General features: G+C 60.1%; 53 protein-coding genes (2 of these 53 cut by a window edge). 33 read left to right on the top strand and 20 right to left on the bottom strand.

The window, feature by feature from the left end:
- On the bottom strand, positions 1-150 hold the 5' portion of the coding sequence (locus CKW29_RS18165; protein ID WP_095145453.1) for an autoinducer binding domain-containing protein. It extends 567 nt beyond the left edge of the window; the window shows 150 of its 717 coding nt (coding positions 1-150); it begins with the start codon at positions 148-150; the stop codon falls past the left edge of the window.
- Positions 151-543: 393 nt separating this feature from the next.
- On the opposite strand from CKW29_RS18165, the gene CKW29_RS18160 reads away from it, so the two are divergent.
- The gene (locus tag CKW29_RS18160) at positions 544-1,320 is read left to right on the top strand and encodes a ferredoxin--NADP reductase (protein WP_095145454.1); all 777 of its coding nucleotides are present in this window, start codon (positions 544-546) and stop codon (positions 1,318-1,320) included.
- Between the two features lie 39 nt (positions 1,321-1,359).
- Here CKW29_RS18160 and mscL read toward each other — a convergent pair whose 3' ends face one another.
- Positions 1,360-1,773: a large-conductance mechanosensitive channel protein MscL gene (gene mscL, locus CKW29_RS18155; protein WP_095145455.1), complete on the bottom strand. Its 414-nt coding sequence runs from the start codon at positions 1,771-1,773 to the stop codon at positions 1,360-1,362.
- Between the two features lie 657 nt (positions 1,774-2,430).
- On the opposite strand from mscL, the gene radA reads away from it, so the two are divergent.
- Entirely contained in the window at positions 2,431-3,798 is a 1,368-nt protein-coding gene (radA, locus tag CKW29_RS18150; protein WP_095080693.1) for a DNA repair protein RadA, read from the top strand.
- Positions 3,799-3,801: 3 nt separating this feature from the next.
- Here radA and CKW29_RS18145 read toward each other — a convergent pair whose 3' ends face one another.
- Positions 3,802-4,170, bottom strand: coding sequence for a PilZ domain-containing protein (locus tag CKW29_RS18145; RefSeq protein WP_095145456.1), 369 nt, complete (start codon positions 4,168-4,170; stop codon positions 3,802-3,804).
- Positions 4,171-4,327: 157 nt separating this feature from the next.
- Here CKW29_RS18145 and CKW29_RS18140 point away from each other — a divergent pair, with 157 nt between their 5' ends.
- The 3 genes from CKW29_RS18140 to yjiA all read left to right on the top strand — a co-directional run bounded on the left by CKW29_RS18140 (position 4,328) and on the right by yjiA (position 7,707).
- Positions 4,328-6,394 (top strand): carbon starvation CstA family protein, encoded by a 2,067-nt coding sequence (locus tag CKW29_RS18140; RefSeq protein ID WP_095080696.1) that lies wholly within the window; start codon positions 4,328-4,330, stop codon positions 6,392-6,394.
- Between the two features lie 15 nt (positions 6,395-6,409).
- The gene (locus CKW29_RS18135) at positions 6,410-6,607 is read left to right on the top strand and encodes a YbdD/YjiX family protein (RefSeq protein ID WP_003228401.1); all 198 of its coding nucleotides are present in this window, start codon (positions 6,410-6,412) and stop codon (positions 6,605-6,607) included.
- A gap of 119 nt (positions 6,608-6,726) precedes the next feature.
- A complete protein-coding gene (yjiA, locus tag CKW29_RS18130; RefSeq protein WP_095145457.1) occupies positions 6,727-7,707 on the top strand; it encodes a GTPase in 981 nt (326 codons plus the stop codon).
- Between the two features lie 54 nt (positions 7,708-7,761).
- Here the strand turns inward: yjiA and CKW29_RS18125 are convergent, their stop codons facing one another.
- From CKW29_RS18125 to CKW29_RS18105, 5 genes are all read right to left on the bottom strand, one after another.
- A complete protein-coding gene (locus tag CKW29_RS18125) occupies positions 7,762-8,490 on the bottom strand; it encodes a GntR family transcriptional regulator (protein ID WP_095145458.1) in 729 nt (242 codons plus the stop codon).
- Between the two features lie 25 nt (positions 8,491-8,515).
- Positions 8,516-9,220 carry a FadR/GntR family transcriptional regulator gene (locus CKW29_RS18120; RefSeq protein ID WP_095080702.1) on the bottom strand — a complete coding sequence of 235 codons (705 nt, stop codon included), beginning with the start codon at positions 9,218-9,220 and terminating at the stop codon, positions 8,516-8,518.
- 67 nt (positions 9,221-9,287) lie between these two features.
- A complete protein-coding gene (locus CKW29_RS18115; RefSeq protein WP_095145459.1) occupies positions 9,288-10,601 on the bottom strand; it encodes a C4-dicarboxylate transporter DctA in 1,314 nt (437 codons plus the stop codon).
- Between the two features lie 260 nt (positions 10,602-10,861).
- Positions 10,862-12,115, bottom strand: coding sequence for a serine hydroxymethyltransferase (gene glyA, locus CKW29_RS18110; RefSeq protein WP_095080711.1), 1,254 nt, complete (start codon positions 12,113-12,115; stop codon positions 10,862-10,864).
- Positions 12,116-12,291: 176 nt separating this feature from the next.
- Positions 12,292-16,140 carry a bifunctional diguanylate cyclase/phosphodiesterase gene (locus CKW29_RS18105; RefSeq protein WP_095145460.1) on the bottom strand — a complete coding sequence of 1,283 codons (3,849 nt, stop codon included), beginning with the start codon at positions 16,138-16,140 and terminating at the stop codon, positions 12,292-12,294.
- A gap of 283 nt (positions 16,141-16,423) precedes the next feature.
- Between CKW29_RS18105 and ettA the strand changes: the two genes are divergently transcribed.
- Both ettA and gdhA read left to right on the top strand, forming a co-directional pair.
- On the top strand, positions 16,424-18,088 hold the full coding sequence (ettA, locus tag CKW29_RS18100; RefSeq protein ID WP_095145461.1) for an energy-dependent translational throttle protein EttA: 1,665 nt from the start codon (positions 16,424-16,426) through the stop codon (positions 18,086-18,088).
- Between the two features lie 378 nt (positions 18,089-18,466).
- Positions 18,467-19,804, top strand: coding sequence for an NADP-specific glutamate dehydrogenase (gene gdhA, locus CKW29_RS18095; protein ID WP_095145462.1), 1,338 nt, complete (start codon positions 18,467-18,469; stop codon positions 19,802-19,804).
- On the opposite strand, the gene CKW29_RS18090 is transcribed toward gdhA, so the two are convergent.
- The 3 genes from CKW29_RS18090 to CKW29_RS18080 all read right to left on the bottom strand — a co-directional run bounded on the left by CKW29_RS18090 (position 19,801) and on the right by CKW29_RS18080 (position 22,835).
- Entirely contained in the window at positions 19,801-20,295 is a 495-nt protein-coding gene (locus tag CKW29_RS18090; RefSeq protein WP_095080717.1) for a GreA/GreB family elongation factor, read from the bottom strand. The two genes, gdhA and CKW29_RS18090, sit on opposite strands and share 4 nt — an antisense overlap.
- A 105-nt stretch (positions 20,296-20,400) precedes the next feature.
- The gene (locus tag CKW29_RS18085; protein ID WP_095145463.1) at positions 20,401-22,254 is read right to left on the bottom strand and encodes a DUF4105 domain-containing protein; all 1,854 of its coding nucleotides are present in this window, start codon (positions 22,252-22,254) and stop codon (positions 20,401-20,403) included.
- 92 nt (positions 22,255-22,346) lie between these two features.
- Positions 22,347-22,835, bottom strand: a complete 489-nt coding sequence (locus CKW29_RS18080; protein ID WP_095145464.1) for a DUF3015 domain-containing protein — start codon at positions 22,833-22,835, stop codon at positions 22,347-22,349.
- A gap of 280 nt (positions 22,836-23,115) precedes the next feature.
- Between CKW29_RS18080 and CKW29_RS18075 the strand changes: the two genes are divergently transcribed.
- Both CKW29_RS18075 and CKW29_RS18070 read left to right on the top strand, forming a co-directional pair.
- The gene (locus CKW29_RS18075; RefSeq protein WP_095145465.1) at positions 23,116-25,560 is read left to right on the top strand and encodes a Lon protease family protein; all 2,445 of its coding nucleotides are present in this window, start codon (positions 23,116-23,118) and stop codon (positions 25,558-25,560) included.
- A gap of 369 nt (positions 25,561-25,929) precedes the next feature.
- Positions 25,930-26,271, top strand: coding sequence for a hypothetical protein (locus CKW29_RS18070; RefSeq protein ID WP_095145466.1), 342 nt, complete (start codon positions 25,930-25,932; stop codon positions 26,269-26,271).
- 4 nt (positions 26,272-26,275) lie between these two features.
- Here the strand turns inward: CKW29_RS18070 and CKW29_RS18065 are convergent, their stop codons facing one another.
- A complete protein-coding gene (locus CKW29_RS18065; protein WP_095148914.1) occupies positions 26,276-28,105 on the bottom strand; it encodes a hypothetical protein in 1,830 nt (609 codons plus the stop codon).
- 160 nt (positions 28,106-28,265) lie between these two features.
- Here CKW29_RS18065 and CKW29_RS18060 point away from each other — a divergent pair, with 160 nt between their 5' ends.
- The 3 genes from CKW29_RS18060 (at position 28,266) to CKW29_RS18050 (ending at position 29,955) form a co-directional block, all read left to right on the top strand.
- On the top strand, positions 28,266-28,754 hold the full coding sequence (locus CKW29_RS18060) for a TIGR00645 family protein (RefSeq protein WP_095148913.1): 489 nt from the start codon (positions 28,266-28,268) through the stop codon (positions 28,752-28,754).
- Positions 28,755-28,889: 135 nt separating this feature from the next.
- Entirely contained in the window at positions 28,890-29,177 is a 288-nt protein-coding gene (locus CKW29_RS18055; protein ID WP_095080730.1) for a DUF6482 family protein, read from the top strand.
- Between the two features lie 160 nt (positions 29,178-29,337).
- The gene (locus CKW29_RS18050; protein WP_095145469.1) at positions 29,338-29,955 is read left to right on the top strand and encodes an FKBP-type peptidyl-prolyl cis-trans isomerase; all 618 of its coding nucleotides are present in this window, start codon (positions 29,338-29,340) and stop codon (positions 29,953-29,955) included.
- Between the two features lie 147 nt (positions 29,956-30,102).
- Here CKW29_RS18050 and CKW29_RS18045 read toward each other — a convergent pair whose 3' ends face one another.
- The 3 genes from CKW29_RS18045 to CKW29_RS18035 all read right to left on the bottom strand — a co-directional run bounded on the left by CKW29_RS18045 (position 30,103) and on the right by CKW29_RS18035 (position 32,051).
- Positions 30,103-30,360, bottom strand: coding sequence for a hypothetical protein (locus CKW29_RS18045; RefSeq protein ID WP_095080883.1), 258 nt, complete (start codon positions 30,358-30,360; stop codon positions 30,103-30,105).
- 200 nt (positions 30,361-30,560) lie between these two features.
- Positions 30,561-30,902, bottom strand: coding sequence for a zinc ribbon domain-containing protein YjdM (locus CKW29_RS18040; protein ID WP_095145470.1), 342 nt, complete (start codon positions 30,900-30,902; stop codon positions 30,561-30,563).
- Positions 30,903-31,082: 180 nt separating this feature from the next.
- A complete protein-coding gene (locus CKW29_RS18035; RefSeq protein WP_095080734.1) occupies positions 31,083-32,051 on the bottom strand; it encodes a polyprenyl synthetase family protein in 969 nt (322 codons plus the stop codon).
- A 240-nt stretch (positions 32,052-32,291) separates the two neighbouring features.
- Between CKW29_RS18035 and rplU the strand changes: the two genes are divergently transcribed.
- The 5 genes from rplU (at position 32,292) to CKW29_RS18010 (ending at position 36,054) form a co-directional block, all read left to right on the top strand.
- On the top strand, positions 32,292-32,606 hold the full coding sequence (rplU, locus tag CKW29_RS18030) for a 50S ribosomal protein L21 (RefSeq protein WP_003176051.1): 315 nt from the start codon (positions 32,292-32,294) through the stop codon (positions 32,604-32,606).
- Positions 32,607-32,641: 35 nt separating this feature from the next.
- Positions 32,642-32,917 carry a 50S ribosomal protein L27 gene (rpmA, locus tag CKW29_RS18025; RefSeq protein ID WP_093419745.1) on the top strand — a complete coding sequence of 92 codons (276 nt, stop codon included), beginning with the start codon at positions 32,642-32,644 and terminating at the stop codon, positions 32,915-32,917.
- A gap of 195 nt (positions 32,918-33,112) precedes the next feature.
- Positions 33,113-34,336 (top strand): Obg family GTPase CgtA, encoded by a 1,224-nt coding sequence (gene cgtA, locus CKW29_RS18020; protein ID WP_095145471.1) that lies wholly within the window; start codon positions 33,113-33,115, stop codon positions 34,334-34,336.
- 123 nt (positions 34,337-34,459) lie between these two features.
- A complete protein-coding gene (gene proB, locus CKW29_RS18015; RefSeq protein WP_095148912.1) occupies positions 34,460-35,578 on the top strand; it encodes a glutamate 5-kinase in 1,119 nt (372 codons plus the stop codon).
- A gap of 11 nt (positions 35,579-35,589) precedes the next feature.
- Positions 35,590-36,054 (top strand): CreA family protein, encoded by a 465-nt coding sequence (locus CKW29_RS18010; protein WP_095145473.1) that lies wholly within the window; start codon positions 35,590-35,592, stop codon positions 36,052-36,054.
- Positions 36,055-36,175: 121 nt separating this feature from the next.
- Here CKW29_RS18010 and rpsT read toward each other — a convergent pair whose 3' ends face one another.
- On the bottom strand, positions 36,176-36,454 hold the full coding sequence (gene rpsT, locus CKW29_RS18005) for a 30S ribosomal protein S20 (RefSeq protein WP_007901883.1): 279 nt from the start codon (positions 36,452-36,454) through the stop codon (positions 36,176-36,178).
- 252 nt (positions 36,455-36,706) lie between these two features.
- Here rpsT and murJ point away from each other — a divergent pair, with 252 nt between their 5' ends.
- The 6 genes from murJ (at position 36,707) to ispH (ending at position 44,195) form a co-directional block, all read left to right on the top strand.
- Positions 36,707-38,245 (top strand): murein biosynthesis integral membrane protein MurJ, encoded by a 1,539-nt coding sequence (gene murJ / locus CKW29_RS18000; protein WP_095145474.1) that lies wholly within the window; start codon positions 36,707-36,709, stop codon positions 38,243-38,245.
- 129 nt (positions 38,246-38,374) lie between these two features.
- Complete coding sequence (ribF, locus tag CKW29_RS17995; protein WP_176465320.1) at positions 38,375-39,313, top strand: bifunctional riboflavin kinase/FAD synthetase; 939 nt, start codon at positions 38,375-38,377, stop codon at positions 39,311-39,313.
- 13 nt (positions 39,314-39,326) lie between these two features.
- Positions 39,327-42,158 carry an isoleucine--tRNA ligase gene (gene ileS, locus CKW29_RS17990; RefSeq protein ID WP_095145476.1) on the top strand — a complete coding sequence of 944 codons (2,832 nt, stop codon included), beginning with the start codon at positions 39,327-39,329 and terminating at the stop codon, positions 42,156-42,158.
- Entirely contained in the window at positions 42,151-42,663 is a 513-nt protein-coding gene (lspA, locus tag CKW29_RS17985) for a signal peptidase II (protein WP_095145477.1), read from the top strand. The genes ileS and lspA overlap by 8 nt, the downstream gene beginning before the upstream one ends.
- Before the next feature lie 7 nt (positions 42,664-42,670).
- Positions 42,671-43,108: an FKBP-type peptidyl-prolyl cis-trans isomerase gene (fkpB, locus tag CKW29_RS17980; protein WP_176465325.1), complete on the top strand. Its 438-nt coding sequence runs from the start codon at positions 42,671-42,673 to the stop codon at positions 43,106-43,108.
- 139 nt (positions 43,109-43,247) lie between these two features.
- Positions 43,248-44,195: a 4-hydroxy-3-methylbut-2-enyl diphosphate reductase gene (gene ispH / locus CKW29_RS17975; protein ID WP_095145479.1), complete on the top strand. Its 948-nt coding sequence runs from the start codon at positions 43,248-43,250 to the stop codon at positions 44,193-44,195.
- On the opposite strand, the gene CKW29_RS17970 is transcribed toward ispH, so the two are convergent.
- Positions 44,172-44,720 carry a GspH/FimT family pseudopilin gene (locus CKW29_RS17970; protein ID WP_095145480.1) on the bottom strand — a complete coding sequence of 183 codons (549 nt, stop codon included), beginning with the start codon at positions 44,718-44,720 and terminating at the stop codon, positions 44,172-44,174. The genes ispH and CKW29_RS17970 overlap by 24 nt on opposite strands.
- Before the next feature lie 100 nt (positions 44,721-44,820).
- On the opposite strand from CKW29_RS17970, the gene CKW29_RS17965 reads away from it, so the two are divergent.
- The 7 genes from CKW29_RS17965 (at position 44,821) to thiO (ending at position 48,951) form a co-directional block, all read left to right on the top strand.
- Positions 44,821-45,294, top strand: coding sequence for a GspH/FimT family pseudopilin (locus CKW29_RS17965; RefSeq protein WP_095145533.1), 474 nt, complete (start codon positions 44,821-44,823; stop codon positions 45,292-45,294).
- Positions 45,291-45,734 (top strand): type IV pilus modification protein PilV, encoded by a 444-nt coding sequence (gene pilV / locus CKW29_RS17960; protein WP_095145481.1) that lies wholly within the window; start codon positions 45,291-45,293, stop codon positions 45,732-45,734. The genes CKW29_RS17965 and pilV overlap by 4 nt, the downstream gene beginning before the upstream one ends.
- Positions 45,731-46,435 carry a PilW family protein gene (locus CKW29_RS17955; RefSeq protein ID WP_095148911.1) on the top strand — a complete coding sequence of 235 codons (705 nt, stop codon included), beginning with the start codon at positions 45,731-45,733 and terminating at the stop codon, positions 46,433-46,435. Before pilV ends, CKW29_RS17955 begins: the two co-directional genes overlap by 4 nt.
- An 11-nt stretch (positions 46,436-46,446) precedes the next feature.
- Positions 46,447-46,926: a PilX N-terminal domain-containing pilus assembly protein gene (locus CKW29_RS17950; RefSeq protein WP_371850798.1), complete on the top strand. Its 480-nt coding sequence runs from the start codon at positions 46,447-46,449 to the stop codon at positions 46,924-46,926.
- 112 nt (positions 46,927-47,038) lie between these two features.
- Entirely contained in the window at positions 47,039-47,377 is a 339-nt protein-coding gene (locus tag CKW29_RS17945; protein WP_095148909.1) for a hypothetical protein, read from the top strand.
- 15 nt (positions 47,378-47,392) lie between these two features.
- Positions 47,393-47,794: a type IV pilin protein gene (locus tag CKW29_RS17940; protein ID WP_095145485.1), complete on the top strand. Its 402-nt coding sequence runs from the start codon at positions 47,393-47,395 to the stop codon at positions 47,792-47,794.
- 56 nt (positions 47,795-47,850) lie between these two features.
- Entirely contained in the window at positions 47,851-48,951 is a 1,101-nt protein-coding gene (gene thiO / locus CKW29_RS17935) for a glycine oxidase ThiO (protein ID WP_095145486.1), read from the top strand.
- Positions 48,952-49,101: 150 nt separating this feature from the next.
- On the opposite strand, the gene CKW29_RS17930 is transcribed toward thiO, so the two are convergent.
- The 3 genes from CKW29_RS17930 to CKW29_RS17920 all read right to left on the bottom strand — a co-directional run bounded on the left by CKW29_RS17930 (position 49,102) and on the right by CKW29_RS17920 (position 52,064).
- Positions 49,102-50,436 (bottom strand): sigma-54 dependent transcriptional regulator, encoded by a 1,335-nt coding sequence (locus CKW29_RS17930; protein WP_095145534.1) that lies wholly within the window; start codon positions 50,434-50,436, stop codon positions 49,102-49,104.
- A 252-nt stretch (positions 50,437-50,688) separates the two neighbouring features.
- On the bottom strand, positions 50,689-50,922 hold the full coding sequence (locus tag CKW29_RS17925; protein ID WP_095145487.1) for a PP0621 family protein: 234 nt from the start codon (positions 50,920-50,922) through the stop codon (positions 50,689-50,691).
- A gap of 125 nt (positions 50,923-51,047) precedes the next feature.
- Entirely contained in the window at positions 51,048-52,064 is a 1,017-nt protein-coding gene (locus CKW29_RS17920; protein WP_095145488.1) for an outer membrane protein assembly factor BamD, read from the bottom strand.
- A 151-nt stretch (positions 52,065-52,215) separates the two neighbouring features.
- On the opposite strand from CKW29_RS17920, the gene rluD reads away from it, so the two are divergent.
- From rluD to clpB, 3 genes are all read left to right on the top strand, one after another.
- Positions 52,216-53,178 (top strand): 23S rRNA pseudouridine(1911/1915/1917) synthase RluD, encoded by a 963-nt coding sequence (rluD, locus tag CKW29_RS17915; protein WP_093230124.1) that lies wholly within the window; start codon positions 52,216-52,218, stop codon positions 53,176-53,178.
- A complete protein-coding gene (gene pgeF, locus CKW29_RS17910) occupies positions 53,175-53,900 on the top strand; it encodes a peptidoglycan editing factor PgeF (protein ID WP_095145489.1) in 726 nt (241 codons plus the stop codon). Before rluD ends, pgeF begins: the two co-directional genes overlap by 4 nt.
- Positions 53,901-54,029: 129 nt before the next feature.
- Positions 54,030-56,390, top strand: the 5' portion of a protein-coding gene (gene clpB, locus CKW29_RS17905) for an ATP-dependent chaperone ClpB (protein ID WP_095145490.1). The gene runs 204 nt beyond the window's last position; the window shows 2,361 of its 2,565 coding nt (coding positions 1-2,361); the start codon lies at positions 54,030-54,032; its stop codon lies off the right edge, out of view.

Raw genomic sequence — 56,390 nt, 5'->3', positions numbered from 1 at the left:
TGAGCGGTGGTTCAGGCTGCAAGAAGTCATTGAAAAACAACAGTATTCATAACCAAGATTGTTGAGGAAGTTGAGTGCGGTCTTATAAGCCGATTCAATGCTTGATACGCAAGCCAATTGTTTCAGTTGCGTTTCTATCCAGATCTCCATTGATCACTCTCCGTGTGTCTGCTTCATGAGCGCTGATTGCGTCCTAATATTGGCAGGCCTGAGTGTAGGAGATGTCCCTCTGTGGTTGTACGATTTTTTAGCTATTGGATCCAAATTTTTTGTAGATGAATAGTTATTAGCGTGGAGGCTTTGTAACGGTCGTTTACATTTGTGTTTAATTTGGGTGTGGTGTGATTCGTTAGCTTTAAGAAATGACAGAGGGACGTCTGTTCGGTTGTTATTTTGTTAAGCGTTGGTCAGTGTTATTCGGGTTGATTGTTTATCTGTTTGGTTAATTTGTCGTTGTCTGAGGAGTAATGCCACTACAATTCGACGGTGTTCCTGCGCTTGGCTTTGCGGGACACTGGGCTCATCAGACCTACGGAGCCCCCCATGACCGCCAGCGAAGAGAAGTTCACCCGTCAGACCCTGCTTGATGTCCAGCCGCTGACTCCGAGTCTGTTCACCTTGCGCGCCACCCGGGATCCAGGCTTTCGCTTTCGGGCCGGGCAGTTTGCCCGCCTGGGCGTCACCAAGGCCGATGGCAGTACCGTGTGGCGCGCGTATTCCATGGTGTCTGCGCCCCATGACGAGTTTCTCGAATTCTTTTCCATTGTCGTACCCGGGGGCGAATTCACCAGCGAGCTCAGTCGCCTGGAGGCAGGCGATACGTTGATGGTCGATCGTCAGGCCTTTGGCTACCTGACCCTGGATCGATTTGTCGACGGGCGTGATCTGTGGCTGTTGTCCACGGGCACGGGGATTGCCCCTTTCCTGTCGATCCTGCAGGACTTCGAGGTGTGGGAGCGGTACGAGCGGATCATTCTGGTGTACAGCGTGCGCGAAGCCCGGGAGTTGGCGTACCAGGCATTGATCGAGGGGTTGGCCGGGCGTGAGTACCTGGCGGAATACGCGCACAAGTTGCAGTTCATTGCCACGGTGACCCGCGAGCAACACCCGGGGGCGCTGAGCGGTCGAATTACCCACTTGATCGAGAATGGCGAGCTGGAGCGGGCGGCGGGCGTCGAGCTGACGGCCGAGCACTCGCGGGTGATGCTGTGTGGCAATCCACAAATGATCGATGACACCCGTCAACTGCTCAAGGCGCGTGACATGCAACTGAGCCTGAGTCGTCGCCCGGGTCAGGTGGCGGTCGAGAACTACTGGTAATGGAAGAACGGCGCCACCAGGCGCCGTTTGTTGTGGCCCTCAGGGTTTGTTGTTTTGCGCCTTGAGCAGGTCGCGGATCTCACTCAGCAGGACTTCTTCCTGGGTCGGAACCGGTGGCGCGCTAGGGGCTGCGGCTTCTTCGCGCTTGAGCTGGTTGATGGCTTTCACGCCCATGAAGATGGCGAATGCAACGATCACGAAGTCGATGATGCTCTGGATGAATTTGCCGTAGGCCAGCATCACGGCCGGGGCTTCGCCCTGCGCCGCCTTCAGGGTGATGGCCAGGTCCCCGAAGTCCACCCCACCGATCAGCAGGCCGATGGGTGGCATGACCACGTCACCGACGAACGATGTAACGATTTTGCCGAACGCGGCGCCGATGATGATACCGACGGCCATGTCGACCACATTCCCTTTGACCGCGAAGGCCTTGAATTCACTTATCACGCCCATGGGTTAATCCTTGTTACAGATGAGGTTGGTGAACGCAGTGTAAATCAGCAAACCGGGTCTTGCTCGACCTGTGTGATCGCTGCGGGCGTAGCTATCGACCGGCTTGCTGGGAAATAGTTTACAAAGTGCCATCAGGTGGGCGTCGGGAACGAGGGCCATTTCCTTGGGTTCTGGTTGCTGAGTTGGGATCTTGGTGTGGGTTTGTTTGGCGTTATAGCGTGTCATGTTGGACAGGTAGGGGGGAAGCCGATGGCGCGAGTTGAAGTTACTATTGGGGGATAAACGCTCGGGTTTAACATGCACCAATAGTTACGCACAGAATGGAAGTGTTGGGTTTTTGTAAGGTGGCGATAAAAACTGTACATAAGTTAATTCGATTTTTAAGGTTTGTATAAGAATAATGGTCTGTTTGAGGAGGGGTGTTGACGGTTGTTAGACAGAAGTTTGACGAATAGGGTTGCTTTGTAGAACATTTGCCTGTGAGTGTGGCTCTGATTATGGGAGCGGATTAACCGCGTTATTTATAAGGTTTAGCGCTCGACACTCTCTTATGTTATTCACTGGCAATACACGCCAGTGAATAGGGCAGCGGCCATCCGGACATTGCACGGCACTTTGCCAACTGGGCTATCATCGCCTTTTTTTTCGGGGGTTCAGATGGCCAAGGCCAAGCGCATGTACGGCTGCACCGAGTGCGGCTCGACCTTTCCCAAGTGGGCCGGCCAATGTGGAGAATGCGGAGCCTGGAACACCCTGACCGAAACCCTGGTGGAAAGTGGTGGTGCGGCCGCACCCAGCGGTCGTACCGGCTGGGCCGGGCAACAGGCGCAGATCAAGACGCTGGCCGAAGTCAGTGTCGAGGAAATCCCGCGGTTTTCCACCGCGTCCGGTGAGCTGGACCGTGTGCTGGGTGGCGGCCTGGTTGACGGCTCTGTCGTACTGATTGGCGGCGACCCGGGCATCGGCAAGTCGACCATTCTCCTGCAAACCCTGTGCAACCTGGCGATGCGCATGCCGGCGCTCTATGTCACTGGCGAAGAATCCCAGCAGCAAGTGGCCATGCGTGCCCGGCGTCTGGGGCTGCCCCAGGACCAATTGCGGGTGATGACCGAAACCTGCATCGAAACCATCATCGCCACGGCGCGGGTGGAAAAGCCCAAGGTCATGGTGATCGATTCGATCCAGACGATTTTCACCGAGCAATTGCAGTCGGCGCCGGGCGGTGTGTCCCAGGTGCGCGAAAGTGCGGCGTTGCTGGTGCGTTATGCCAAGCAAAGTGGCACGGCGATCTTCCTGGTCGGTCACGTGACCAAGGAAGGCGCGTTGGCAGGGCCGCGGGTGCTGGAGCACATGGTCGACACCGTGCTGTATTTCGAAGGTGAGTCGGATGGGCGTTTGCGCCTGTTGCGCGCGGTGAAGAACCGTTTCGGGGCCGTCAACGAACTGGGCGTGTTCGGCATGACCGACAAGGGCTTGAAGGAAGTCTCCAACCCGTCGGCGATCTTTCTCACGCGGGCCCAGGAAGAAGTGCCGGGCAGCGTGGTGATGGCGACGTGGGAAGGGACCCGGCCCATGTTGGTTGAAGTGCAGGCGCTGGTGGACGACAGTCACCTGGCAAACCCGCGCCGGGTGACCCTGGGCCTGGATCAGAATCGCCTGGCCATGCTCCTGGCGGTCCTGCACCGCCACGGCGGAATCCCGACCCATGATCAGGATGTGTTCCTTAATGTGGTCGGTGGGGTCAAGGTGCTGGAGACGGCTTCGGACCTGGCGTTGATGGCGGCGGTCATGTCCAGTTTGCGCAACCGTCCATTGCCCCATGATCTGCTGGTGTTCGGCGAAGTCGGGCTGTCCGGTGAAGTACGGCCGGTGCCCAGCGGTCAGGAGCGTCTGAAGGAAGCGGCCAAGCACGGCTTCAAGCGTGCCATCGTGCCCAAGGGCAATGCGCCGAAGGAAGCCCCCGCCGGGTTGAAGATCATCGCGGTCAGCCGTCTGGAGCAGGCGCTGGACGCTTTGTTCGAATAGCGCTCAGGCGTCGATCAGCGCGCCCAGCTCTCGTTCCAGTTCGGTCGGGTCACCCAGGTTCAGTTCGATCAGCCGTCGCAGGCTGCTGACGGACTCCAGGCTGATGTAGCGGCAGACGAATCCGAGCTGGCCGTGCTCCTCATGGGTGAGTTGCACGTCCATGCGGATCTCGGCTTCCTCGCTCAAGTGGATATCGACCGAAAACATTTTGTTCGCGTCACCTGACCAGGGTTCCGGGCGTTCGACCAGCAACCCTTTGAGGGACAGGTCGATCAACTTCACCGGCCAATGGTTCGGACCCTGGATCAGTTCAGTCCTGGCATCGAAGGCGATGCGTTTGAAACGGCGACGATTGGCAGCGTGCTTGCTCATGGCGCAGTCCTCGGGTAGTACGCTGACTATAGACCGGCCTTTAGCCGGGCTGCCACCCAAGGAAGGACACTCGACCAATGTCGGGTATGGTCATTGGGGTAATCGGCGCTAAACTCGGGGTGGCTTTTTCTCAAGTCCACCTGGCTGGAATCAAAAAATGAAAAATAATAATAGCCTGCTACGCCACATTCCCTGGCTGCTGCTGGCAATCGTCGGGGCGTGCGCCCTTGGGGTAGTGGCATTGCGTCGGGGCGAGGCGATCAATGCCTTGTGGATTGTCGTTGCGGCGGTGGCCATCTATCTGGTCGCGTACCGCTACTACAGTCTGTTCATCGCCACCAAAGTGATGCAGCTCGACCCACGGCGGGCCACCCCCGCTGTACTCAACAACGATGGTCTGGACTATGTGCCGACCAACAAGCACATTCTTTTTGGTCACCACTTTGCGGCTATCGCAGGCGCAGGGCCATTGGTGGGTCCGGTACTGGCCGCGCAGATGGGCTATTTGCCAGGCACCCTGTGGTTGATCGCCGGCGTGGTGCTGGCGGGGGCCGTTCAGGACTTCATGGTCCTGTTCATGTCCACCCGGCGCAACGGTCGTTCTCTGGGTGACATGGTCCGTGAGGAAATGGGCCGTATCCCGGGCACCATCGCGCTGTTTGGCTGCTTCCTGATCATGATCATCATCCTTGCGGTGCTGGCGCTGATCGTGGTCAAGGCCCTGGCCGAAAGCCCGTGGGGCATCTTCACGGTCATGGCGACCATCCCGATCGCGATGTTCATGGGCATTTACATGCGCTACATCCGTCCGGGCCGCATTGGCGAAATCTCGGTCATCGGCGTATTGCTGCTGCTGGGCTCCATCTGGCTGGGCGGGCAGATTGCCGCTGATCCGGTATGGGCCAAGGCGTTCAGCTTCACCGGGATCCAGATCACCTGGATGCTGATCGGCTATGGTTTTGTTGCTGCGGTGTTGCCGGTATGGCTGATCCTGGCGCCGCGCGACTACCTGTCGACCTTCCTCAAGATCGGCACCATCGTGGCACTGGCCATCGGTATCCTGGTGACCATGCCCGAGCTGAAAATGCCCGCGCTGACCCAGTTCATCGATGGCACTGGCCCGGTGTGGAAAGGCGGTCTGTTCCCATTCCTGTTCATCACCATCGCCTGTGGCGCGGTGTCGGGCTTCCACGCGCTGATCTCCTCCGGCACTACGCCGAAGCTGCTGGATAACGAAACCAATGCTCGTTACATCGGTTACGGCGGCATGCTGATGGAGTCCTTCGTGGCCATCATGGCGATGGTTGCCGCTTCGGTGATCGAGCCAGGCGTGTACTTCGCCATGAACAGCCCGGCGGCCGTGGTCGGCAGTGATGTAATGACGGTGGCGCAGACGGTCAGCGGCTGGGGCTTTGCCATTACCCCGGAAGCCCTGCAGGCGGTGGCCCATGACATCGGTGAAACCACCATCCTGGCGCGCGCTGGCGGCGCACCGACGCTGGCAGTGGGGATTGCGCAGATCCTGCACAGTGTCCTGCCGGGTGAAAACACCATGGCATTCTGGTACCACTTCGCGATCCTGTTTGAAGCGCTGTTCATCCTGACCGCCGTGGACGCCGGTACCCGTGCCGGGCGTTTCATGTTGCAGGATCTGCTCGGCTCCTTCGTGCCCGCGCTCAAGCGCACTGAGTCCTGGACCGCGAACCTGATCGCGACCGCCGGTTGCGTGGCCATGTGGGGCTGGTTGCTGTATCAGGGCGTGATCGATCCACTGGGCGGTATCAACACCTTGTGGCCACTGTTCGGCATCTCCAACCAGATGCTGGCCGGTATCGCGCTCATGCTCAGCACCGTGGTGCTGATCAAAATGAAACGCCAGCGCTACATCTGGGTCACCATGCTGCCAGCGGTATGGCTGCTGATTTGCACCACCACCGCAGGCTTCATCAAGCTGTTCGACGCCAACCCGGCGATCGGCTTCCTGTCGCTGGCCAAGAAGTACAGCGATGCCCTGGCCAACGGTCAGGTGCTTGCACCGGCCAAGGACATCACGCAGATGCAGCACGTGATCTTCAATGCCTACACCAACGCAACGCTGACGGCATTGTTCCTGTTCGTGGTCTTCAGCATCCTGTTTTACGCGCTCAAGGTGGGTATCACCGCCTGGGGCCACAAGGAGCGTACGGATAAAGAATCGCCATTCAAGGCTCTTCCGGACGCATGATCGAGGATTGCAAGCATGTTCAATGACCTGAGTCGCCTCGGTAAATACCTCGGTCAGGCCGCGCGCCTGATGGTCGGCATGCCCGACTACGACACCTACGTCGAGCATATGCAAACCAAACACCCGGACAAACCGGTGATGAGCTACGAGATGTTCTTTCGCGAACGTCAGGAGGCGCGTTACGGTGGCAAGGGTGGGCCCAAGTGCTGTTGACCCGCTGATAGCGGGTTAACAGACTTGATATGGGAGCAGAATTTTTGTGGGAGCGAACCAGCTCGCTTCCACACAAGACTGCTCCCATTTTTATTTGTGCAGTTCAAAGGAGAAACCGTTTGTCCTCTCCCATCCCGGTAACAGTCCTCAGCGGCTTCCTCGGCGCCGGCAAAACCACGCTGCTGCGCCACCTGCTCAAAGCCGAGCACGGGCTGAAAATCGCCGTGATCGAAAACGAATTCAGTGACGCCGGTATCGATACCCAACTCCTGGGCGATGAGCCGGTACAAGTGATGACGCTGTCCAATGGCTGCGTCTGCTGCACCATCCACACCGACTTGACCAAGGCCCTGTACCTGCTGCTCGAGCGCCTGGACAGCGGCGAGATCGCCTTTGATCGCCTGGTGATCGAATGCACCGGCCTGGCTGACCCGGCTCCGGTGGCGCAAACCTTCTTCATCGATGAAGAGCTTCGGGAGCGTTACATCCTCGACGGCATCATCACCCTGGTCGACGCCGCGCATGCCGACGTGCACCTGACCCAGACCATTGCCCAGGCGCAGATCGGCTTTGCCGACCGCCTGCTAGTGAGCAAGCGCGATCTGGTAGACGAGGCGACGTTCACGGCATTGAGCGAGCGCCTGACCCGGATCAATCGCCGCGCACCGATCCGGCTGGTTGAACACGGCAGGATCGATTTGGCCGAGCTGCTCGATGTGCGTGGCTTCAACCTCAATGCCGATCTCGGCGGCGGGGTCAGCCTGCGCCCGGTCAGCAAGGCCCCCACGATTGACCGCATTTCCAGCCTGGTGCTGCGCACCGATAAGGCGCTGGATATCGACCAGCTCAGCGGCTTCATGAACGAACTGCTGGAGGAGCATGGCAAGCAACTGCTGCGCTACAAAGGCGTGCTGAGCATTGTCGGCGAACCCCGGCGCCTGGTGTTTCAGGGCGTGTTGAAGCTGTATGGCTTCGACTGGGACACGGAGTGGTTAGAGGGGGAAGCGCGGGAAAGTGTGATGGTGTTTATTGCCGATGACTTGCCGGAAGAAAAAATCCGTGAAGGGTTTGCGCGGGTGGTGGCCGATCAAGGGCGGTGATCTTCAGCGTGTTTCAGGGCGCTATCGTCGGAACACCGTCCCGACGATGGCGAACTACCCAACAACACAGTGTCGAGCGGCTACGGGTTCCGGGTTGAGCAGTACTTCTGCCAGATGATCCAGATGCCGGTTGATCAGCGTCACCGCCATTGTCGCGTCCTGACGCTCCAGCGCATCGACCATCCCCGCCTGTTCCTGCCATACGCAATAAAAACCCGTCTGCGCATCATGCTGTGCAATGGCCAGCGACGTCAGGGGCACCAGGCTGCTGAGAAAATGCGCCAATGGTGCGTTCCCCGCCATTTCGGCCAGTTGCAGATGAAACTCTTCCGATAACCGGATCGAGGAACCTCGCTGTTTCCGCTCGGCGCATTGGCGCTGGCGCTCGATCAACCCTCGTAGGCGCTTCAGGTCTTCGGGGCGAGGCTGCTGACTGGCCAGTCGAACCAGTGTGCTCTCGGTCAATCGTCGGGCATGGAGAATTTGCCGGATTTGTTCGAGGTCCGGTGCGGCAATCTGAGGCTGGTGGTTCGGCCGCAGAATGAGGATCTGCTGATGGGACAGTCGCGTCAGTACCTGGCGAACGAGGCTGCGGCTGATGCCGAGCATCTCGATCAGCCTTTCCTCACTGAAGCGGCCGGTCGGGGCAAACCGCTGGTCGAGAATGGCGTCGAAGATCTGCGGGTAAATGTCATCCACCGAAGGAGGGCGATGACGCGTGCGCGAAAAGGGCAGGGCAACAGACGTATCAGGGTTGTGCTGCGCTGAAGCAAAGCTGTTCATGGCCTGTCTCCGGTTCGAAGAGGGTTCAACTGCCGAGGTTGTCGTCTGGAATGTTCAGTTCGATGCCCATGCGCTGACCTTCGCGAAGAATGTGCCGGCGCATTTCGGCGCTGGCCTGGGCGCTGTTCTTGCTGCGGATGGCGCGTACCACGGCTTCGTTTTCCTCAAGGCGTTCAGCCAGGTGCTCCGGAGAGTTGCGCAGCACCTGCGCGCTTTGCTTGAGGGCGACACTGGTCTGCTGCACCACGCTCTGGAAGATCGGGTTGGAGGTCAATGTGAACAGCTCTTCGTGGAAGGCGATGTAGGCGTTCACGCCGGCTTCGCTGTCATTGGCTTCCAGGGCCTCGCGCATGTCCATCAAGGTCAGGCGCAGTTGTCCGACTTCCTTGCTGCTGATGGACTGCGCCACCAGCCCGACGATGAACGGTTCGAGGGTGTAGCGCAGTTGCAGTACATCTTCCAGGCTTGCGCCGGCCACCGCGCTTTCATGGCCTTGGCTCTCACTGATGTCGGCCTCCAGCACCACCACGCCTTTACCCGGCATCGAGCGCACCAGCCCGAGGGTTTCCAGCACGATCACCGCTTCGCGCAGGCTCGGGCGGCTGATGCCCATTTGTTCGGCCAGTTCGCGCTGCCCCGGCAGCATTTCGCCGGAGCGCCACTGACCCCGGGCCAGCGCGGCCCGAAGTTTTTCTACCACTGAATTTACGACGGTTGACGAGCTGATCACGGTTCGCTTCCTGAGCATCGAAATGGATTAACGGTGGTGCCTGCCCTTGGGCAGGCACCGGGGTTGTTCAGAATTCCTGCTGATGGGCAGCGGTGGCTGGCTTTCTAGGCTGGAAGGTATAACCCTGCTGGCCAGAAAGCACCTTGTGCGCCCGTTGTACATCAATGTCCTTTTCCCAGCGGGCGATGGCCACTGTGGCGACGCAGTTGCCGATCAGGTTGGTCAGCGCCCGACCGATGCCCATGAACCAGTCCACAGCCAGCACCAGCACCAGGCCGACTACCGGAATCGCCGGGATCGCGGTCAGTGTGGCAGCCAGAATCACCAGCGCCGATCCGGGAATTCCGTGGGCACCTTTGGAGGTGATCAGCGAGACCAGCAGGATCGTCAGCAAATCGCTCATGGCCAGTGGGGTGCCAGTGGCATTGGCGATGAACACGATGGCCAGGGTCAGGTAGATCGAAAAGCCGTCGAGGTTGAACGAATAGCCGGTGGGAATGACCAGGCCAACCGTCGAGCTGCCAATGCCCAGGTGTTCCAGCTTGCGCATGATTTGCGGCAGCACGGCGTCCGAGGAGGCGGTCCCCAGGACAATCAGCAACTCTTCACGCAGGTACTTGAGGAACGGCAGCATGCGCAGGCCGGACAGGCGCATCACCAGGCCCAGGATCAGAGACACGAACGCGACACAGGTCAGGTAGAACAGGCCGATCAGGCTGCCAAGGTGTTGCAGGGAATCCAGGCCATATTTGCTGGTGGTGAAGGCTATCGCGCCGAACACGCCAATCGGCGCCAGGCGCACGATCATGCCCATGATACGGAAGATCACATGGCTGAGTTCGTTGATCAGCCGCGAGATGCCTGACGCCGACTCGCCCACCAGGTTCAGCGCACTGCCGAACAACACTGAAAACAGCAGCACTTGCAGGATGTTGTTGTCGGCAAAGGCACCAATCACCGAGCTTGGAATCAGGTCCATCAGGAACTGGGTGGTGGTGTGCATGTGCTCGCTGCGCTGGGCAATGTCGCCCATGTCACTGGCAGACAGTTGATCCAGATGGATGTTCGCACCACTGCCGATGCCGGTGCTGAAGGCGAACACCAGGCCGATCACCAGCGCAATGGTGGTCAGGATTTCGAAGTAGATAACCGATTTAAGGCCAATACGCCCGACCTTCTTCAGGTCGCCGGCACCGCTGATACCGCTGACCACCACGCAGAACACGATCAGGCCAATGAGCATCTTGATCAGCTTGATGAAGCCGTCGCCGAGGGGTTTGAGCTGGGCGGAGTATTCGGGAAGGGTCAGCCCGCAGACGATGCCGAGCACCAGGCCGAGCACCACTTGAAGGAAGATTGAACGCGAGCACCATCTGAGCATGGGAGGAATTCCTGGTCGGTGTCCTGGCTGCCGTGCGCTTGGGCATCAGATTCAGGACTTAATTATTGTGGTCTTACCGGTATGTCCAGTGCAGGCGCAGTCTAGGCCCTGTTTTCAGGGCTTCGCAAGTGAAAATTGACGATTTGGTTTTACCGGTCTTACCAGTTGCTGGGCAAGGCCCGGGCTTGAGCGGTTTTGCAGGCGAAAAAAAACCGGTCATGGCTGACCGGTTTTTCATGTGCTGCGGTTTTGCGGGCTGATTAAGCGCCGTATACCGGCAGCTTCTTGCAGATGGCCTTGACCTTCTCACGAACGGCGTCGATCACCGCGTCGTTGTTCAGGTCTGCCAGGATGTCGCAGATCCAGCCAGCCAGTTCCTTGCACTCTGCTTCCTTGAAGCCACGAGTGGTCACAGCCGGAGTACCGAAGCGCAGGCCGGAGGTGACGAACGGGGAGCGTGGATCGTTTGGTACGGAGTTCTTGTTCACGGTGATGAACGCTTTGCCCAGTGCGGCATCGGCGTCTTTACCGGAGATTTCCTGCTTGATCAGCGACAGCAGGAACAGGTGGTTCTCAGTACCGCCGGAAACCACGTCAAAACCGCGCTCGATGAACACGCCGGCCATGGCCTGGGCGTTTTTCACCACTTGTTGCTGGTAGGTCTTGAACTCAGGCTGCAGGGCTTCCTTGAAGCAGATCGCCTTGGCGGCGATCACGTGCTCCAGTGGGCCACCCTGGGCGCCCGGGAATACGGCGGAGTTCAGTTTCTTCTCGATGTCGGCGTTGGCGCGAGCCAGGATCAGGCCGCCACGTGGACCGCGCAGGGTCTTGTGGGTGGTGGTGGTCACGACGTCAGCGAATGGAACCGGGTTCGGGTAGACACCAGCGGCGACCAGACCGGCTACGTGAGCCATGTCGACGAACAGGTAGGCACCGACCTTGTCGGCGATTTCGCGGAAGCGCGGGAAGTCCAGGATCTGCGAGTAGGCAGAGAAACCGGCCACGATCATTTTTGGCTTGTGTTCAACAGCCAGGCGCTCGACTTCGTCGTAGTCGATCAGGCCATTGGCGTCGATGCCGTACTGGACAGCGTTGTACAGCTTGCCGGAGGAGGAAACGCTGGCACCGTGGGTCAGGTGACCACCGTGGGCCAGGCTCATGCCCAGGAGGGTGTCGCCAGCCGACAACAGGGCCAGGTAAACGGCACTGTTGGCTTGCGAGCCGGCGTGCGGCTGAACGTTGGCGTAATCGGCACCGAACAGTTCTTTTGCACGGTCGATGGCCAGTTGCTCAACCACGTCGACGTACTCGCAACCGCCGTAGTAGCGCTTGCCCGGGTAGCCTTCGGCGTACTTGTTGGTCAGTACCGAGCCTTGAGCTTCCATCACCGCTGGGCTGGTGTAGTTTTCCGAAGCGATCAGCTCGATGTGTTCTTCCTGGCGCTGAGCTTCTTGCTCCATGGCGGCAAAAAGGTCGGCGTCGTACTTGGCAATGGTCAAATCACGGCTGAACATGGCGGTCCTCAAGGATCGGGGGGCAGAAAAGGAGGGCATTCTAACCCAATGGGTTTTGTCTGGCATATGAAACGACATCATGTCGCAGACGAATGGGGCTCAAGCAGCTGCAAGCCTCAAGTCTCAAGCGGCAAGTTAAAGGCGGATTGGCTTCTGCTTGTAGCTTGAGGCTGCTTTCAGTCAAACATGAACAACGCATCATTGCTGAACTGCGCTTCGAAGTGTGGGGCCGGCATCGGCCGTCCGAACAGATAACCCTGTACCTCGTCGCAGCCATGCTCGCGCAGGAAGTCGAGTTGCTCATGGGTTTCCACGCCTTCGGCAATCACCGCCAGGTTGAGGCTGTGGGCCATGGCAATGATTGCCCGGGCAATTTGTGCGTCCTGCTCGCCGCTGGGCAGGCCGTCGACGAAGGTGCGGTCGATTTTCAGTACGTCGATCGGGAACTGCTTCAAGTAGTTGAGCGATGAGTACCCGGTGCCAAAGTCATCGACCGCAATGCTCAGTCCAAGGTTTTTCAGCCCGGCGAGGATCTGCATGGCCTCGCTGACTTCGCGCATCAGGATACTTTCGGTCAGCTCCAGTTCCAGGCAGGCGGGTGGCAGGCCCGTCTCCTTGAGGATGGTGGCGATGCGCGTGCCGAGTTGGCCGTCGGAGAACTGCCGGGCGGAGATGTTCACTGAAACTTTGGGGACGCGCACCTTGGCCTGGTGCCAGGCCTTGAGCTGACGGCAGGCTTCGCTGATCACCCAGTCGCCGACATCCACCACCAGACCGAGCTCTTCGAGCACCGGAATGAAATCCCCCGGCGGTACCAGTCCGCGCCGCGGATGACGCCAGCGCAGCAGGGCTTCGGCACCGGTCAAGCGCTTGCCGTCGCCACTGAATTGCGGTTGGTAGTAAAGCACGAACTCATTCTGTTCAAGCGCGTGACGCAGGTCGCTTTCCAGTTCCAGGCGCTCCAGGGCGCTGGCGTTCATGTCCGCCTGGTAGAACTGGAAGTTGTTCTTGCCGCGCTCCTTGGCGTGGTACATCGCGGTGTCGGCGTTCTTCATCAACTGACTCAGTTCGTTGCCGTCCTGCGGGCTCAGGGCAATGCCGATACTGGCGGTGACAAAGAACTCGCGGCCTTCGAGGACGAAGGGTTTCACCAGGCTGGCGAGAATCTGTTCGGCGACATGAATCGCCCGGTTCAGGGCGACTTCACGGTTGGCGCGCGGTTGCAGCAACAGGGTGAACTCGTCGCCCCCCATGCGCGCCACGGTGTCATCGTCATCGACGCACCCGAGCAGGCGCGTGGCCATTTCCTTGAGCATGCGATCGCCGGCGGCGTGGCCCAGGGAGTCGTTGATCGGTTTGAAACGGTCCAGGTCCAGGAACATCAGCACCACCCATGACTTCTGCCGTTCCGCCGACTGCAAGGCCGTGTGCAGGCGGTCCTGGAACAGCGTGCGGTTGGGCAGGTGAGTCAGGGCGTCGTAGTAGGCCAGGCGATGAATGCGCTGCTCGCTGGCCTTGCGTTCGCTGATGTCGCTGAAAAAGCACACGTAACTGGCCAGGTCACCTTCGTCGTCGAGTACGGCGGTGATGCCGACCCAGGCCGGGTAATGCTCGCCACTGCGGCGTTTGAGCCAGACTTCGCCCTCCCAGGTGCTGTGTTGATGCAATTGCTTGAGCACATAGCGCAGGTGGGCTTCCTGCTGGTCGTCGACGGTCAGCATGTTCGGCAGCTGGTCGAGCACCTGCGCCACCTCGTAGCCACTGACGCGGCTGAACGCTTCGTTGGCCTGCACGATGTAGCCGGCCGGATCGGTGATCAGAATGGCCGAGGTCGAGTGCTCGAATACGGTGGCCGCCATGCGCAGGTCTTTCTCGGCGCGGCGCTGCTGGCTGATATCACGACCGACCCCCAGCACACCCTCGAAGGCGCCGTGTTCGTCCCACACCAGGATCAGCCGCAGCTCGATCGGGATCTTGCGCCCGTCGGCGCGCAGGCAGTCGAACAGGAACAGTTGGGTCTGTACCTGGCCGCGCAATTGCGCCAGTTGCTCAGGTTTGTTCAGGGCCTTGCTGACCCGGTCCATCAGGCTGTAGATGCCGGTCAGCTGTTGCGGGTTGGCGATGATCGATTGCCAGCCGTTCTGGAATATCCAGTCAGCGTCATAGCCGAGTACAGCCTGTACGGACGGGCTGACATAGTTGAGCGAGAGTTTGTTGTCGGTGGAGAAAATGACGTCGCTGATGCTTTCGGCAAGCATCCGATAGCGTTGCTCGCTGTCGCGCAGGGATTCGCTGGCTGCGATCTGGTCGGTGATGTCCTTGGCCACGCCGATGATGCGAGTGACCTGATCGTGGGTGTCCCGTGCCAGCGCCTGCTCGCGAATATCGAAGCAGCGCCATTTGCCGTCGCGGTGACGGAAGCGCAGCAGGCACTGCAGCAGTTGGCTGTACCCGGCCTGGCGTTGTTCCTGGCGCAAGCGGTGGTAGTGATCCGCGTCTTCGGGGTGCAGCAGGATTTCCCAGAAGTACTCACCCATCTGGTGCAGTTCGGTTTTGTTGTACCCCAGGGTCTGCCCCAGGTGGTGGTTGCTGAAGATCATGCGCTGGCTGATCACATCCTGCACATACAGGTGATCGGGGACAGTGCGCACCACATCGGACCAGAAGCCTTCACGCTCCAGCAGCGAGAGTTCGACGAGCTTGCGGCTGGTGATGTCGTTGATGCTGAGGATGACCGCGTTGTAGTCGTGCTGTGCTTCCGGCAAGCGCAGGACCAGCCACAGGTGCTGATCGCGGCCCTGGGTGTCCTTGAGCTTGATTTCCAGTTCCAGCTGTTTCTGTTGGTTAACCACCGCCTCCAGCAGCGGAGTGCCGATGGCATTGCCAGCCAGTGGCCGGCCTTCGATCAACAGTTTCCAGGCTTGCTCGCATGACTGGACATTGAGCAGGCGCAAGGCGAGCTGGTTGACTTCAGTGATGCGCAATTCCTGTAGCAGTGGCTGGCGATGTTCGGGTTTTTCCAGCCATGAACGCAGCTGTTTGCCAGAGTGCAGGCCGGCTTTGTCGAGGGCGGCTCTGAGCCCGGAAAGGTCCAGCACGCACAGCGCGACACCGGTGCCATCGAAGATGTCCTGATAGCGTCGACGGCCTTCATGCAACTGGCGTTGCCGGCGACGCATGCTGAGCAAGGCGATGAACGGCAGCAGCGAAAAGGCCAGGCCCAGTAGGCACTTGCCAATAAAGGCCGGTAGCAGCTGTTCAATCACCCGTTGCCGGTCGAACAACCCACGCAGCTGCCAGTCGCTGCTGCTGAGGGGCACGATCAGGACGCTGTTGGTCTGGTCCTCGGGGGTCAACACGTTGGGCTGGGTCGACGGCATCAGGTCGTCGCGGCTGATGATCTGCTGGTTGATGCGGTTTTCCACCACCCACATCGGTCGGATGCCGGACTCGCCTTGTTTGGTCAGCGACGAGAAAAACGTCGGACGCAGGCGCAGAGCCCAGTAGCCGCGTGTGCTACCGCTGGCCTGACGCAGTAACAGGTGCACCACGGAGCCGTCGTTGGCGTTGCTGAAGTAATGCGCCTGAGCCCGACTGCGCTTGACCAGCTCACCCAGGTACTCGGCGTCCGAGCTGTCGTTGGCACTGTCGCTCAGCACCTTTCCCGAGGGGCTGAGCAGGGCCACGCTGAGCAGCTCCGGCAGGGACTGCTGCAGTTTGCGCAACACGGCCTGCAGCTGTTCATCGGTCTGCGGTTGTTCGACGATCGGTAGCAGGTTGAGCGCGATCTGGGCGTTGAGCGCCATGTTCAGGCTGACTTGCGCGGCCAGGTCGGCGGTGTAGTCAATGGTGTACTGGCGCTGGTTTTTCTGGGTCTCGCGAAGCTGGTCCAGCAACTGCCAGAACAACAGTCCGAGCAACAGCAGCACCAGCGTCGCCAGCGTGCCCTTGAGTGTTCCGCGCAGGGGCGATCCAGTCGCAGGATTCAGTGCGCGCATGGAGGTAGGCGGAGTGGCATTGGACAAACTGTAATCCTGCGATAGAGCTGCACTGGTGCGACGCGCACTATAAGCCGGACGCCCGGAGGGCGGCTAGCATGCCTTGAGTTGTGGCAAAGTGCCAGCCCCGTCCGGCTGGACGGTTATCCCGCATTGAGGTAGCTTTGCCGGTTACGCAGGGCGTTCCAGCCCCAGACATTCAGGTTTATTCTCGCCCGCAGGCATTGATCTCGATCCATGCCCGCGCCGCGCATGGCCTGGCACGGGCTTCGCCCGCTTTTATTCAACCGTTACTGACGCTAGGTTCTCCATGGCTCAATACGTCTTCACCATGCATCGGCTGGGCAAAGTTGTTCCGCCGAAGCGGGAAATCCTGAAAAATATTTCGCTGTCGTTCTTCCCTGGCGCGAAGATCGGCGTACTCGGCCTCAACGGTTCGGGTAAATCCACGCTGCTGAAAATCATGGCCGGCGTCGACACCGAGTTTGACGGCGAAGCCCGTCCAATGCCGGAGCTGAACATCGGCTACCTGCCACAGGAACCGATCCTGGACCCGACCAAGACCGTGCGTGAAGTGGTCGAGGAAGCCGTCAGCGTGATCAAGGACGCGCAAGCGCGCCTGGACGAGGTGTACGCCGCCTACGCCGAACCGGATGCCGACTTCGACAAACTGGCCGCCGAACAGGCCAAGCTCGAAGCCATCCTGCAAGCCGGCGACGGTCACAACCTGGAGCGCCAGCTGGAAGTTGCCGCCGATGCGCTGCGCCTGCCGGCCTGGGATGCCAAGGTCGAAGTCCTGTCCGGTGGTGAAAAGCGTCGTGTGGCCCTGTGCCGTCTGTTGCTGTCCGCGCCGGACATGCTGCTGCTCGACGAGCCGACCAACCACCTGGACGCCGATTCCGTAGCCTGGCTGGAGCACTTCCTGCACGACTTCCCGGGCACCGTGGTTGCGATCACGCACGACCGCTACTTCCTGGACAACGTTGCCGGCTGGATTCTGGAACTCGACCGCGGCGCGGGCATTCCTTACGAGGGTAACTATTCGGGTTGGCTGGAAGCCAAGTCCGACCGTCTGGCTGCCGAATCCAAGCAGCAGTCGGCCCACGAAAAGGCCATGAAAGAAGAACTGGAGTGGGTGCGCAAAGGCGCCAAGGCCCGCCAGTCGAAATCCAAGGCCCGTCTGCAACGCTTCGAAGAAATGCAGTCGCAGGAATTCCAGAAGCGCAGCGAAACCAACGAGATCTACATCCCGGCCGGTCCGCGCCTGGGTGACAAGGTCATCGAATTCAAGAACGTCACCAAGGGCTATGGCGACCGCGTGTTGATCGACAACCTGTCGTTCGCCATGCCTAAAGGTGCCATTGTTGGTGTGATCGGTGGTAACGGTGCGGGTAAATCCACACTGTTCCGCATGCTGATGGGTAAGGAAACACCGGATTCTGGCAGCATCGAAGTTGGTGAAACCGTGCAGCTTGCTTGCGTGGACCAGAGCCGCGAAGACCTGGACGGCAGCAAGACCGTGTTCCAGCAGATCTCCGACGGTTCCGACCAGATCCGCATCGGCAACTACGAGATCCCGTCGCGTACCTACGTCGGTCGCTTCAACTTCAAGGGCGGTGATCAGCAGAAGTTCGTCAAGGACCTGTCCGGTGGTGAGCGCGGTCGCTTGCACCTGGCCCTGACCCTGAAAGAGGGCGGCAACGTCCTGCTGCTCGACGAACCGTCCAACGACCTCGACGTTGAAACCCTGCGTTCCCTGGAAGAAGCCCTGCTGGACTTCCCGGGCGCCGCCATTGTGATCTCCCACGATCGGTGGTTTCTTGACCGCGTCGCGACGCACATCCTGGCGTACGAAGACGACTCGCAAGCGCTGTTCTTCGAAGGCAACTACACCGAGTACGAAGCCGATCGCAAGAAACGCCTTGGCGAAGCCGCGGCCCAGCCACACCGGGTACGCCACAAGAAACTGGCCTGATTTGGGGTTGGTTGCATAGAGAGACGGAGCCTTCGCGGGCTCCGTTTTTTTTTGGCATTTGTAGGAGCAGCCGGTCGATGTTCGAGCGCTCGCGATGAACTCAAGGGCGACGTGTTTAATCAGAAAACACGCGTTATCGTTAACGTCCATCGCGAGCGCGCTCGCTCCTACAGAACGATTGTGAACTTCCTGATGGTGCAGGGCTCGCCTTTATAGTCCCTGTTTTTGTGCACAAATGGCTTTGAATTTGGATTAAATTATATCCATTGCACCATTTAATTTCATAAGTGCGACATTTTGCGCTGTTCCGGTGCTCCTGTCGTTTGCTACAGTCCGGCTCAATCTCTCCAACGACAATAAATTTGCCGAGACTTTTCCATGATCGAATCCGTCGAATCCTTCCTTGCCCGCTTGAAAAAACGTGACCCGGACCAACCCGAATTCCATCAGGCGGTGGAAGAAGTCCTGCGCAGCCTGTGGCCGTTTCTCGAAGCCAATCCACATTACCTGACCTCCGGCATTCTGGAGCGGATTTGCGAGCCGGAGCGTGCCGTGGCGTTTCGGGTTTCCTGGGTCGACGATCAGGGCAAGGTGCAGGTCAATCGCGGGTTCCGCATCCAGATGAACAGCGCCATCGGCCCGTACAAGGGCGGCCTGCGTTTCCATCCGTCGGTGAACCTGGGAGTGTTGAAGTTTCTCGCGTTCGAGCAGACCTTCAAGAATTCCCTGACCTCCCTGCCGATGGGCGGTGGCAAGGGCGGCTCGGACTTCGATCCTAAGGGCAAGAGCGACGCGGAGGTGATGCGTTTCTGCCAGGCTTTCATGAGCGAGCTGTACCGCCACATTGGCTCGGATGTCGACGTTCCGGCCGGTGACATCGGCGTCGGTGCGCGGGAGATCGGTTTCCTGTTCGGCCAATACAAGCGCCTGAGCAACCAGTTCACCAGCGTGCTGACCGGCAAGGGCATGAGCTATGGCGGCAGCCTGATTCGTCCGGAAGCCACCGGTTTCGGCTGCGTGTACTTCGCCGAAGAAATGCTCAAGCGCAGCGGTGATAAGGTCGAAGGCAAGCGCGTGGCGATCTCGGGGTCGGGTAACGTGGCGCAGTACGCGGCCCGCAAGGTCATGGACCTGGGGGGCAAGGTGATCTCGCTGTCCGACTCCGAGGGTACCTTGTTCTGCGAGGCCGGCTTGACCGAGGAGCAATGGCAGGCACTGCTGGAGCTGAAGAACGTCACCCGTGGGCGGATCAGCGAGCTGGCCGCGCGTTTCGGCCTGGAGTTCCGCGCCGGGCAACGTCCGTGGAGCCTGGCCTGCGACATCGCCCTGCCATGCGCCACACAGAACGAGCTGGATGCCGATGACGCCCGCACGCTGCTGCGTAACGGCTGTATCTGCGTGGCGGAAGGCGCGAACATGCCGACCACCCTGGCGGCTGTGGATATCTTTATCGAGGCCGGCACCCTGTTTGCCCCGGGCAAGGCGTCCAATGCCGGTGGTGTCGCGGTCAGCGGCCTGGAAATGTCGCAGAACGCCATGCGCCTGTTGTGGAGCGCGGGTGAGGTCGACAGTAAATTGCACAACATCATGCAGTCGATTCACCACGCCTGCGTGCATTACGGCGAAGAGAACGGGCGGATCAACTACGTGAAGGGCGCGAACATCGCAGGCTTCGTCAAAGTCGCTGACGCGATGTTGGCCCAGGGTGTGGTCTAACCCGGCTCGATGCGGATGACTTCAATCAGTTGATCGCCCGCCGGGCGCTGCCAGAGCACTTCGTCGTTCAGTTGCGCGCCCAGCAGCGCACGCCCAAGCGGTGAAGCCCAGTTGATCAGGCCCTTGGCGGCAACGGCCTGGTCTTCACCCACCAATTGCACGCGGCGCTCGGTGCCCAACTCATCGGCGTAGGTCACCCAACTGCCAATCTGCACCTTGCGGGTGGAGGTGGCTGGCGACACGACCTGGGCGCTTTGCAGGCGGTGGATGTAGTAGCGCAGGTCGCGGTCAAGTTCGGCCAGGCGCTGCTTGTCGGCCTGCTCACCCTGCGCCGATTGTTCGTCATGCGCGGCGTGCAGCTCGGCGACCTTGCCTTGCAGCAAGTTCAGGCCTTCGGGTGTGACGTAGTTGGGCTGGCTACTGACCTGGCGTTCTACCGGCAGGTCAGTTTGTTCACCAGCAATATCTTCATTGACGAAAGCGCGGCTCATGGCAGTTCCCCCTGTGTGGAGTTTAGGCCATGCTCGCAGGCTTTGGGTTTTCCCGGTTATCCGAAAACGACCTGTTGCGTGCGATAAATCCATGCCTTCCAGGCATCAGTAGTGATACCACTTCAGCTCCAGCAGCACTTCGTTCTCGGGCGAAGCGACGTGGCTGAATTCACGCTGGGCGCTCAGGCGCAGGCCGAGGTTGCGTGACAGTTCCCATTGCTGGTTCAGGCTCAGGCTACGGCGTACTTCGCCATTGATGAAGAAGTCGCCGCGGGTTTCCAGGCTCAGGTTGCCCAGCGGATTTTTCCACAGCACGCCGCTGTTGAAGCCGGCCGCCGGGGAGAGGAACTGCGCGACATCATTGTTGTGCTCGACACGTACCGTGCCCAGGGCGAAACCCAGCACATCCTCGCCCAACTGCCAGGTACCGCCACCGCCGCCATTGACGTGACTGACCAGGGTTTCGTCGTCGTGCTTGCCCGGCACACGCTCCAGGCCGCCGGTCACTTGCCATGACCAGGGTTGCAGCAGTTCATTGCGCGGGGTCAGCGAGCGAATCGTCGCCAGATCGAATTGTTGCAGCTGCCACTCGTTGCCTTCGTACTGGCGCAGCTTCATCTGCAGGATTTCAATCTGTGCACCGAGCGGGAAGCTCTCGGCATTGTCGTTGAGGTCGTGATAGGCCATGCGCAGGCCGTACTCACCAAAAGCCTTGTCGCCACGGGTGCCAAGGCCCGCCTGCCAGGTTCGCGACTGATGACCGTCCTCCGGCAGTCCCGGGCGTTCGATGGACAACTCCGGCGGCGGGTTCTGGTTAATTGCCCGCAGTAGCTCGAAACTGCGTTGCGCGCGCGCCGGGTCTCGCTCCTGGCCGTTGGCCCGGTAGCGCTCGAGGCGATAGGCGGCATCGATAATCAGCGCCTGGCGGTCCCGTGGCAGGGCCTTGAAGGTTGGCGCCTGCAGCTGTTTCTGGTCGGCGCTGACCTTCAGCACCCACTGTTGTTCGTCGTCGGACAGCGGCTCGGCCCGGCTCAGCAACTCTCGTTCGCGGGACGGGCGGTAATCGATCTTTTCCACCAGCCCTGCATCTTTCACGGCCTTGACCGTGTCGGTAGGGATCGCGGTCAACGGGAATTGTTCGGTGAGCCTGAGGCCAGGTCGCGCGACTTGCAGCAGTTCCAGCAAGCGGTAGGAGCAGTTCTCATCGAAGAAGAAATAGTCGAACTGGATCTGCTTGAGCTCCCAGACGTGTTCAACCATGCGCTCGGTTTCGACCTGCGTCAGGTTCAGTCGGTACTCCCACAGGTCACGGTTCTCCAGGCTGCGGTATTCCGAGAGTTTTTCCTGGTAGGGCACCAGTGCAAACAGTCCCGGATAACCGCCCATCAGGCCTTTCCAGGCGTACAAAATGCTGTTGTCCGAGCCTTCGATGTAGGCGCCGAAGTTGATCGCGTAGCTGAGCAGGGCGGTGTTGTTGCTTTGCACGTCGGCCTGGTCGATACGCAGCAGCGTATGACCGAACATCGAGGAGGGGCTGTTGAGGTAGGCCGCGGGGAAAATCATCACTGCGCTGTGGGGCGAGACGTCCTTGAACCATTGCTTGAATTCACTGCAGTCCACCGCCGGCAAGTCGGTGAGGTTGAGCTGCGCTTTCAGCCAGCGGGTACGGGCCGGGTAAACGCATTGGGCGTGCTGCTGGCCCAGGCTGGCCGGGCCGTAGAGCGCCTGCACAGTGGCCGCCAGTTCCGCATCGGGGTGCTCGGCACCCTGGGCTGCCAGGAAGAACTTTTTATCGCTGATGTAGCTGCGCCAGCCACCCAGTTTGGCGGTTTCGTAATGCCCCAGGGAAATCCAGAACGGGTCGTTGGCCAGTTGCTGCAAGCGTTGGTTGTCGAAGTGAGGCGCAGCGGAAAGCGGGGCGCAGACAAACAGCGCCAGACAGGCAAGGCGTTTGAGCATGGTGGGCAACTTGAGTCGAAAAAATAAAGACCAAAGGCAGTCAGGTCCAAAAAATAAAGCCCGCTCCGGTGACGGAGCGGGCGAGGTCGAGCTTAAGCAGGGGTCGCGTATTTGGCCAGGCGGGCGTCGCCCTTGAGCACAGCCAGGGTGTTGGTATGCACATCTTCAGCGGTCACGTCAGCTTTGCTGAAGATCTGCTGGAAGTGCTCGTGAGTGACGGCGGCGAAATGTGCACGGTCTTCTGGTGCGACGCCCAGGACCACCGCGTAGGTGGTCAGCGCTTCGCCCTGGCCCTTGGCCATGTCTTCGGAGAGCTCGTTCATCATGCCGTTCATGGCGACCCAGGACTTGCCGCCATAGGTCAGCGCAGCGTTGGTGGCGCAGCCGTTGGTGCCCGAGGTCATGCCGAAGGTAGCGTTGCCGGAGGTGCCGTTGGTGGTGGAAGCCAGGAAGTGCGCCGGGGTGCCGCGCTGACCTTCGAACAGCATGTTGCCCCAGCCGCAATCCGGCCCGCCTGGCGCCTGGGCCATGGCGTTGAGGGATGCAACGGTGAAGAGAGTACCAAGAAGAATCCGTTTCATAGCTGTGTTCTCTTTTATGTGCGTACCAATGGACAGGAGTTCTGAGGCCAATTTGGCATCAGTGGGCCGGTTATTAGTCCAGCCGCGCAGGATGGAGTTTAGGCACGATCCGCCGGATCTGTGTAGTTTTGCATGACTCTCCTGCATAACCATTGATTTGACCCCCGCTGCGCTGGGGGGGGCGGCGCTTGGCGATGCTTTTAGCCAAGGCGCGCCTTGCCAGTCTGGTGCGGGCAGCGCCAGAATGCCTCAACTGCCCCGCCTGAAGTAAGGAAGCCCGATGCCTGATCCTGTTGCTGCCAGTTTGCGTCTAGCGCCTGAAGCGCTGACTCGTCCGTTTTCCGCTGAACAGTTCAGCTTCTCTACCACCAATGAACTGGAACCTTTTCGCGGTGTGCTCGGCCAGGAACGTGCGGTCGAAGCCTTGCAGTTCGGTGTGGCCATGCCCCGCCCCGGTTACAACGTGTTTGTCATGGGCGAACCCGGCACGGGTCGCTTCTCATTCGTCAAACGCTACCTCAAGGCCGAAGGCAAGCGCCTGCAGACCCCGGCGGACTGGGTCTACGTCAACAATTTCGATGAGCCGCGCGAGCCCCGGGCGCTGGAGTTGCCATCAGGCACGGCGGGTGCGTTTATTGCGGACATCAATGGCTTGATCGACAACCTGCTGGCGACCTTTCCGGCAGTCTTCGAACACCCGTCCTACCAGCAAAAGAAAAGCGCCATCGACCGGGCCTTCAACCAGCGCTACGACCGCGCCCTGGATGTGATCGAGCGCCTGGCACTGGAAAAGGAAGTCGCGCTGTACCGTGACAGCAGCAACATTGCCTTTACCCCGATGAGTGAAGGCAAGGCGTTGGACGAGGCGGAATTCGCCCAACTGCCGGAAGCCGTTCGCGAGCGCTTTCATGAAGACATTTCCGTCCTGGAAGAGCGTCTGAACGAAGAGTTGGCCAGTTTGCCGCAGTGGAAGCGTGAGTCGAGCAACCAGTTGCGCCAGCTCAACGAAGAGACCATCACCCTGGCCCTGCAGCCGTTGCTTTCGCCACTATCGGAAAAGTACGCGGAAAACGCGGCGGTGTGCGGCTACCTGCAAGCGATGCAGGTGTACCTGCTCAAGACCGTCGTCGAGCAATTGGTCGACGACAGCAAGACCGACGCAGTCGCGCGCAAAATGCTGGAAGAGCAATACGGCCCTAGCCTGGTGGTGGGGCATCCGTTCAGCGGTGGCGCACCGGTGGTGTTCGAGCCGCATCCTACCTATGACAACCTGTTTGGCCGCATCGAATACAGCACCGATCAAGGCGCGCTGTATACCACCTATCGGCAATTGCGCCCGGGCGCACTGCACCGCGCCAACGGCGGCTTCCTGATTCTCGAAGCTGAAAAGATGCTCAGCGAGCCCTTTGTCTGGGATGCGCTGAAGCGGGCCCTGCAGTCACGCAAACTGAAAATGGAGTCGCCGCTGGGCGAACTGGGTCGGCTGGCCACGGTGACCCTGTCGCCGCAACATATCCCGTTGCAGGTCAAGGTCGTCATCATCGGTGCGCGCCAGTTGTACTACACGCTGCAGGACCTGGATCCGGACTTCCAGGAGATGTTCCGGGTGCTGGTGGACTTCGACGAAGACATCCCGTTGGTTGACGAGAGCCTGGAGCAGTTCGCCCAGTTGCTCAAGACCCGCACCTCGGAAGAGGGCATGGCGCCGCTGACGGCCGATGCGGTCGCGCGTCTGGCGACTTACAGTGCGCGCCTGGCCGAACACCAGGGGCGTTTGTCGGCACGTATTGGTGATCTGTTCCAACTGGTCAGCGAGGCGGACTTCATTCGTCACCTGGCGGCTGACGAGATGACCGACGCCGGGCACATCGAGCGTGCGCTCAAGGCCAAGGCCACCCGTACCGGGCGTGTGTCGGCGCGGATTCTCGATGACATGCTGGCCGGAATCATCCTGATCGACACCGATGGTGCAGCGGTGGGCAAGTGTAACGGCCTGACCGTGCTGGAAGTCGGTGACTCGGCCTTCGGTATACCGGCGCGGATCTCCGCCACGGTCTACCCGGGGGGCAGCGGTATTGTCGACATCGAGCGAGAGGTCAACCTCGGCCAGCCGATTCACTCCAAGGGCGTGATGATTCTCACCGGGTATCTGGGCAGCCGTTATGCCCAGGAATTCCCCTTGGCGATCTCGGCGAGTATTGCGCTGGAGCAGTCCTACGGTTATGTCGACGGTGACAGCGCGTCCCTGGGCGAGGCCTGCACGCTGATTTCGGCCTTGTCGAAAACCCCGCTCAAGCAGTGCTTTGCCATCACCGGCTCGATCAACCAGTTCGGTGAAGTGCAGGCGGTGGGTGGGGTCAACGAGAAGATCGAAGGCTTCTTCCGGCTCTGTGAAGCGCGGGGTTTGACCGGCGAGCAGGGTGCGATCATTCCCCAGGCCAACGTGGCCACGCTGATGCTTGATGAGCGGGTGCTGGCGGCCGTACGTGCCGGTTTGTTCCATGTCTATGCGGTGCGTCAGGCCGACGAGGCATTGAGCCTGCTGGTGGGCGAAGCGGCCGGTGATCCGGATGAAGAGGGCCAATTCCCCGAGGGCAGCGTCAACGCGCGGGTGGTGGAGCGCTTGCGGGTGATTGCCGAGATGATCAGCGAAGAGGACTTGAAAGAGGCCGAGAAGGAACTGGCCCACGAAGCCCTGATCGCGGCCAAGCCGGCCAGACTCTAGAAACATGGCATTGCCATTGTGGCGAGGGAGCTTGCTCCCGCTCGACCGGTCCGCGCTCGGGCAAAGCAGTCGTAAACGGGTATCTGCGGGTTGACTGAACATCCGCGTTGCCCGTTTTAGGACCGCTTTGCGGTCCAGCGGGAGCAAGCTCCTTCGCCACGGGTTTGTTGTGGGCCCTAACAGGTTCGCTGATTGCCACCCAGGTGGCGACAATAAAACAGCAAATGACCATTCGGCGCCTTCCTGGCGCCGTCAACCTGCTGATTCCGCTTTTCTTCTATGCTCAGCTCAAGGACATCGACAGTCATCACTGGATCGAGCCAGCCTTCGCGTGGAGGCTGAACACCGGATCTACCGAGGGTCGCCGCTATGTCGCGCAACCTCTGCCTCACCCGTCAGTGCCTGGGCCTGGTCACCCGTATCGAATGCAGTATTCGCCCGCTAGCCGGGGATACGGGCATGTGGACCTTGTTGTTTGCCGCCGGCATGGCCGGTGAGCAGCCTTCGGCAATCAAGGCCCAAGGCCCGTTTCATGGTCCGTTCGTGGCTGAATCCATCCTCGATACCATCGTTGAAAGCCTGACGATGCATGGTTACCAGTTGACTGATGATCCGCAAATCTGGTGCTTGCACCTGCAGGCCCAACTGCGGGAAATCAACGGTGGCCGTTGCCGCAACCCGAGTGGTTTCGAGTTCCATCCCGAGCATTAGGCGGCTACTCGGCAGGGCTTGGGGGGGGAGCCTTGTCGAGTTTGACCTCGAATCCATATTCGACCGTCTCGAGGTCGGTGCGCTGGTACGTTTCCAGGCTGGTCGGCTGGCCGTAGAAATAGTGCGCATCGAACGCTGCGATTCCTTTCTGGCCGGTGTCGTGGCGGACCTTCAGAATCTCCTTCAGGTAGAGACCGCTCGCGTCCTTGGCAAAGAAGCGCCAGTCTGGCGCGGGGAACAGCTTCTGGTCCACCACCAGAACGTTGCCCTTGAGTGTCAGGCCTTTGGGCAGCTTGCCTGCGCTGAGGCTGTTTTTTTCAATGATGGCGAGAAACAGTGGCATCGAGCCGACAACGTAGGCGGGGGGCTGGGGGAACAGCGTCAGGTCGTACGTAATGGTCGCCCGCAGAGGGTCGACGGCAAAGGCTTCGGGGGGCAGGTCGACGGGTTTGCCACGGCTGCCTTTTTCATCCTGGGTGAAGAAGGTCACGGGTGTATCGCCGGGGCTGAAGGTGTTGCCGAGCAGTTCGTCGTTAAAGCTTCTGGGGTGGTCAAACTCGATGCGTGCAGCGCTGGGATCCTCCACCGATTGGCTGATACGAACACTTTTTTTCAGTTGCTCCTCATTCAGCGAGGCACCTTTGAGCCAGCTGCCGGCCTGATCGTCATACACCGTGACCGGAAGTTTCAGGCTTTGGATGGTTTTGTCGGTGGTGGTGCGGTCAAGGCGTCGTACCGGCAAGTCCAGGTCCTTGCGGGTGACCGTGACGGTTGAAAAGTCCGCGACGTGGACGTCCAGGCTGTCGATCGGGCCGTTGAAATACACTTTGGCGTACTGGTGCGTTTGTTGTTGCTCAAAGCTGCGAAGCTCGTCGTTGAGCTTTTTTTCCAGGGCATCACTCCAGGCTGCTTGCTGCTGCATCCTGGCGAGCTGTTTCTGGTAGAAGGCAATTTGCGTGGGGTCTTGATTGATCGAGCCGGCGCGGGAAAGAAATTGCCCGGTCTGGTCTTTGGCCTGGACGATCAGCGGGTTGACCGAGATGCCCTTGACTTCGAGGGCCAGTGCGGCATGGTTGTTGAACTCGATTTCGGCGTAGTGCTTGTCCAGGGCGCGCAAGACGAGGCTGATGTTGCCGTCGCTGCGCGCTTGCCCGATATCCTTTTTCGTCAGGTTGAAGGTCACCACCTCGCGAGGTGCGATGACTTTGATCTTGCCCTGCAGTGTCTGCGGTTGCGGCTGGTTCTTGTTGTCGACCTTCAGCCCCTCGGTAAAGGGATAAGCGACAGTCAGGACATCCGGATCGGTCAGGTTGGCGCTGGACGGGCTCAACTGAATGCCGGGGTTGGTTTCCGACCACTCGGGCCGGAAGGGGATGACCTGCCTGTTATTCAGCGTGACGGATTGCCATTCCAGGCGATAAGGGAGGGGAAGGCCGGAAGGCGTGTTGAAGCTGAAGGGGAAGACCGGTTGCAGGTCGGTCAGGTAATCGGAGCTGGAGTGCTTGCGCAGTACAAACAGGCCATTGATGTAGGTGTCGACCAGCGCTTGCAGGCTGGGGTAGTGCCTGAGCGGCGCCAGGGTGTCTTCGGCGTATTCGGTTTCGATCGGCTTGCTGTCGAGCGCTTGCTGTGCGCGTTCGAGCAGGAGCAGTGAGCTACCGAGGTGGCTCACGGCATCCTTGAGCTTGGGGTCCTGAATCGCGTCCAGCGACTTTTCGAACTGCGCGGTCTTGTCCTCAAGGCTCTGCGGTGGGGTGTCAGCGCTGGGCGAGCAGCCACCCATCAGCGCCGCGAAGCAAAGGCCGATAGTCGTCGAGGGCAATCGCCAATCCATTTTCCGGGTTCCTATACGGCGCAACACAGCGGTGCGGATGCTTTGGACGTTAGCAGAAATTCGCTTTGCCACACTCGCAGGTTGTGGATTTTTCTGCGGTTTATGGGGATTTGAGCGGCTGATATACTCGCCGCCATTTTCAGCCCTGACGTGAGATTCAATGGAACGCTTTATCGAAAATACAATGTACGCGTCGCGCTGGTTGCTGGCGCCGATCTACTTCGGCCTGTCCCTGGGCTTGCTGGCCCTGGCCCTGAAATTTTTCCAGGAAGTCGCTCACGTTATTCCCAACGTGTTCACGATGGCCGAGTCCGACCTGATCCTGGTGCTGTTGTCGCTGATCGACATGGCGCTGGTAGGTGGCCTGCTGGTGATGGTGATGATCTCCGGGTATGAAAACTTCGTGTCCCAGCTCGACATCGATGAATCCAAGGAAAAGCTCAACTGGTTGGGCACGATGGACTCTTCTTCGCTGAAGATGAAAGTCGCGGCCTCCATCGTGGCGATTTCCTCGATCCACCTGCTGCGTATCTTCATGGACGCCAAGAACGTCGATCCCGAGCACCTGAAGTGGTACGTGATCATCCACATGACGTTCGTGATTTCTGCGTTCGCCATGGGTTATCTGGACAAGCTGACCAAGCACTGATTGCTCGCCCCTGCGCAGTGCCTTGCCGCCCGGCCGTTGAGAAACGGACGGGCGGTGGCGTTTCTGGCTTGTGCTTTGCGGCGCCGGGGAATATCCCTGTAAGGGCTCGGGGTCGCCATTGCGCGGGGTGCATTCATGAATCTGCAGGAGTTGAACGCCTATGCCATCGCCCGGAAAGTCGATGAGCTGAACCTGATCTCCATGGAAGGCGGGATCTACGTGCTTGAAGCCCGAATGCACGGAGCGGCTCATGTGGTCGAAGACCGACACGGCCAGGTGATGCACCTGCGTTCGGTGGAGCATGCGCGGGAGGTGCTGCACGCCTTTCCCGACCTGCCGTTCAACCTGGTCCATACCTCGGTGCATGACGAGATGTGCGGCCTGGGTTCCAGTGGGGAAGAGAGCCTGAAGGTGCCGCTCTAGGCGTCGAGTCGGGTATGTAGGGGGTGGCCTGACAGGGCTTCCCCCTGATCACGGCCACGGCATCTGTGCTAGTCTGCTCGCCCTTTTGGTTCCGGGCGTCCCGGGATGCGCTGTGCTCGCACGGCGATGTCTCGGGCCGTCCGCACAGCGGAGCAGTGTCATGTCCGAAGTAAATCTGTCCACCGACGAAACCCGCGTCAGCTACGGCATTGGCCGTCAGTTGGGCGACCAACTGCGCGACAACCCGCCACCGGGTGTTAACCTGGACGCGATCCTGGCCGGTCTGACCGACGCATTCGCCGGTAAGGAAAGCCGTGTTGGCCAGGAAGCCATGTCGGCCAGCTTCAAGGTTATCCGTGAAATCATGCAAGCCGAAGCGGCTGCCAAGGCTGAAGCCGCAGCCGGTGCTGGCCTGGCATTCCTGGCTGAAAACGCCACGCGTGATGGCATCACCACTCTGGCTTCCGGTCTGCAATTCGAAGTGCTGACCGCAGGTGAGGGCGCCAAGCCATCCCGTGAAGACACCGTGCGTACTCACTACCATGGCACCCTGATCGACGGCACTGTGTTCGACAGCTCCTACGAGCGTGGCCAGCCTGCAGAGTTCCCGGTTGGCGGCGTGATCGCTGGCTGGACCGAAGCCCTGCAACTGATGAACGCCGGTAGCAAATGGCGCCTGTACGTGCCGAGCGAGCTGGCTTACGGCGCTCAAGGCGTTGGCAGCATTCCGCCGCACAGCGTTCTGGTATTCGACGTCGAGCTGCTGGACGTTCTGTAAGACCTGAGTGTGGAGCGGGCTCGATAATGTGGGAGCGGGCTTGCTCGCGAAGACGGAAGGTCAGACAACATCAATGTTGGATGTCAGATCGCTTTCGCGAGCAAGCCCGCTCCCACAGGGTTCGCTCCGACATTTTGCATACAACCTTCATATCTCGAGCTTGTTGTTCAGCTCATTGGTCGGGCGCAATGCTCGGGCATAGCAGAACAGAAACAGGTTGCGTACCAGTTCCTTGAGCACCACTGGCTCGCTGGAACTCAGGCCGTTGACGTCCAGATCACCCTGGTCCTGTAGCTCGTTCAAGGCTTCTTCTTCAAGTACCGCGCATACTTCCCCGGTCTCCCGATGCAGGATCCTGAGGTAAGGGTGCGGGCGGTCCAGCCAGGCATCGATCAAGTAAGTCATGATGCTCATCTCCTTTTTAATGGTTTGATGAGAATAATTCTTATTCAATTAATAGCAAGTGCCTATTGGCGGTTTGTGCTGTTTTTTGTGTGGGAATTGCTGAAGGTCAAAACGGATGGCGTTTTGCTACTGGGCGGGAAGGGGGGGCTAAACGGGGGATGCACCATCCCACGCCGGGCGCGGGATGGCATGCAACAGGCTCAGACCTTTCTGACGAACTCGGACTTGAGCTTCATCGGGCCAATGCCGTCGATCTTGCAGTCGATGTCGTGGTCGCCATCGCACAGGCGGATGTTCTTGACCTTGGTGCCAACCTTGACCACCAGCGAAGTGCCTTTGACCTTGAGGTCCTTGATCACGGTGATGGTGTCGCCATCTTGCAGGACATTGCCGACCGAATCCTTTTTTATGGTTTCATCGGACGCGGCTTCGGCTTCGCCATTGGCGGACCACTCGTGGGCGCACTCAGGGCAGATCAGCTGGGCGCCGTCTTCGTAGGTGTATTCGGAATTGCATTTTGGGCAGGGTGGCAACGTGCTCACTAAGGCTCCTTGGATTCAGGATCGCTAAAAGCGCACATTGTATAGGGTTTTACACGGGAGAGGGCACGACGGTGATGACCTGTGGGGGCGGGGTTGCTCGCGAAGAGGTCATAACATCCAACATCATCGTTGAATGGCACACCGCCTTCGTCGGAACGCCGCCCCCACAAGGGACCGCTTTTAGTGCGTACGGGCGACCGCAAACTCGCTCAATTCGACCAACGCATCGCGGTATTCACTGGCGGGCAGTGTTTCGAGGCAGGTGATCGCTCGGGCCACATAGTCGCGGGCCAGTTGCGCGGTGTAGTCCAGCGAGCCCGAAGCCTCCACGGCAGCACGGATGCTTTCCAGGTCTTCGATGCCGCCCTTCTGGATCGCCTGGCGCACCAGTGCCGCCTGTTCCGGCGTGCCTTCGCGCATGGTGTAGATCAGTGGCAGGGTAGGCTTGCCTTCGGCCAGGTCGTCGCCGACATTCTTGCCCAGAGTTTCTGCATCGCCACGGTAGTCGAGCAGGTCGTCGACCAGTTGGAAGGCTACGCCCAGGTGGTCGCCAAAGGTACGCAAGGCTTCGCTCTGTTCCACTGTCGCGCCCGCCAGGGCAGCGGCACTGTGGGTCGAGGCCTCGAAGAGCATCGCGGTTTTGCCGCGGATGACTTCCATGTAGGTTTCTTCGGTGGTGCTGGCATCGCGCACCTTGGACAGCTGCAACACTTCGCCTTCGGCGATGATTCGCGTGGCTTGCGAGAGGATCTTCATCACCGGCATCGAGCCCAGTTCGACCATCATCTCGAACGAGCGCGAATACAGGAAGTCACCAACCAGCACGCTTGGCGCATTGCCCCACATGGCGTTGGCGGTCGAGCGTCCACGGCGCATGCCGGACATATCGACCACGTCGTCATGCAACAGGGTGGCGGTGTGCAGGAACTCGATAGTGGCCGCCAGCAGGCGCATGTCGTCGCCTTCGCGACCCAGGGCCTTGCCGCACAGCAGCACTAATAAAGGACGCAGGCGTTTACCGCCAGCCGAGGTGATGTAGTCGCCGATTTTCGATACCAGCGGCACTCGGGAAGTCAGCTGCTTCTTGATGATGCCGTCGACGGCGTTAAAATCGTCCGCCACCGCGCGGTAGAAAGCTTGGGGTTGCATCAGCGACAGTTGCTCCAGAAGGGTTGCGCGGCATGCTAGGACCCACGCCAGCAGGTGTCAAGGCGCGATGGAAGGCCCCTTGCAAGGTGCTCGCGCCTTGCGTACAATCGCGCACCCTGAACTTCCTGGGCAGCACCTGCCTTACGCAATTGCAATCGGGCCTTCCAGCCCCATGCAGCCATGCCAGCCAATACCTCTTCTTATAAAGAGCTGGGTGAGCAGGATTATCGGAGAAATACCATGTCTTATGCAGTAATCGTTACTGGCGGCAAGCAGTACAAAGTCGCCCCAGGTGAATACCTGAAGATCGAAAAACTGGAAATCGCTACCGGCGAATCCGTTACTTTTGATCGCGTTCTGTTGGTTGCCAATGGCGACGACGTGAATATCGGCGCTCCAGTTGTTGCTGGCGCTACCGTTGTGGCTGAAGTGATCTCCCAAGGTCGTCACGATAAAGTCCGCATCATCAAGTTCCGTCGCCGTAAGCACCACATGAAGCGTATGGGCCACCGCCAGTGGTACACCGAGATCAAAATCACCGGTATTCAGGCTTAATTTCAGCCTAATTCCTCACTAGGAGAATTGAACTCATGGCACACAAAAAAGCTGGTGGTAGTACCCGTAACGGTCGCGACTCAGAAGCCAAACGCCTTGGCGTGAAGATGTATGGCGGCCAGGTTATCATCCCGGGCAACATCATCGTGCGTCAGCGCGGCACCCAATTCCACGCTGGCTACGGCGTTGGCATGGGTAAAGATCACACTCTGTTCGCGAAAATCGACGGCGTGATCAAGTTCGAAGTAAAAGGCGCTTTCAACCGCCGTTACGTGAGCATTGTCCCGAAGACTCCAGTCGTCGCGGCATAATTACGTAGTTGCTGGAAAAGCCCTGTCTTGCGACGGGGCTTTTTCGTTTGTGGGGTGAGTCTCTTGCAAAACTGTTTGTATGGGCTGCCGGCGCTGGATGACACGGTCGTTGATTGGGGTCGCTGCGCTCATTTTTGCAAGAGTCTTATGTCTTAGTGTTTTTCGGCTCGTCCGTATGGCGAGAGGCGTTTTGTTATGAAGTTCGTTGATGAAGTATCGATTCGAGTAAAAGCTGGTGACGGCGGCAACGGTTGCATGAGTTTCCGTCGCGAAAAATTCATCGAAAACGGTGGTCCTAACGGTGGTGATGGGGGTGACGGCGGTTCGGTCTACATGATCGCCGACGAAAACCTCAACACCCTGGTCGACTACCGTTACACCCGGCACTTTGATGCCGAGCGTGGCTCGAACGGCGGCAGTACCGACTGCACCGGCAAGAAGGGTGAAGAGCTGGTGTTGCGGGTTCCGGTCGGTACCACGGTGATCGACTCGGCGACCCAGGAAGTCATTGGCGACCTGACCAAGGCGGGTCAGCGTCTGTTGGTGGCGCATGGTGGCTGGCACGGTCTGGGTAACACCCGATTCAAGTCCAGTACCAACCGCGCGCCGCGCCAGACTACGCCAGGCAAGCCGGGCGAGCAGCGTGACCTCAAGCTGGAAATGAAGGTGTTGGCCGACGTCGGCCTGCTGGGCTTGCCGAATGCCGGTAAAAGTACCTTTATCCGTTCGGTCTCCGCCGCCAAGCCGAAAGTGGCCGATTACCCGTTCACCACCCTGGTGCCAAACCTGGGTGTGGTCAGTGTCGACCGCTGGAAGAGCTTTGTGGTCGCCGATATTCCGGGGCTGATCGAGGGCGCATCCGATGGCGCGGGCCTGGGGATTCGCTTCCTCAAGCACTTGTCGCGTACCCGTCTGCTGTTGCACCTCGTCGACATGGCGCCACTGGATGAAACCAGTGCTGCGGATGCTGCCGAAGTGATCGTCAGCGAGCTGACCAAGTTCAGCCCGTCCCTGGCTGAGCGTGATCGTTGGCTGGTGCTGAACAAGTGCGACCAGATCCTTGAGGAAGAGCATGAGGAGCGGGTCAAGGAGATCGTTGATCGCCTGGAGTGGGCCGGTCCGGTCTACGTCATCTCGGCCATCGCCAAAGACGGCACCGATCGCCTGACGCGTGACATCATGCGTTACCTGGAAGATCGTGCTGATCGTCTGGCTAACGACCCGGCTTACCGTGAAGAGCTGGCTGATCTCGATCAGCGCATCGAAGACGAGGCGCGTGCCCAGTTGCAGGCGCTGGATGACCAGCGTGCCCTGCGTCGCAGCGGCGTGAAGTCGGTCCATGACATCGGTGACGATGATTGGGATGAAGAAGATGTGGATGACGAAGATGGTCCGGAAATCATTTACGTCCGTGACTGATTCGTTGCAGTAAACTACAAGCGCCGCTCACTGAGCGGCGTTTTAGTATCTGTAAAAAACAACTACGAATAATCGCATGGGTGGCGCTGGGTCGCGCCGCTCGCCGGCATAGGTTGGAAGATGATGCGGAGCAAGGTGACAGGTGCGCAGCGTTGGGTCGTGAAGATCGGCAGCGCTTTGCTGACGGCTGACGGCAAGGGTCTGGATCGCGCGGCAATGGGCGTCTGGGTTGAGCAAATGGTTGCGCTGCATGAGGCGGGTGTCGAGCTGGTGCTGGTGTCCTCCGGGGCGGTGGCGGCGGGCATGAGTCGCCTTGGTTGGACCGCACGACCCAGTGCGATGCATGAGCTGCAGGCGGCTGCCGCCATCGGACAGATGGGGTTGGTGCAGGCCTGGGAGTCGAGCTTTGCCGAGCATGGCCGGCACACGGCGCAGATTCTCCTGACTCATGACGACTTGTCCGACCGCAAGCGTTACCTCAATGCGCGTAGTACCCTGCGCGCGCTGGTCGAGCTCAAGGTCATTCCGGTGATCAACGAGAACGATACGGTGGTCACTGACGAAATCCGTTTCGGTGACAACGACACGCTGGCGGCGCTGGTGGCCAACCTGGTCGAGGCTGATCTGTTGGTGATTCTCACCGATCGTGACGGCATGTTCGATGCTGATCCGCGCAACAATCCGGATGCCAAGCTGATTTACGAGGCGCGTGCCGATGATCCAGCGCTGGATGCGGTGGCTGGCGGTACGGGTGGCGCATTGGGGCGTGGCGGCATGCAGACCAAGTTGCGTGCGGCGCGTCTGGCGGCGCGTTCGGGGGCTCATACCATCATCGTGGGTGGGCGCCTGGAGCGGGTGCTTGATCGCCTGAAGGCGGGTGAGCGCATTGGCACCTTGCTGTCGCCTGAGCGCGGCATGCTGGCTGCACGCAAGCAGTGGCTGGCCGGGCATCTGCAGACCCGCGGTACGCTGGTGCTGGACGAGGGGGCAGTGGCGGCATTGTCTCAGGGCAACAAGAGCCTGCTGCCGGTCGGCGTAAAGCTGGTCCAGGGCAGCTTCCGTCGGGGCGAGATGGTGGTCTGCGTGGCGCCGGATGGTCGTGAGATTGCCCGCGGCCTGGCCAACTACAGTGCGCTTGAGGCGCAAAAAATTATCGGTCAATCGTCCGAGTCGATTGTCGGTCTGTTGGGTTACATGGCGGAGCCTGAGCTGGTTCACCGCGATAACCTGATTCTGGTTTAAGGAAAGTGCGTATGCGCATGGTGAAAGGATTGTTGGGGTTGTTGCTGGCGATGCCGCTGCTGGCATCGGCGGAGGAAATTGGTCAGGTGTCGACGGTGTTCAAGTTCGTTGGGCCAAACGATCGTATCGTCGTTGAGGCGTTCGATGACCCGAAGGTGGATGGTGTGACCTGCTACCTGTCTCGCGCCAAGACGGGCGGGGTGAAGGGTGGGTTGGGGTTGGCGGAAGACCGGGCCGAGGCGTCCATCGCCTGTCGTCAGGTTGGTCCGATCAGCTTCAAGGGTGAGCTCAAGGATGGTGATGAGGTGTTCAAGGAGCGTACCTCCCTGGTGTTCAAGACCATGCAGGTGGTGCGCTTCCTCGACAAGAAGCGCAATACCCTGGTGTATCTGGTCTACAGCGATCGCTTGATCGAGGGTAGTCCTCAGAATGCGGTGACGGCGATTCCGATTTTGCCTTGGGCGCACGCTCAATAAGTAAACGAAGATCCAAATGTGGGGGCGGGCTTGGTCCGCTCCCATTTTTTTGCGCTGCGATCACTGAATCACAGGCAATAAAAAACCGACCCTGAGGTCGGTTTTTTAATGAGCGTGTCGCTTAGGCAGCAGCGGCAACGTTCAGAGCCTTGACGTGGCCATTCAGGCGGCTCTTATGACGAGCAGCTTTGTTCTTGTGGATGATGCCTTTATCGGCCATACGGTCGATAACAGGCACGGCCAGAACGTAAGCGGCTTGCGCTTTAGCAGCGTCTTTTGCGTCGATGGCTTTAACTACATTCTTGATGTAGGTACGAACCATGGAACGCAGGCTGGCGTTGTGGCTGCGACGCTTCTCAGCCTGTTTTGCACGTTTTTTGGCGGAAGGTGTGTTGGCCACCGTCGAGCTCCTCGAAAGACTTTTTGGGAAATAGCAAACAAAATAGGCCGCGAATCATGCCGATGAGTTGAAGTCTTGTCAAGGGCGGTTGAGACGTTCCGCTAAGTGGTAGGTATAAATCACCGGGATATTTCATTCCGGCGTACGACCTGTAAACTCGCGAGCTTTGGCTCTGTGCTGTTGCGGCGCGGAGTATCGCATAAGTAGGCGCATTGTTCGCCTGCTGTTTATCGACAGGCACAAAACTCTTCAATGAACCTGCTCAAATCCTTGGCTGCCGTCAGCTCTATCACGATGATTTCCCGGGTTCTGGGGTTTGTCCGTGACACCCTCATCGCCCGCATTTTCGGCGCCGGCATGGCCACGGACGCCTTTTTCATTGCCTTCAAGCTGCCCAACCTGCTGCGGCGGATCTTTGCCGAGGGGGCTTTTTCCCAGGCGTTCGTGCCGATCCTGGCGGAATACAAAAGCCAGCAAGGCGAGGAGGCGACGCGGACTTTCGTTGCTTACGTTTCCGGTTTGCTGACGCTGGTGCTGGCGCTGGTCACTGTGCTCGGGGTGGTAGCGGCGCCTTGGGTGATCTGGGCTACAGCCCCCGGTTTTGTTGATACTCCGGAAAAATTCGAGCTGACCACCAGCCTGTTGCGAGTGACGTTTCCTTATATATTGCTGATCTCGCTGTCCTCGCTGGCCGGGGCCATCCTCAACACCTGGAACCGTTTTTCGGTACCGGCCTTCGTGCCGACGCTGCTCAACGTCGCCATGATCATCTTTTCGCTGTTCCTGACGCCGTACTTCGATCCGCCGGTCATGGCCCTCGGATGGGCGGTACTGGCTGGTGGCCTGGCGCAGTTGCTCTATCAGCTGCCGCACCTGAAAAAAATCGGCATGTTGGTGCTGCCGCGCCTGAATCTGCGCGACAGCGGCGTCTGGCGGGTCATGAAGCAAATGCTGCCGGCGATCCTCGGGGTTTCGGTCAGTCAGATTTCATTGATCATCAATACTATTTTTGCCTCGTTTCTGGTGGCGGGGTCGGTGTCCTGGATGTACTACGCCGATCGCTTGATGGAGTTGCCATCCGGTGTGCTGGGGGTGGCGCTGGGGACCATTCTGCTGCCGACCCTGGCCAAGACCTACGCCAACAAGGACCGTCACGAGTACTCGCGCATCCTCGACTGGGGCCTGCGCCTGTGTTGTGTGCTGGTATTGCCGTGCGCCCTGGCGCTGGGGATCCTGGCCGAGCCGCTGACCGTTTCGCTGTTCCAGTACGGTCAGTTCAGCGCCTTTGATGCCGCCATGACTCAGCGCGCACTGGTGGCCTATTCGGTGGGGTTGCTCGGGATTATCCTGATCAAGGTGCTGGCGCCGGGCTTTTATGCACAACAGAACATCCGCACCCCGGTAAAAATCGCGATTTTCACCCTGGTGGTCACCCAGTTGTTCAACCTGGCCCTGATCGGTTCTCTGAAACACGCAGGCCTGGCGCTGGCCATCAGTCTCGGCGCCTGCCTCAATGCGGGATTGTTGTTCTATCAGCTGCGCAAGCAGAAGATGTATCAACCGCAACCGGGCTGGGGGAAGTTCAGCCTCAAGCTGGTGCTGGCCGTGGGCGTGATGTCGGCGGTGCTGCTGGGGCTGATGCATTTCATGCCGGCCTGGGGCGAGGGCGGCATGCTGGAGCGTTTCCTGCGCCTGGGGGCGTTGGTGGTTGCCGGCGTGGTCGCGTATTTCGGCATGCTGGCGCTGTTGGGTTTCCGCCTGCGGGACTTCAACCGCAAGGCGTTGAGCTAAGGACATTGGCTCAATAATGGCGGCTCGGATGGCGGTTTTGTCGGTTCGATCACTTTGGGTTACGGTGTTGCCTGTCGTCGGCCGCCGGGTGTGGTTATAATCGACCACTTTATGAGCAAGAAGCGCGTTATGCAGCTGGTTCGAGGCCTCCACAATCTGCGCCCCCAGCATCGGGGCTGCGTCGCCACTATTGGCAACTTTGACGGTGTTCACCGTGGCCACCAGGCTATCCTGGGCCGGCTGCGCGAACGTGCGCTTGAGTTGGGCGTGCCCAGCTGCGTGGTGATTTTCGAGCCGCAGCCGCGTGAATTCTTTGCGCCCGACACCGCGCCTGCCCGCTTGGCACGCTTGCGCGACAAGTTGCAGCTGCTGGCTGACGAAGGTGTTGACCGGGTGCTATGCCTGGCCTTTAACCAGCGGTTGAGCAAGCTCAGCGCCGCCGAGTTCGTCGAGACCATCCTGGTCGACGGCCTGGGCGTACAGCATCTTGAGGTCGGTGACGACTTCCGTTTCGGCTGTGACCGGGCAGGGGATTTCGATTTCCTGCAGCAGGCCGGGAAGGTTCACGGGTTTACGGTTGAAGCCGCACAGACGGTTGAACTCGAGGGTTTGCGTGTCAGCAGTACCCAGGTGCGTAATGCCCTGGCGGCCGCTGATTTCGCCTTGGCCGAGCGCTTGCTCGGTCGTCCGTTCCGGATTGCCGGGCGGGTCTTGCATGGGCAGAAGCTGGCGCGCCAACTGGGTACGCCGACGGCCAATGTGCAACTCAAGCGTCGTCGTGTGCCACTGTCCGGGGTCTACCTGGTCAGCGTCGACATCGACGGCAAGACCTGGCCGGGTGTCGCCAATATCGGCGTTCGGCCAACGGTCGCAGGTGATGGCAAAGCCCACCTGGAAATTCATGTTCTAGATTTTGCCGGCGATCTGTATGACCGGCGTTTGACGGTGGTTTTCCACCAAAAGCTGCGTGAAGAGCAGCGTTTCGCCTCTCTGGAGGCGCTTAAGACGGCGATCAATGCGGATGTCGCCGCCGCCCGTGCCTATGCCGCACCTAGCGCCCATCGCTAATGAAGAGCCTTAAATGACCGACTATAAAGCCACGCTAAACCTTCCGGACACCGCCTTCCCAATGAAGGCCGGCCTGCCTCAGCGCGAACCGCAGATTCTGCAGCGCTGGGACAGCATTGGCCTGTACCAGAAGTTGCGTGAGATTGGTAAGGATCGTCCAAAGTTCGTTCTGCACGACGGTCCTCCGTACGCCAACGGCACCATTCATATCGGTCACGCGCTCAACAAGATTCTCAAGGACATGATCATCCGCTCGAAAACCCTGTCGGGTTTCGATGCGCCTTATGTTCCGGGCTGGGACTGCCACGGCCTGCCGATCGAGCACAAGGTCGAAGTGACCCACGGCAAGAACCTCACCGCGGATAAAACCCGTGAGCTGTGCCGTACCTACGCCACCGAGCAGATCGAAGGCCAGAAGTCCGAGTTCATCCGCCTGGGTGTGCTGGGCGACTTCGCCAACCCGTACAAGACCATGGATTTCAAGAACGAGGCCGGTGAAATCCGTGCCCTGGCTGAAATCGTCAAGGGTGGTTTTGTGTTCAAGGGCCTCAAGCCTGTGAACTGGTGCTTTGACTGCGGTTCGGCCCTGGCGGAAGCGGAAGTCGAGTACGAGAACAAGAAGTCCTCGACCATCGACGTCGCGTTCCCGATCGCCGATGAAGCCAAGCTGGCGGCCGCGTTCGGCCTGCCGTCCCTGGGCAAGCCGGCTTCGATCGTGATCTGGACCACCACCCCGTGGACCATCCCGGCCAACCAGGCGCTGAACGTTCACCCCGAGTTCAACTACGCCCTGGTCGACGTCGGCGACAAGCTGCTGGTGCTGGCTGAAGAGCTGGTCGAGTCCTGCCTGGCGCGCTACAGCCTGGAAGGTTCGGTCATCGCCACCGCCACCGGTGCGGCGCTGGAACTGATCAATTTCCGTCACCCGTTCTACGACCGCCTGTCGCCGGTTTACCTGGCCGAGTACGTTGAGCTGGGCGCCGGCACTGGCGTGGTTCACTCCGCGCCCGCCTATGGCGTCGACGACTTCGTGACCTGCAAGCACTATGGCATGGTCAACGATGACATCCTGAACCCGGTGCAAAGCAACGGCGTTTACGTGCCTACGCTTGCGTTCTTCGGTGGCCAGTTCATCTGGAAAGCCAACCCGGCCATCGTCGACAAGCTGTCGGAAGTCGGCGCGCTGCTGCACACCAGCGTCATCGAACACAGCTATATGCACTGCTGGCGCCACAAGAGCCCGCTGGTCTACCGCGCCACCGCGCAGTGGTTCATCGGCATGGACAAAGAGCCTGTCGCGGGCGACACCCTGCGCAAACGTGCGATCAAAGCCATCGAAGACACCCAGTTCGTGCCGGCTTGGGGCCAGGCGCGTCTGCACTCGATGATCGCCAACCGTCCGGACTGGTGCATCTCCCGTCAACGCAACTGGGGCGTGCCGATCCCGTTCTTCCTGAACAAGGAAAGCGGCGAGCTGCACCCGCGCACTGTCGAGCTGATGGAAGAAGTGGCCAAGCGTGTCGAAGCCGAAGGCATCGAAGCCTGGTTCAAGATGGACGCCGCCGAGCTGCTGGGCGATGAAGCGCCACAGTACGACAAGATCAGCGACACCCTGGACGTCTGGTTCGACTCGGGCACCACGCACTGGCACGTCCTGCGCGGTTCGCACCCGATGGGCCATGAGGCCGGCCCGCGTGCCGACCTGTACCTGGAAGGTTCGGACCAGCACCGTGGCTGGTTCCACTCGTCCTTGCTGACCGGTTGCGCCATCGATAACCACGCGCCGTACCGCGAGCTGCTGACCCACGGTTTCACCGTCGACGAAGCGGGCCGCAAGATGTCCAAGTCCCTGGGCAACGTCATCGCGCCGCAAAAGGTCAACGACACCCTGGGCGCCGACATCATGCGCCTGTGGGTTGCATCCACTGACTACTCGGGCGAAATAGCGGTTTCCGACCAGATCCTGCAACGCAGTGCGGACGCCTACCGGCGTATCCGTAACACCGCGCGCTTCCTGCTGTCCAACCTGACCGGTTTCAACCCGGCCACCGACATCCTGCCGGCAGAAGAAATGCTCGCGCTGGACCGTTGGGCCGTGGACCGTACCTTGCTGCTGCAACGCGAGCTGCAAGAGCATTACGGCGAATACCGCTTCTGGAACGTCTACTCCAAGGTGCACAACTTCTGCGTGCAGGAGCTGGGCGGTTTCTACCTGGACATCATCAAGGACCGCCAGTACACCACCGGCGCCAACAGCAAGGCCCGTCGTTCGGCGCAAACCGCGCTGTTCCACATCTCCGAGGCGCTGGTGCGCTGGATCGCCCCGATCCTGGCCTTCACCGCTGACGAGCTGTGGCAGTACCTGCCAGGCGAGCGCAACGAATCGGTGATGCTCAATACCTGGTACGAAGGTCTGACCGAACTGCCGGAAGGCTTCGAGTTGGGTCGCGCGTACTGGGACCGGATCATGGCGGTCAAGGTCGCGGTCAACAAGGAAATGGAAATCCAGCGTGCGGCCAAGGCCGTCGGTGGCAACCTGCAAGCCGAAGTGACGCTGTTTGCCGAAGACGCCCTGAGCGACGACCTGGCCAAGCTGAGCAACGAACTGCGCTTCGTCCTGATCACCTCCACCGCCAGCGTTGCACCGTTCGCGCAGGCGCCGGCCGACGCAGTGGTTACCGAAGTCAGCGGCCTGAAGCTCAAAGTGGTCAAGTCGAGCCATGCCAAGTGCGCCCGTTGCTGGCACTGCCGTGAAGACGTCGGCGTGAACCCTGAGCATCCGGAAATCTGCGGTCGTTGCGTCGACAACATCAGCGGTGCCGGCGAGGTTCGTCACTATGCCTAATGCGGCGGGTCGTTTCGGACGACTGAGCTGGCTTTGGTTGAGCCTGCTGGTCCTGGTCATCGACCAGGCCAGCAAGTTCTACTTCGAAAGCTCGCTGACCCTGTACCAGCAAATCGTGGTGATCCCCGATTACTTCAGCTGGACCCTGGCCTACAACACGGGCGCGGCCTTCAGCTTCCTGGCTGACAGCTCCGGCTGGCAGCGCTGGTTGTTCGCCCTGATCGCCATCGGGGTCAGTGCGGTGCTGGTGGTCTGGCTCAAGCGCCTGGGGCGCAATGAAACCTGGCTGGCCGTTGCCTTGGCACTGGTACTGGGTGGCGCGCTGGGTAATCTTTACGACCGCATTGCCTTGGGCCATGTGATCGACTTCATTCTGGTGCATTGGCAGAACCGCTGGTATTTCCCGGCGTTCAACTTTGCCGACAGCGCCATCAGTGTCGGGGCGGTGATGCTCGCGCTGGATATGTTCAAAAGCAAGAAAACCGGAGAAACCGTTCATGACTGAACAGGCATTGGCTGAGCAACGCATCGGTCAGAACACGGAAGTCACATTGCACTTTGCATTGCGCCTGGAGAACGGCGACACGGTCGACAGCACCTTCGACAAGGCCCCGGCGACCTTCAAGGTCGGTGATGGCAACCTCTTGCCAGGTTTCGAAGCGGCGCTGTTCGGCTTCAAGGCCGGCGACAAGCGTACACTGACCATCGCGCCGGAAAACGCCTTTGGCCAGCCCAACCCGCAGAACGTACAGATCATTCCGCGTTCGCAGTTCCAGGATATGGAACTGTCCCCGGGCTTGCTGGTGATCTTCAACGATGCGGCCAATACCGAGCTGCCAGGTGTGGTGAAGGAATTCGATGACGCGCAAGTGACCATCGACTTCAACCACCCGTTGTCCGGCAAGACCTTGACCTTTGACGTAGAGATCATCGACGTCAAAGCGCTCTAACCGACTAAGCCGGCCTTTTGTAGGAGCGAGCTTGCTCGCGATGATCGTTAACGATGACGCGTATATCCTGGATAAACGCGGTGTCTTTGAGTTTTTCGCGAGCAAGCTCGCTCCTACAGGGCAAGACACGAGGCACAGCATGCAAATCAAACTCGCCAACCCCCGTGGCTTCTGCGCCGGTGTGGACCGGGCGATCGAAATCGTCAACCGCGCCCTGGAAGTCTTTGGGCCGCCGATCTATGTGCGTCACGAAGTGGTCCACAACAAATTCGTCGTGGAAGACCTGCGCGCCCGTGGGGCGATTTTTGTCGAAGAACTGGATCAGGTGCCGGATGACGTCATCGTGATTTTCAGTGCTCACGGCGTCTCCCAGGCCGTTCGCAGCGAAGCCGCAGGCCGTGGCCTGAAGGTATTCGATGCAACGTGCCCATTGGTCACCAAGGTGCATATCGAAGTGGCGCGCTACAGCCGCGACGGCCGCGAATGCATCCTGATCGGCCATGCCGGACACCCGGAAGTGGAAGGCACCATGGGCCAGTACGACGCCAGCAATGGTGGCGCGATCTACCTGGTCGAAGACGAAGACGACGTGGCCGCCCTGCAGGTGCACAACCCGGACAAGCTCGCCTTTGTCACCCAGACGACCTTGTCGATGGACGACACCAGCCGTGTGATCGATGCCTTGCGCACGCGTTTTCCGGCCATCGGTGGTCCACGCAAAGACGACATCTGCTACGCCACGCAAAACCGTCAGGATGCGGTCAAGCAACTGGCCGACGAATGCGATGTGGTGCTAGTGGTGGGCAGTCCGAACAGTTCCAACTCCAACCGCCTGCGTGAGCTGGCCGAGCGCATGGCCACTCCGGCGTACCTGATCGATGGTGCCGAAGACATGCAGCGCAGCTGGTTTGATGGTGTCGAGCGTATTGGTATCACGGCCGGCGCTTCGGCACCGGAAGTCCTGGTGCGTGGTGTGATCGAACAGTTGCATGCCTGGGGCGCCACCGGTGCCGATGAGCTGGCCGGTCGCGAGGAGAACATCACGTTCTCCATGCCCAAGGAACTACGGGTTCGCTCCCTGCTCTGAGGCTGTACTCCTCGCACACAAGGCCTGCTCGGCTTTGTCGCTGCGCAAACTGACGCGACCGCTTCTGGACAGCACCACCTGATGGTGGCTGACCGGTTTGCCGGTCGCGCAGATGTGCAGCGTCCCGGCTTGAAACCCGCCATTGTGCAATAGCGGCTCGCCCAGGCTGCTGAAGCGCACAAAGTGCTTCACGGCTTGATTGCCGGCGATCGGCAGCGGTGTACCGGTCTGGCGCTGCAGCAACAGCGGGTTGCTGTTGTCCTGATGACCTTGGCCGCTGATGTCCAGAATCACCCGCCAACCTTGCCCCCAGTCATCGTTCAAGCCATGAACGACCACCGCCTGATTACGCACCAGCGCTTCGGTGCGGGCGTTGCGCAGGCCACTGGCAAGTAACTGCGCGGCACTCTCCCGGCGCATTGATTCCGTTAACTCACTGAATACCGGGCTGACGAGTTGCAGAACGATCGTGGCGATTGCCAGTCCCATAAGCAGTTCGATCAGGCCGAAGCCTTTCTGGCACATAAAATCTCCTTCCCTGGAGTTCGTGTGGATGGGCGCGAGCGCACCCGGACAAACGTTCGACGCGTTCGCTAGGTGTAGCCGTTGGCAGCGAAGGGGAGTGATGAATCGTCGTACAAAAGGTTTCACGTTGATCGAGTTGCTGGTGACCTTCGCCGTTCTATTGAGCGTGATCTCCCTGGCCATCCCAGCGTTTACTCGTGTGGTGCAGAACACCCGGGCCGATACCGAGATAGGCGCTTTGCAGCGCGCGCTCAACTACGCCCGGTTGGAGGCGATCAACCGTTCACGCCCTACACGGGTTCAGCCAACTGCGGGCGGGAACGATTGGACCGCGGAGCTGGCGGTGTACGACAGCACAGGCATACCGGCGAATGTATTGCGGGTTGTTCCTGCGATGAGCAGCGCAGCGACTCTGACACTAACCTCGGGAGTGGCCTGTATCGACTTCGACGAAATGGGCGGGCTGTCGGGGATGGATGAGGCAGTGGTTATCCATTACGTATTGGGACGCTCGAGCCGGACGCTGAGCGTGTGTTTGAACGGACGGATTGTCGTGGGTGGAAGCTGCGGATGAAGGGGCTACGTGCACAGGACGGCATGACACTGATCGAAGTGTTGGTAGCGCTGGTGATACTGGCCGTCGGGCTATTGGGGGCGGCAGCGATTCAGCTCAAGGCGCTCAAATACACCGACAGCTCGCTGATGACCAGCCAGGCCAGTTTCATTGCCTACGACATGATGGACCGGATCCGCGCCAACTCAGGGGCCGACTACAGCATCACGCCACCGACGGCGGGCAACCTGGCGCTCGCCCGGGATCAGGACCTGCATGACTTCACCCGCAACATCACCGCCTTTGGCGGTCCGACCGCCACGGGCAGCATCAGCCTGAACCAGCGGGTGTATACCATCACCATCTCCTGGGATGACTCCCGTGCCGCCGGCACTCCGGACGGCCGCCGCAGTTTTGTGTTGAGCAGTCGCGCGACCACTGACCCGGTGGGCGCGCCATGAAGGGCTCGTGTCGTGGATTCAGCCTGATCGAGTTGATGGTCGCTCTGGCGATCAGCCTGACGTTGGTGCTGGGGGTGGCACAGGTCTTCATTTCGGCAAAAAACACCTACCTCAGCCAGAGCGCGTCTGCCGGGATGCAGGAGGATGCGCGCTATGTCCTGAGCAAGATGATTCAGGAAATTCGCATGGTTGGTATGTTCGGCTGCCTGGAGACCATCGTTGATGCCAGTGCCGCCGGCGACTTCGCGGCCAGTCGCGCCACGCCCATCCGCTGGGATAACGCCGCGCGCCAACTGACCCTGGTGACGTCGGATGTCGGCGGCAAGGGCAGCGTGCCCACCTGGACCGTGGTATCAGACTGCCGGACCGGTGCAACGGCCTACACCCAGCGCCACGCCCCAGCCGCCGGGCAGTTGGCATTACCGATTCGCCGCCTGGATTACCGCTTGCGAGATGGTGAGATTCTGCTGACCACCGGCACCAGAACGGCGGCTCTGGTGAGCAATGTCAGCGCCTTTGATGTCAGCTTTGGTATTGCCGACAGTGCCACTGACATTGCTGTTTCCCGCTACAGCCAAAACCCCGTCGAGCCAGCGCTGATCCGCAGTGTGCGGATCAGCCTGACCCTGACGGACCCTCAGCATCGCGTGCGCGATCAAACGTTCAATGTGGTTGCCGCCTTGCGCAACCGACTGATGTAGAGGGTATGTCGATGCTGTCTGCGCTCCTTGCGGCAAACGCCCAACGTGGCATGGCGCTGCTGATGAGCCTGGTGTTTCTGTTGTTGCTGACCATGATCGGTCTGGCGTCGATGCAGAGCGCCACGCTCCAGGAAAAGATGGTCGCTGGCGTGACCTTGCGCAACCAGTCATTCCAGGGGGCGGAAGCGGCATTGCGCATCGGTGAAAGTGCGGTGCAGCGCAGCAACTACCACTTGGCGGAGTGCGCAAATCACACCCGGTGCGCACCGCCCGCCGAGTCCTCGACCGTCACCACCGCCGGGTTCAATTCGACCTCGGGCGTCACCTGGATCGCCGCTGGCAGCGGCTTTTACGGGGTGCAGAACCTCGGTGTCAGTTCGGGCGCGGTGAATGTCCCGCTCAATACCCCGGCCACCCTGTACCGGGTCACCGCAGTTGGTTTGGCTGGTCACTCGCGTAGCGTGGTAGAGAGTATCTATGCCAAATATTGAGCCCGGTTCTGGTTGGCGTCGCGGATGGCTGGGGCTTGGCCTGGTCGCTTTCGCATGCACTTCATCCGCGTCGGATTTACCTTCGCTCTGGCAGTGCAAGGTAGTGCGGGGTATGCCCGCGGGCTACCAGGATGCCCGGTTCCAGGTCTGGCGGGTGAAGGGCTGGCTCATGTTCAACCTGGCAGGTGTGGCCTCATCGACGCCTTGTTGGCGTTTTGACAGCGGCAAACCGGGCGAATCCGATGCGTTCAGCGGTAAGATGCTCGACACCAACGGCGATGGTCAGGTCGACAGCGTCGACACGCCCTCCGAAGGGGTAGTCTTCATTGGTGAAATCCCGGCACTCGACGGCGAGGACGGCGAGAGCGTGAACGATTCCAGCGACGGTACGACCTCCCAGGTTGAACAGGCAGGTGGCAGCCGTCGAATCATGTGGCGACAAATACAGTAAGTGAGAGTTGAGGCAATGCGTAGATTCAACCAAGGTTTTACCCTGATCGAAATCATGATTGTGATCGCGATCATCGGGCTTGTGCTGACCATATCCGCTCCGCTGCTGACCGAGTACGTGAAGAAAACCCACCGCACCGAGATTGCCGGATTGCTGTCCGAGCAGGCGCAGACGCTTGAGCGGTTCTATTCGAAAAACTCGGTGTACACCAACGCTCCGGGGCTGAGCGCGGGCAACGAGTTCTACAGTATTACCGCGACCTTGACTGACCAGGCCTTCCTGCTGACCGCCGTGCGTAAAGCCGACGCCAGCATGGCCACTGACAAATGTGGCGATTTCACGCTGACCAACACGGGCGTGATGGGCATGAGTAACGCGGCTGACGGGTTGACCAGCAAAGATTGCTGGGGGCGCTGAGTACCTTCTTCGGGCGCACGCTGCGCCCTCTGTCTTCTTAATGGTTGGATCAGATGATGGCCAAGCAACAGCAAGTGGTGGTTGTCGGCGGCGGGGTAATTGGCCTGCTGACGGCGTTTAATCTGGCGCCCCATGTAGAGCGCGTTGTCCTGCTGGATCGCTCGGACCTTGGCCGGGAATCGTCCTGGGCCGGCGGCGGTATTGTTTCGCCGCTGTACCCGTGGCGCTACAGCCCGGCCGTCACGGCGTTGGCCCACTGGTCCCAAGACTTTTATCCACAACTGGCCGAGCAACTGTTCGCCAGTACCGGCGTCGATCCTGAAGTTCACACCACGGGCCTGTACTGGCTGGACCTGGAAGACGAAGCCGAAGCGCTGGCCTGGGCAAAACGGGAAAATCGTCCACTGAGCCCTGTGGATATCTCGGCCACCCGCGATGCCGTACCGGTGCTGGGCACAGGTTTTTCCCGGGCGATTTACATGGCGGATGTGGCCAACGTCCGTAATCCGCGCTTGGTGAAGTCCCTCAAGGCGGCATTGCTGGCGTTGCCCAACGTGACCGTTCACGAGCAGTGCGAGGTCAGCGGGTTCATTCGTGAGGGCGCTAAAGTCGTAGGCGTCGAGAGTGCGCTGGGCCCAATCCATGGCGATCAGGTGGTGCTGACCGCGGGCGCCTGGAGCGGGGACCTGCTCAAGACCCTAGGCCTGGTGCTGCCGGTCGAGCCGGTCAAGGGGCAGATGATTCTCTACAAGTGCGCGTCGGACTTCCTGTCGAGCATGGTTCTGGCCAAGGGCCGTTACGCCATTCCCCGTCGCGACGGGCATATTCTGATCGGCAGCACCCTGGAGCACGAGGGGTACGACAAGACCCCGACGCAAGACGCACTGGAAAGTCTTAAGGCCTCGGCGATCGAGCTGATCCCGGCGTTGGCGCAGGCCGAGGTGGTCGGTCATTGGGCCGGGTTGCGGCCAGGCTCTCCAGAAGGGATACCCTATATCGGCGCAGTGCCGGGGTTTTACGGGCTGTGGCTCAACTGCGGGCATTATCGCAATGGTCTGGTGCTCGCGCCGGCGTCCTGCCAGTTGTTCGCCGATGTGCTGTTGGGACGCGAACCGGTTATCGACCCAGCGCCTTATGCGCCGGCCGGTCGCCTCTAGAGGCTGCGTGGCGAGGGTGCCTGCACTTGCGGGCACCTTTCGCGACCCAAGAATCAATCTGCGGTTCTTCCAGATATACCTCGGATGCCTGCTTTGCGGCGGCTGTGCAGCCGAGCGGGAGCACGCTCCCTCGCCACGATGTGCGTGGTTTCAATCCAGGCCCAGCTTTTTGAGCCGGTAACGCAGCGAACGAAACGACAAGCTCAGCCGTTGGGCTGCCGCTGTGCGGTTCCAGCGGGTTTCCTCCAGGGTGTGCAGAATCACCTGGCGCTCGATGCGCTCCAGGTAGTGGGGGAGGTTGTCTATGTTCGTCAGGTCTGGCAAGGCGCTTTCGCGCCTGCCGTTGCCTTCTGCCAGGCGCAGGTCATCCGCCCCGATCTGTCTGTTTTCGCAGAGCGTATGCGCGCGTTCCAGCATGTTTTCCAGTTCGCGGACATTGCCCGGAAAACGGTAGCGCTTGAGTGCCTCCAGTGCTTGCGGCTGCAAGTGAGCGACCGGCAGGCTGCTCTGCGACGCGAGGCGTTCGAGCACGTGAGTGGCCAATAGCTCGATATCATCACGGCGCTCCCGCAGCGGTGGAACGCGCAGCTCAATCACGTTCAATCGATAGTACAAGTCCTGACGGAAGCGCCCGGCGGCCACCTCCGCGTCCAGATCCTTGTGTGTGGCGCAGAGTACCCGCACATCAATCGGCATTTCCTGCTGCCCGCCGATGCTGCGCACGGCCTTTTCCTGAATGGCTCGCAGCAGCTTGACCTGCATGGCCAGAGGCAGGTCGGCGACCTCATCGAGAAACAGAGTGCCTGCGTTCGCCACCTGGAACAGTCCGGGCTTGTCCTCGAGGGCGCCGCTGAAACTGCCTTTGCGATGGCCGAAGAACTCGCTTTCCATCAGCTCCGCGGGAATGGCCCCGCAATTGATGGCTACAAACGGCTGGCCGGCGCGTGAGCCTTGATCGTGAATCAATCGGGCGACCAGCTCCTTGCCGCTGCCGGACTCACCGCTGATGTACACCGGGGCCTGACTGTGGGCCAGTTTGTCGATCTGTTTGCGCAAGCTGCGCATGGGCAGCGAGTCCCCGAGCAAGCGCCGCTCGAGGGGTTGAGCAATGCCGGCCGGCTGGCGCACTGCGCGGACCACAAGCTCTCGCAGCCGTACAAGGTCCACGGGCTTGGTCAGAAAGTCGAAAGCCCCGGCTTTCAGGGCGTTGATGGCGATTTCCAGGCTACCGTTGGCGCTGATCATCGCCACCGGCAGTTGTGGATGGCGCTGTTGGATGTGTTGCACCAGTTCCAGGCCCGTACCGTCGGGCAGCGGCATGTCGGTCAGGCACAGGTCGAATCGCTGGTGGCTGAGCAGGCTTCGGGCTTCACTGACATTGCGGGCGGTCGAGGTGTCGAGTTTCATTCGACCCAGGGCTATTTCGAGGAATTGGCGAATGTCCGGTTCGTCATCAACGATCAGGACTCTTGGCGCTGGGGGCATCTTCAACGTTGTGTCCATCCATGGGCTAACGTTTGCCGGCGACGGGAAGGCCGCGAGGGGTGTTCTATCGCCCGATTCATTCGATGACTGTGACCGTGAGTAATCTGTCTCAGACGCCGATCCGATTCCTTCAGTTCCTCAGCCTGTTCACTCTCTGTGCCGGGCGGTCGACGCCAGCAGGTCGATTGCGGTGTTCATTGGGGTGCCTGCCGTCGGTCGGGGCAGGCGGCAGGGGCGAGCAATCGTGCAGGTTCAGCGATCACCGGGGCCAGGGCCTTGCTCAAGATGAGCCTGGCTGCAATACCACTGCTGGTGCAGGCTCAGCGCGCGGTCGCGAGGCAGATGCACGCCACAATGGGCACAGCGGACCATGGGCGGTGCGTTTTGCTCGCTCGGCGGCTGGGTGGTATTGGTGGGGCGCTTGAGCTTGCGCCAGAGCCATACTGCAGCAGTAATCAATGCAATCCAGAACAGTAAACGAAGCATGGTGAACCGCTATTCGACGAATGTTTTGCCAGTTTAGCCAAGGACTCATCCAGCGCACAGCGCTATAAAACCCGGAAATAAAAAAGGGAGACTCGAAAGTCTCCCTCTGGTGCCTCGGGCGGGTATCAGTCGAATACGCCGAAGGTCATGTAGCTGAACCACGAGCGGTCGTCGTTGTTGCCTTCCGCTTCGTGCTGCTCTTCTTCGGCAGCATCGCCGTCTTGAGGTTTGAGCTCGGGCGGAATGGCGTCCTTGGCGTTCTGATACTGGCGCATGATGTCCTGGTTGGCGCGGGTTTCACCCGGCGGCAGCGGCGGACGGGACTCGATCAGGCCCAGGGTGACCTTGCTGGCCCACGAACGGTTGTCGGCTTCGGCAACCCGGGGTACGAACTGACCATCCACCAGGCTTGGGTGGTTCGGGTAGTTCAGCTTCAGGGTTTCGAGGCTGGTGCTGGCCAGTTCGTCCAGGTGCAGGCGCTGGTAGGACTCGACCATCACGGCCAGGCCGTCACCGACCGACGGGGTTTCCTGGAAGTTCTCCACCACATAGCGGCCACGGTTGGCGGCGGCGACATAGGCCTGGCGGGTCAGGTAGTAGTCGGCTACGTGGATTTCGTAGGCCGCCAGCAGGTTACGCAGATAAATCATGCGTTGCTTGGCGTCCGGCGCATAGCGGCTGTTCGGGTAACGGCTGGTGAGCTGGGCGAACTCGTTGTACGAGTCACGTGCGGCGCCCGGGTCACGCTTGGTCATGTCCAGCGGCAGGAAGCGCGCCAGCAGGCCGACATCCTGGTCAAACGAAGTCAGGCCCTTGAGGTAGTAGGCATAATCGACGTTCGGGTGCTGCGGGTGCAGACGGATGAAACGCTCGGCGGCAGACTTGGCAGCCTCGGGTTCGGCGTTCTTGTAGTTGGCATAAATCAGTTCAAGCTGGGCCTGATCCGCATAGCGACCGAACGGATAGCGCGACTCCAGAGCCTTGAGCTTGGCGGTGGCGCTGGTGTAGCTGTTGTTGTCCAGATCGGTCTGAGCCTGCTGGTACAGCTCGACTTCGCTGAGGTTTTCGTCTACGACTTCCTTCGACGAGCAAGCAGCGGTCAATGCGAGGATGGCGATCAGCAGCAGGTGTTTCACTTGCATGGCGGCTTGCGTCCCTATGACGGCCGCTGTCTTGGGCGGGGCCGTCCTGTTATGATGAGTGCCCCGTTGAATAGCCTCGGGGCAAAAGACGCCGTATTTAACCACAAGCGCGCAGCCGAAACCAAAGGCTGTGCCGACGCCTAGTCTGAGCATGTCCGATAAAATTGAACTCCGCGCAGAGGTGCCGTCCGAATTGGGCGGCCAACGCCTCGACCAAGTCGCTGCACAACTATTCGCTGAGCACTCGCGCTCGCGCCTTTCCGCCTGGATCAAAGACGGCCGCCTGACTGTGGATGGAGCGGTTATCCGCCCGCGAGACATCGTCCACGGCGGTGCCATCCTCGAGCTGACTGCCGAGCAGGAAGCTCAGGGCGAATGGGTCGCTCAAGACATCGCTCTGGACATCGTCTATGAAGATGACGACATCCTGGTGATCAACAAGCCTGCCGGGCTGGTGGTGCATCCTGCCGCCGGTCACGCCGATGGCACGTTGCTCAATGCCTTGCTGCACCACGTGCCGGACATCATCAATGTGCCGCGCGCCGGTATCGTGCACCGTCTGGACAAGGACACCACCGGCTTGATGGTGGTGGCCAAGACCATTCAGGCGCAGACGCAACTGGTTACACAGTTGCAGAGCCGCAGCGTCAGCCGGATCTACGAGTGCATCGTGATCGGCGTGGTCACCGCGGGCGGCAAGATCAACGCGCCCATCGGTCGTCACGGCCAGCAACGCCAGCGCATGGCGGTGATGGAAGGCGGCAAGCAGGCGGTGAGTCATTACCGCGTGCTCGAACGCTTCCGCTCCCACACTCATGTGCGGGTCAAGCTGGAAACCGGTCGTACGCACCAGATTCGCGTGCACATGGCCCACATCAACTTCCCGTTGGTCGGAGACCCTGCCTACGGCGGCCGTTTCCGTATTCCACCGGCAGCCAATCCAACCATGGTCGAGTCCCTGAAAAACTTCCCGCGTCAGGCGCTGCATGCGCGTTTCCTGGAACTGGATCACCCGACCACGGGCAAGCGCATGAGCTGGGAGTCGCCATTGCCGGAAGATTTCGTCTGGTTGCTGACGCTGCTCAAGCAGGACCGTGAGGCGTTCATCGGATGATGGACTGGCTGATTCCTGACTGGCCCGCGCCGGCCGGGGTCAAAGCCTGTGTCACCACCCGTGCGGGCGGCGTCAGCCTGGCGCCGTTCGATAGCCTCAACCTGGGCGATCACGTCGACGACAACCCCGTGGCGGTGGCCGAGAATCGCCGTCGCCTGACCGAGCACTTCGCTATTCAACCGGCCTGGTTGCAGCAGGTTCACGGGATTGTCGTGGCGCACGCCGACCCGGCGGTGGTCGCCACGGCGGACGCCAGCTGGACGGCCACGCCCGGGATCGCCTGTACGGCGATGACGGCGGATTGCCTGCCGGTGTTGTTCTGCGACCGTGCCGGTACTCGCGTCGCCGCGGCCCATGCCGGTTGGCGCGGGCTGGCGGCGGGTGTGCTGGAAGCCACGCTCGACAGCCTGGCGGTGGAGCCGGCGCAGGTCATGGTCTGGCTCGGCCCGGCCATTGGCCCGAAAGCCTTTGAGGTCGGCCCGGAAGTTCGCGACGTTTTCATTGCGCAGCTGCCGCAAGCGAGCGGGGCTTTTGTGCCCAGCCACAATGCGGGCAAATTCATGGCTGACATTTACCTGCTGGCGCGCCTGCGTCTGGCGGCGTGCGGTGTCACGGCCGTCTACGGTGGCGGTTTGTGTACCGTGACCGATCCTCGCTTCTTCTCTTACCGCCGCGCGCCTCGCACGGGTCGGTTTGCCTCCCTGATCTGGCTGGAACGCTAGACTCTTCTGATCTGTATCAACTGTACGACGCTTGAATCCCCCAGAATCGACCGCATCTAGTGAGGTATCTGGCAGGTTTCTCTATTTAGGTGTGTCCATCGCTCCGGCCTGCTCAAAGGAAGGTGACCAATGCGTATAGACCGTTTAACCAGCAAATTACAGTTAGCGTTATCCGATGCCCAATCCCTGGCCGTAGGCCTCGATCATCCAGGCATCGAACCTGCGCACCTGATGCAAGCGCTGCTTGAGCAGCAAGGCGGCTCAATCAAGCCGTTGCTGATGCAAGTGGGCTTCGACGTCAACAGCCTGCGCAAAGCGTTGAGCAAAGAGCTCGACCAGTTGCCAAAAATCCAGAACCCCACCGGCGACGTGAACATGTCGCAGGACCTGGCGCGCCTGCTCAACCAAGCCGATCGCCTGGCCCAGCAGAAGGGTGACCAGTTCATCTCCAGCGAACTGGTGTTGCTCGCGGCCATGGACGAGAACAGTAAGCTCGGCAAGTTGCTGCTCGGCCAGGGTGTCAGCAAGAAAGCCCTGGAGAATGCGATCAATAACCTGCGCGGCGGCGAGGCGGTGAATGACCCCAATGCCGAGGAGTCGCGCCAGGCACTGGACAAATACACGGTCGACCTGACCAAGCGCGCCGAAGACGGCAAGCTCGATCCGGTGATTGGCCGTGACGACGAGATTCGCCGGACTATTCAGGTCCTGCAGCGCCGTACCAAGAACAACCCGGTGCTGATCGGTGAGCCAGGCGTGGGTAAAACCGCGATTGCCGAAGGCCTGGCCCAGCGCATCATTAATGGTGAGGTGCCGGACGGCCTCAAAGGCAAGCGTCTGCTCTCGCTGGATATGGGCGCGCTGATTGCCGGTGCCAAGTACCGTGGCGAGTTCGAGGAGCGCCTCAAAGGCTTGCTCAATGAACTGTCGAAGCAGGAAGGGCAGATCATTCTGTTCATCGACGAGCTGCACACCATGGTCGGCGCTGGCAAGGGCGAAGGCTCGATGGACGCCGGCAACATGCTCAAGCCGGCCCTGGCCCGTGGTGAGTTGCATTGCGTGGGTGCGACCACGCTCAACGAGTACCGCCAATATATAGAGAAGGACGCGGCCCTCGAGCGGCGCTTCCAGAAAGTACTGGTGGATGAGCCGAGTGAAGAAGACACCATTGCGATCCTGCGTGGCCTGAAAGAGCGCTACGAGGTTCACCACAAGGTGGCGATCACCGACGGTGCGATCATCGCGGCGGCCAAGTTGAGCCATCGCTACATTACCGATCGCCAGTTGCCGGATAAGGCCATCGACCTGGTCGATGAGGCCGCCAGCCGCATTCGGATGGAGATCGACTCCAAGCCGGAAGTGCTGGATCGCCTGGAGCGTCGGCTGATTCAGCTCAAGGTCGAATCCCAGGCCTTGAAGAAAGAGGACGACGAAGCAGCGATCAAGCGCCTGGAGAAATTGCAGGAAGAGATTGTTCGACTGGAGCGTGAGTATTCCGACCTGGAAGAAATCTGGACCTCGGAAAAAGCCGAAGTGCAGGGCTCCGCGCAGATCCAGCAAAAAATCGAACAGTCCCGCCAGGAACTGGAAACAGCGCGTCGCAAGGGTGACCTGAACCGCATGGCCGAGTTGCAGTACGGGGTGATCCCGGATCTGGAGCGCAGCCTGCAAATGGTCGACCAGCATGGCAAGAGCGAAAACCAGTTGCTGCGTAGCAAGGTGACTGAAGAAGAGATCGCCGAGGTCGTGTCGAAATGGACCGGCATCCCGGTGTCGAAGATGCTCGAAGGCGAGCGCGACAAACTGCTGAAGATGGAAAGCCTGTTGCACCAGCGTGTGATTGGCCAGAACGAGGCGGTCGTGGCAGTGGCCAACGCCGTGCGGCGTTCCCGCGCCGGGTTGTCCGACCCGAATCGCCCAAGCGGCTCATTCATGTTCCTGGGCCCTACCGGGGTGGGCAAGACGGAGCTGTGCAAGGCCCTGGCCGAGTTCCTCTTCGATACCGAAGAGGCGATGGTACGAATCGACATGTCCGAGTTCATGGAGAAACACTCGGTGGCCCGCTTGATCGGCGCACCACCAGGCTATGTGGGCTATGAAGAGGGCGGTTACCTGACCGAGGCGGTGCGTCGCAAGCCTTACTCGGTGATCCTCCTGGACGAGGTCGAGAAGGCCCACCCGGACGTGTTCAACGTGTTGCTGCAAGTGCTGGAAGACGGCCGCCTGACGGACAGCCATGGGCGCACCGTGGACTTCCGCAATACGGTGATCGTCATGACCTCCAACCTGGGGTCGGTACAGATCCAGGAACTGGTGGGTGATCGTGAAGCGCAACGTGCGGCGGTGATGGATGCGGTATCGACGCACTTCCGTCCGGAGTTCATCAACCGTATCGATGAAGTAGTGATCTTCGAGCCTCTGGCCCGTGATCAGATTGCCGGCATCACCGAAATCCAGTTGGGCCGCCTGCGCAGCCGTCTGGCCGAGCGC

Origin of the sequence: Pseudomonas sp. Irchel s3a18 (assembly GCF_900187535.1) — a bacterium.
GTDB lineage: Bacteria > Pseudomonadota > Gammaproteobacteria > Pseudomonadales > Pseudomonadaceae > Aquipseudomonas.
The sequence above is the reverse complement of the archived record's forward strand: the minus strand, read 5'-3'. Positions and strand labels throughout refer to the sequence as shown.

Bases quoted from the DNA above. Each gene is read 5' to 3' on its own strand.
- CKW29_RS18160 (WP_095145454.1), top strand. From the start codon at position 544: ATGACCGCCAGCGAAGAGAAGTTCACCCGTCAGACCCTGCTTGATGTC.
- mscL (WP_095145455.1), bottom strand. From the start codon at position 1,773: ATGGGCGTGATAAGTGAATTCAAGGCCTTCGCGGTCAAAGGGAATGTG.
- radA (WP_095080693.1), top strand. From the start codon at position 2,431: ATGGCCAAGGCCAAGCGCATGTACGGCTGCACCGAGTGCGGCTCGACC.
- CKW29_RS18145 (WP_095145456.1), bottom strand. From the start codon at position 4,170: ATGAGCAAGCACGCTGCCAATCGTCGCCGTTTCAAACGCATCGCCTTC.
- CKW29_RS18140 (WP_095080696.1), top strand. From the start codon at position 4,328: ATGAAAAATAATAATAGCCTGCTACGCCACATTCCCTGGCTGCTGCTG.
- CKW29_RS18135 (WP_003228401.1), top strand. From the start codon at position 6,410: ATGTTCAATGACCTGAGTCGCCTCGGTAAATACCTCGGTCAGGCCGCG.
- CKW29_RS18125 (WP_095145458.1), bottom strand. From the start codon at position 8,490: ATGAACAGCTTTGCTTCAGCGCAGCACAACCCTGATACGTCTGTTGCC.
- CKW29_RS18115 (WP_095145459.1), bottom strand. From the start codon at position 10,601: ATGCTCAGATGGTGCTCGCGTTCAATCTTCCTTCAAGTGGTGCTCGGC.
- glyA (WP_095080711.1), bottom strand. From the start codon at position 12,115: ATGTTCAGCCGTGATTTGACCATTGCCAAGTACGACGCCGACCTTTTT.
- ettA (WP_095145461.1), top strand. From the start codon at position 16,424: ATGGCTCAATACGTCTTCACCATGCATCGGCTGGGCAAAGTTGTTCCG.
- gdhA (WP_095145462.1), top strand. From the start codon at position 18,467: ATGATCGAATCCGTCGAATCCTTCCTTGCCCGCTTGAAAAAACGTGAC.
- CKW29_RS18090 (WP_095080717.1), bottom strand. From the start codon at position 20,295: ATGAGCCGCGCTTTCGTCAATGAAGATATTGCTGGTGAACAAACTGAC.
- CKW29_RS18085 (WP_095145463.1), bottom strand. From the start codon at position 22,254: ATGCTCAAACGCCTTGCCTGTCTGGCGCTGTTTGTCTGCGCCCCGCTT.
- CKW29_RS18080 (WP_095145464.1), bottom strand. From the start codon at position 22,835: ATGAAACGGATTCTTCTTGGTACTCTCTTCACCGTTGCATCCCTCAAC.
- CKW29_RS18075 (WP_095145465.1), top strand. From the start codon at position 23,116: ATGCCTGATCCTGTTGCTGCCAGTTTGCGTCTAGCGCCTGAAGCGCTG.
- CKW29_RS18070 (WP_095145466.1), top strand. From the start codon at position 25,930: ATGTCGCGCAACCTCTGCCTCACCCGTCAGTGCCTGGGCCTGGTCACC.
- CKW29_RS18065 (WP_095148914.1), bottom strand. From the start codon at position 28,105: ATGGATTGGCGATTGCCCTCGACGACTATCGGCCTTTGCTTCGCGGCG.
- CKW29_RS18060 (WP_095148913.1), top strand. From the start codon at position 28,266: ATGGAACGCTTTATCGAAAATACAATGTACGCGTCGCGCTGGTTGCTG.
- CKW29_RS18055 (WP_095080730.1), top strand. From the start codon at position 28,890: ATGAATCTGCAGGAGTTGAACGCCTATGCCATCGCCCGGAAAGTCGAT.
- CKW29_RS18050 (WP_095145469.1), top strand. From the start codon at position 29,338: ATGTCCGAAGTAAATCTGTCCACCGACGAAACCCGCGTCAGCTACGGC.
- CKW29_RS18045 (WP_095080883.1), bottom strand. From the start codon at position 30,360: ATGACTTACTTGATCGATGCCTGGCTGGACCGCCCGCACCCTTACCTC.
- CKW29_RS18035 (WP_095080734.1), bottom strand. From the start codon at position 32,051: ATGCAACCCCAAGCTTTCTACCGCGCGGTGGCGGACGATTTTAACGCC.
- rplU (WP_003176051.1), top strand. From the start codon at position 32,292: ATGTCTTATGCAGTAATCGTTACTGGCGGCAAGCAGTACAAAGTCGCC.
- rpmA (WP_093419745.1), top strand. From the start codon at position 32,642: ATGGCACACAAAAAAGCTGGTGGTAGTACCCGTAACGGTCGCGACTCA.
- cgtA (WP_095145471.1), top strand. From the start codon at position 33,113: ATGAAGTTCGTTGATGAAGTATCGATTCGAGTAAAAGCTGGTGACGGC.
- proB (WP_095148912.1), top strand. From the start codon at position 34,460: ATGCGGAGCAAGGTGACAGGTGCGCAGCGTTGGGTCGTGAAGATCGGC.
- CKW29_RS18010 (WP_095145473.1), top strand. From the start codon at position 35,590: ATGCGCATGGTGAAAGGATTGTTGGGGTTGTTGCTGGCGATGCCGCTG.
- murJ (WP_095145474.1), top strand. From the start codon at position 36,707: ATGAACCTGCTCAAATCCTTGGCTGCCGTCAGCTCTATCACGATGATT.
- ribF (WP_176465320.1), top strand. From the start codon at position 38,375: ATGCAGCTGGTTCGAGGCCTCCACAATCTGCGCCCCCAGCATCGGGGC.
- ileS (WP_095145476.1), top strand. From the start codon at position 39,327: ATGACCGACTATAAAGCCACGCTAAACCTTCCGGACACCGCCTTCCCA.
- lspA (WP_095145477.1), top strand. From the start codon at position 42,151: ATGCCTAATGCGGCGGGTCGTTTCGGACGACTGAGCTGGCTTTGGTTG.
- ispH (WP_095145479.1), top strand. From the start codon at position 43,248: ATGCAAATCAAACTCGCCAACCCCCGTGGCTTCTGCGCCGGTGTGGAC.
- CKW29_RS17970 (WP_095145480.1), bottom strand. From the start codon at position 44,720: ATGTGCCAGAAAGGCTTCGGCCTGATCGAACTGCTTATGGGACTGGCA.
- CKW29_RS17965 (WP_095145533.1), top strand. From the start codon at position 44,821: ATGAATCGTCGTACAAAAGGTTTCACGTTGATCGAGTTGCTGGTGACC.
- pilV (WP_095145481.1), top strand. From the start codon at position 45,291: ATGAAGGGGCTACGTGCACAGGACGGCATGACACTGATCGAAGTGTTG.
- CKW29_RS17955 (WP_095148911.1), top strand. From the start codon at position 45,731: ATGAAGGGCTCGTGTCGTGGATTCAGCCTGATCGAGTTGATGGTCGCT.
- CKW29_RS17950 (WP_371850798.1), top strand. From the start codon at position 46,447: ATGCTGTCTGCGCTCCTTGCGGCAAACGCCCAACGTGGCATGGCGCTG.
- CKW29_RS17945 (WP_095148909.1), top strand. From the start codon at position 47,039: ATGCCCGCGGGCTACCAGGATGCCCGGTTCCAGGTCTGGCGGGTGAAG.
- CKW29_RS17940 (WP_095145485.1), top strand. From the start codon at position 47,393: ATGCGTAGATTCAACCAAGGTTTTACCCTGATCGAAATCATGATTGTG.
- thiO (WP_095145486.1), top strand. From the start codon at position 47,851: ATGGCCAAGCAACAGCAAGTGGTGGTTGTCGGCGGCGGGGTAATTGGC.
- CKW29_RS17930 (WP_095145534.1), bottom strand. From the start codon at position 50,436: ATGCCCCCAGCGCCAAGAGTCCTGATCGTTGATGACGAACCGGACATT.
- CKW29_RS17925 (WP_095145487.1), bottom strand. From the start codon at position 50,922: ATGCTTCGTTTACTGTTCTGGATTGCATTGATTACTGCTGCAGTATGG.
- CKW29_RS17920 (WP_095145488.1), bottom strand. From the start codon at position 52,064: ATGCAAGTGAAACACCTGCTGCTGATCGCCATCCTCGCATTGACCGCT.
- rluD (WP_093230124.1), top strand. From the start codon at position 52,216: ATGTCCGATAAAATTGAACTCCGCGCAGAGGTGCCGTCCGAATTGGGC.
- pgeF (WP_095145489.1), top strand. From the start codon at position 53,175: ATGATGGACTGGCTGATTCCTGACTGGCCCGCGCCGGCCGGGGTCAAA.